Annotated in this window: 53 protein-coding genes (2 of these 53 running past the window's edge); 17 read left to right on the forward strand and 36 right to left on the reverse strand. The window is 53.6% G+C overall.

All coding sequences use genetic code 11. From position 1 onward, the window contains the following. From eno to Q8W24_RS06535, 3 genes are all read right to left on the reverse strand, one after another. Nucleotides 1-72 carry the start of a phosphopyruvate hydratase gene (eno, locus tag Q8W24_RS06525; protein ID WP_303432209.1) on the reverse strand. Its footprint begins 1221 nt before the window's first position, so only the first 72 of its 1293 coding nucleotides appear in the window; its start codon is at nucleotides 70-72; the stop codon falls past the left edge of the window. 75 nt (nucleotides 73-147) lie between these two features. Further along, nucleotides 148-1776, reverse strand: a complete 1629-nt coding sequence (locus Q8W24_RS06530; protein ID WP_303432211.1) for a CTP synthase — start codon at nucleotides 1774-1776, stop codon at nucleotides 148-150. 222 nt (nucleotides 1777-1998) lie between these two features. Further along, entirely contained in the window at nucleotides 1999-2922 is a 924-nt protein-coding gene (locus Q8W24_RS06535) for a LysR family transcriptional regulator ArgP (protein WP_305474788.1), read from the reverse strand. Between the two features lie 157 nt (nucleotides 2923-3079). Between Q8W24_RS06535 and Q8W24_RS06540 the strand changes: the two genes are divergently transcribed. Next, entirely contained in the window at nucleotides 3080-3697 is a 618-nt protein-coding gene (locus Q8W24_RS06540; protein WP_305474791.1) for a LysE/ArgO family amino acid transporter, read from the forward strand. A gap of 12 nt (nucleotides 3698-3709) precedes the next feature. On the opposite strand, the gene Q8W24_RS06545 is transcribed toward Q8W24_RS06540, so the two are convergent. From Q8W24_RS06545 to Q8W24_RS06565, 5 genes are all read right to left on the reverse strand, one after another. Beyond that, a complete protein-coding gene (locus tag Q8W24_RS06545; protein ID WP_305474793.1) occupies nucleotides 3710-5443 on the reverse strand; it encodes a bifunctional protein-serine/threonine kinase/phosphatase in 1734 nt (577 codons plus the stop codon). 113 nt (nucleotides 5444-5556) lie between these two features. Further along, complete coding sequence (locus tag Q8W24_RS06550; RefSeq protein ID WP_305414477.1) at nucleotides 5557-6372, reverse strand: formate/nitrite transporter family protein; 816 nt, start codon at nucleotides 6370-6372, stop codon at nucleotides 5557-5559. 619 nt (nucleotides 6373-6991) lie between these two features. Further along, a complete protein-coding gene (locus Q8W24_RS06555; protein ID WP_305474795.1) occupies nucleotides 6992-8284 on the reverse strand; it encodes a nitrate regulatory protein in 1293 nt (430 codons plus the stop codon). Nucleotides 8285-8414: 130 nt separating this feature from the next. Then, entirely contained in the window at nucleotides 8415-9347 is a 933-nt protein-coding gene (locus Q8W24_RS06560; RefSeq protein WP_303432219.1) for a bestrophin family protein, read from the reverse strand. Between the two features lie 51 nt (nucleotides 9348-9398). Continuing rightward, nucleotides 9399-9824 carry a secondary thiamine-phosphate synthase enzyme YjbQ gene (locus tag Q8W24_RS06565; protein ID WP_303432221.1) on the reverse strand — a complete coding sequence of 142 codons (426 nt, stop codon included), beginning with the start codon at nucleotides 9822-9824 and terminating at the stop codon, nucleotides 9399-9401. A 404-nt stretch (nucleotides 9825-10228) separates the two neighbouring features. Between Q8W24_RS06565 and Q8W24_RS16890 the strand changes: the two genes are divergently transcribed. After that, the gene (locus Q8W24_RS16890; protein ID WP_370693310.1) at nucleotides 10229-10357 is read left to right on the forward strand and encodes a DUF559 domain-containing protein; all 129 of its coding nucleotides are present in this window, start codon (nucleotides 10229-10231) and stop codon (nucleotides 10355-10357) included. A gap of 97 nt (nucleotides 10358-10454) precedes the next feature. Here the strand turns inward: Q8W24_RS16890 and gtfA are convergent, their stop codons facing one another. Then, nucleotides 10455-11897, reverse strand: a complete 1443-nt coding sequence (gtfA, locus tag Q8W24_RS06570) for a sucrose phosphorylase (RefSeq protein WP_305474796.1) — start codon at nucleotides 11895-11897, stop codon at nucleotides 10455-10457. A gap of 205 nt (nucleotides 11898-12102) precedes the next feature. On the opposite strand from gtfA, the gene Q8W24_RS06575 reads away from it, so the two are divergent. Then, nucleotides 12103-12834: an RNA methyltransferase gene (locus tag Q8W24_RS06575; RefSeq protein WP_303432224.1), complete on the forward strand. Its 732-nt coding sequence runs from the start codon at nucleotides 12103-12105 to the stop codon at nucleotides 12832-12834. A gap of 91 nt (nucleotides 12835-12925) precedes the next feature. Then, nucleotides 12926-13864 carry a D-2-hydroxyacid dehydrogenase gene (locus Q8W24_RS06580; protein ID WP_305474798.1) on the forward strand — a complete coding sequence of 313 codons (939 nt, stop codon included), beginning with the start codon at nucleotides 12926-12928 and terminating at the stop codon, nucleotides 13862-13864. Here the strand turns inward: Q8W24_RS06580 and Q8W24_RS06585 are convergent. Both Q8W24_RS06585 and Q8W24_RS06590 read right to left on the reverse strand, forming a co-directional pair. After that, on the reverse strand, nucleotides 13833-14453 hold the full coding sequence (locus Q8W24_RS06585; protein ID WP_303432230.1) for a 3'-5' exonuclease: 621 nt from the start codon (nucleotides 14451-14453) through the stop codon (nucleotides 13833-13835). The genes Q8W24_RS06580 and Q8W24_RS06585 overlap by 32 nt on opposite strands. Then, on the reverse strand, nucleotides 14453-16252 hold the full coding sequence (locus tag Q8W24_RS06590; protein ID WP_305474800.1) for a DUF294 nucleotidyltransferase-like domain-containing protein: 1800 nt from the start codon (nucleotides 16250-16252) through the stop codon (nucleotides 14453-14455). Before Q8W24_RS06590 ends, Q8W24_RS06585 begins: the two co-directional genes overlap by 1 nt. Nucleotides 16253-16575: 323 nt before the next feature. Here Q8W24_RS06590 and Q8W24_RS06595 point away from each other — a divergent pair, with 323 nt between their 5' ends. Beyond that, on the forward strand, nucleotides 16576-19998 hold the full coding sequence (locus Q8W24_RS06595; protein WP_303432233.1) for a NahK/ErcS family hybrid sensor histidine kinase/response regulator: 3423 nt from the start codon (nucleotides 16576-16578) through the stop codon (nucleotides 19996-19998). 63 nt (nucleotides 19999-20061) lie between these two features. On the opposite strand, the gene Q8W24_RS06600 is transcribed toward Q8W24_RS06595, so the two are convergent. Together Q8W24_RS06600 and acs are read right to left on the reverse strand one after the other, a co-directional pair. Beyond that, nucleotides 20062-20745: a response regulator transcription factor gene (locus Q8W24_RS06600; RefSeq protein WP_303432236.1), complete on the reverse strand. Its 684-nt coding sequence runs from the start codon at nucleotides 20743-20745 to the stop codon at nucleotides 20062-20064. 194 nt (nucleotides 20746-20939) lie between these two features. Then, complete coding sequence (acs, locus tag Q8W24_RS06605) at nucleotides 20940-22889, reverse strand: acetate--CoA ligase (protein ID WP_303432238.1); 1950 nt, start codon at nucleotides 22887-22889, stop codon at nucleotides 20940-20942. Nucleotides 22890-23456: 567 nt separating this feature from the next. Here acs and Q8W24_RS06610 point away from each other — a divergent pair. Then, the gene (locus Q8W24_RS06610) at nucleotides 23457-24575 is read left to right on the forward strand and encodes a DcaP family trimeric outer membrane transporter (RefSeq protein ID WP_303432239.1); all 1119 of its coding nucleotides are present in this window, start codon (nucleotides 23457-23459) and stop codon (nucleotides 24573-24575) included. 364 nt (nucleotides 24576-24939) lie between these two features. Next, the gene (locus Q8W24_RS06615; RefSeq protein ID WP_305474801.1) at nucleotides 24940-25938 is read left to right on the forward strand and encodes a hypothetical protein; all 999 of its coding nucleotides are present in this window, start codon (nucleotides 24940-24942) and stop codon (nucleotides 25936-25938) included. A gap of 26 nt (nucleotides 25939-25964) precedes the next feature. Here Q8W24_RS06615 and Q8W24_RS06620 read toward each other — a convergent pair whose 3' ends face one another. Both Q8W24_RS06620 and Q8W24_RS06625 read right to left on the reverse strand, forming a co-directional pair. Further along, the gene (locus Q8W24_RS06620) at nucleotides 25965-27662 is read right to left on the reverse strand and encodes a SagB/ThcOx family dehydrogenase (RefSeq protein WP_305474802.1); all 1698 of its coding nucleotides are present in this window, start codon (nucleotides 27660-27662) and stop codon (nucleotides 25965-25967) included. A 35-nt stretch (nucleotides 27663-27697) separates the two neighbouring features. Then, nucleotides 27698-27955 carry a nitrogen fixation protein NifZ gene (locus Q8W24_RS06625; RefSeq protein ID WP_303432244.1) on the reverse strand — a complete coding sequence of 86 codons (258 nt, stop codon included), beginning with the start codon at nucleotides 27953-27955 and terminating at the stop codon, nucleotides 27698-27700. Nucleotides 27956-28180: 225 nt separating this feature from the next. Here Q8W24_RS06625 and Q8W24_RS06630 point away from each other — a divergent pair, with 225 nt between their 5' ends. The 3 genes from Q8W24_RS06630 to modC are packed head-to-tail and all read left to right on the forward strand — an operon-like array spanning nucleotide 28181 to nucleotide 30611. Beyond that, nucleotides 28181-28672, forward strand: coding sequence for an ankyrin repeat domain-containing protein (locus Q8W24_RS06630; protein WP_303432245.1), 492 nt, complete (start codon nucleotides 28181-28183; stop codon nucleotides 28670-28672). 59 nt (nucleotides 28673-28731) lie between these two features. After that, nucleotides 28732-29418 (forward strand): molybdate ABC transporter permease subunit, encoded by a 687-nt coding sequence (gene modB / locus Q8W24_RS06635; RefSeq protein ID WP_305414471.1) that lies wholly within the window; start codon nucleotides 28732-28734, stop codon nucleotides 29416-29418. Continuing rightward, a complete protein-coding gene (gene modC / locus Q8W24_RS06640) occupies nucleotides 29415-30611 on the forward strand; it encodes a molybdenum ABC transporter ATP-binding protein (protein WP_305474803.1) in 1197 nt (398 codons plus the stop codon). The genes modB and modC overlap by 4 nt, the downstream gene beginning before the upstream one ends. A 60-nt stretch (nucleotides 30612-30671) precedes the next feature. Here the strand turns inward: modC and Q8W24_RS06645 are convergent, their stop codons facing one another. The 12 genes from Q8W24_RS06645 to nifH all read right to left on the reverse strand — a co-directional run bounded on the left by Q8W24_RS06645 (nucleotide 30672) and on the right by nifH (nucleotide 39200). Next, nucleotides 30672-30959: a hypothetical protein gene (locus Q8W24_RS06645; RefSeq protein WP_305474804.1), complete on the reverse strand. Its 288-nt coding sequence runs from the start codon at nucleotides 30957-30959 to the stop codon at nucleotides 30672-30674. Then, a complete protein-coding gene (locus tag Q8W24_RS06650) occupies nucleotides 30956-31348 on the reverse strand; it encodes a bacteriohemerythrin (protein WP_305474806.1) in 393 nt (130 codons plus the stop codon). Before Q8W24_RS06650 ends, Q8W24_RS06645 begins: the two co-directional genes overlap by 4 nt. Further along, nucleotides 31348-31866, reverse strand: a complete 519-nt coding sequence (locus Q8W24_RS06655) for a hypothetical protein (protein ID WP_303432253.1) — start codon at nucleotides 31864-31866, stop codon at nucleotides 31348-31350. The genes Q8W24_RS06650 and Q8W24_RS06655 overlap by 1 nt, the downstream gene beginning before the upstream one ends. A gap of 19 nt (nucleotides 31867-31885) precedes the next feature. Then, on the reverse strand, nucleotides 31886-32362 hold the full coding sequence (locus tag Q8W24_RS06660; RefSeq protein WP_303432254.1) for a hypothetical protein: 477 nt from the start codon (nucleotides 32360-32362) through the stop codon (nucleotides 31886-31888). 2 nt (nucleotides 32363-32364) lie between these two features. Continuing rightward, entirely contained in the window at nucleotides 32365-32778 is a 414-nt protein-coding gene (locus Q8W24_RS06665; RefSeq protein ID WP_303432256.1) for a NifB/NifX family molybdenum-iron cluster-binding protein, read from the reverse strand. Beyond that, nucleotides 32771-33511 carry a 4Fe4S-binding leucine-rich repeat protein gene (locus tag Q8W24_RS06670; protein ID WP_305474808.1) on the reverse strand — a complete coding sequence of 247 codons (741 nt, stop codon included), beginning with the start codon at nucleotides 33509-33511 and terminating at the stop codon, nucleotides 32771-32773. Before Q8W24_RS06670 ends, Q8W24_RS06665 begins: the two co-directional genes overlap by 8 nt. Before the next feature lie 10 nt (nucleotides 33512-33521). After that, on the reverse strand, nucleotides 33522-33788 hold the full coding sequence (locus Q8W24_RS06675) for a hypothetical protein (RefSeq protein ID WP_303432259.1): 267 nt from the start codon (nucleotides 33786-33788) through the stop codon (nucleotides 33522-33524). Next, nucleotides 33785-34507, reverse strand: coding sequence for a dinitrogenase iron-molybdenum cofactor N-terminal domain-containing protein (locus tag Q8W24_RS06680; protein ID WP_303432260.1), 723 nt, complete (start codon nucleotides 34505-34507; stop codon nucleotides 33785-33787). The genes Q8W24_RS06675 and Q8W24_RS06680 overlap by 4 nt, the downstream gene beginning before the upstream one ends. A 1-nt stretch (nucleotide 34508) precedes the next feature. Further along, nucleotides 34509-34730, reverse strand: a complete 222-nt coding sequence (nifT, locus tag Q8W24_RS06685) for a putative nitrogen fixation protein NifT (protein WP_303432262.1) — start codon at nucleotides 34728-34730, stop codon at nucleotides 34509-34511. A 287-nt stretch (nucleotides 34731-35017) separates the two neighbouring features. Further along, the gene (nifK, locus tag Q8W24_RS06690) at nucleotides 35018-36589 is read right to left on the reverse strand and encodes a nitrogenase molybdenum-iron protein subunit beta (protein ID WP_303432264.1); all 1572 of its coding nucleotides are present in this window, start codon (nucleotides 36587-36589) and stop codon (nucleotides 35018-35020) included. Nucleotides 36590-36690: 101 nt separating this feature from the next. Next, a complete protein-coding gene (gene nifD, locus Q8W24_RS06695; RefSeq protein ID WP_303432265.1) occupies nucleotides 36691-38169 on the reverse strand; it encodes a nitrogenase molybdenum-iron protein alpha chain in 1479 nt (492 codons plus the stop codon). Between the two features lie 146 nt (nucleotides 38170-38315). Then, complete coding sequence (gene nifH / locus Q8W24_RS06700) at nucleotides 38316-39200, reverse strand: nitrogenase iron protein (protein WP_303432267.1); 885 nt, start codon at nucleotides 39198-39200, stop codon at nucleotides 38316-38318. Between the two features lie 588 nt (nucleotides 39201-39788). Between nifH and Q8W24_RS06705 the strand changes: the two genes are divergently transcribed. The 7 genes from Q8W24_RS06705 to Q8W24_RS06735 all read left to right on the forward strand — a co-directional run bounded on the left by Q8W24_RS06705 (nucleotide 39789) and on the right by Q8W24_RS06735 (nucleotide 51980). Continuing rightward, entirely contained in the window at nucleotides 39789-40640 is an 852-nt protein-coding gene (locus Q8W24_RS06705; RefSeq protein ID WP_303432269.1) for an SIR2 family protein, read from the forward strand. 563 nt (nucleotides 40641-41203) lie between these two features. Next, the gene (glgC, locus tag Q8W24_RS06710) at nucleotides 41204-42475 is read left to right on the forward strand and encodes a glucose-1-phosphate adenylyltransferase (RefSeq protein WP_303432271.1); all 1272 of its coding nucleotides are present in this window, start codon (nucleotides 41204-41206) and stop codon (nucleotides 42473-42475) included. Nucleotides 42476-42561: 86 nt separating this feature from the next. Further along, nucleotides 42562-44289 (forward strand): glycoside hydrolase family 57 protein, encoded by a 1728-nt coding sequence (locus Q8W24_RS06715; RefSeq protein WP_305474809.1) that lies wholly within the window; start codon nucleotides 42562-42564, stop codon nucleotides 44287-44289. A gap of 12 nt (nucleotides 44290-44301) precedes the next feature. Continuing rightward, nucleotides 44302-45720 carry a 4-alpha-glucanotransferase gene (gene malQ / locus Q8W24_RS06720; protein WP_303432274.1) on the forward strand — a complete coding sequence of 473 codons (1419 nt, stop codon included), beginning with the start codon at nucleotides 44302-44304 and terminating at the stop codon, nucleotides 45718-45720. Beyond that, complete coding sequence (glgB, locus tag Q8W24_RS06725; RefSeq protein WP_305474811.1) at nucleotides 45713-47911, forward strand: 1,4-alpha-glucan branching protein GlgB; 2199 nt, start codon at nucleotides 45713-45715, stop codon at nucleotides 47909-47911. The genes malQ and glgB overlap by 8 nt, the downstream gene beginning before the upstream one ends. Next, nucleotides 47908-49374: a glycogen synthase GlgA gene (glgA, locus tag Q8W24_RS06730; RefSeq protein WP_303432277.1), complete on the forward strand. Its 1467-nt coding sequence runs from the start codon at nucleotides 47908-47910 to the stop codon at nucleotides 49372-49374. The genes glgB and glgA overlap by 4 nt, the downstream gene beginning before the upstream one ends. A gap of 20 nt (nucleotides 49375-49394) precedes the next feature. Beyond that, the gene (locus tag Q8W24_RS06735) at nucleotides 49395-51980 is read left to right on the forward strand and encodes a glycogen/starch/alpha-glucan phosphorylase (RefSeq protein ID WP_305451726.1); all 2586 of its coding nucleotides are present in this window, start codon (nucleotides 49395-49397) and stop codon (nucleotides 51978-51980) included. A 77-nt stretch (nucleotides 51981-52057) separates the two neighbouring features. Here the strand turns inward: Q8W24_RS06735 and Q8W24_RS06740 are convergent, their stop codons facing one another. From Q8W24_RS06740 to nifB, 9 genes are all read right to left on the reverse strand, one after another. Further along, on the reverse strand, nucleotides 52058-52621 hold the full coding sequence (locus Q8W24_RS06740; RefSeq protein ID WP_303432280.1) for a hypothetical protein: 564 nt from the start codon (nucleotides 52619-52621) through the stop codon (nucleotides 52058-52060). 291 nt (nucleotides 52622-52912) lie between these two features. Then, complete coding sequence (locus Q8W24_RS06745; RefSeq protein ID WP_305474812.1) at nucleotides 52913-53626, reverse strand: dinitrogenase iron-molybdenum cofactor biosynthesis protein; 714 nt, start codon at nucleotides 53624-53626, stop codon at nucleotides 52913-52915. 101 nt (nucleotides 53627-53727) lie between these two features. Further along, nucleotides 53728-53997, reverse strand: a complete 270-nt coding sequence (locus tag Q8W24_RS06750) for a BolA family protein (RefSeq protein WP_305474814.1) — start codon at nucleotides 53995-53997, stop codon at nucleotides 53728-53730. A 12-nt stretch (nucleotides 53998-54009) separates the two neighbouring features. Further along, complete coding sequence (gene grxD, locus Q8W24_RS06755) at nucleotides 54010-54342, reverse strand: Grx4 family monothiol glutaredoxin (protein ID WP_303432284.1); 333 nt, start codon at nucleotides 54340-54342, stop codon at nucleotides 54010-54012. 10 nt (nucleotides 54343-54352) lie between these two features. Further along, a complete protein-coding gene (locus Q8W24_RS06760) occupies nucleotides 54353-55144 on the reverse strand; it encodes an ankyrin repeat domain-containing protein (RefSeq protein WP_303432286.1) in 792 nt (263 codons plus the stop codon). 66 nt (nucleotides 55145-55210) lie between these two features. Next, on the reverse strand, nucleotides 55211-55852 hold the full coding sequence (locus Q8W24_RS06765) for a nitrogen fixation protein NifQ (RefSeq protein WP_303432287.1): 642 nt from the start codon (nucleotides 55850-55852) through the stop codon (nucleotides 55211-55213). Continuing rightward, nucleotides 55849-56325 (reverse strand): ArsC/Spx/MgsR family protein, encoded by a 477-nt coding sequence (locus tag Q8W24_RS06770; protein WP_303432288.1) that lies wholly within the window; start codon nucleotides 56323-56325, stop codon nucleotides 55849-55851. The genes Q8W24_RS06765 and Q8W24_RS06770 overlap by 4 nt, the downstream gene beginning before the upstream one ends. Before the next feature lie 32 nt (nucleotides 56326-56357). Continuing rightward, entirely contained in the window at nucleotides 56358-56636 is a 279-nt protein-coding gene (locus Q8W24_RS06775; protein ID WP_303432289.1) for a 4Fe-4S dicluster domain-containing protein, read from the reverse strand. Between the two features lie 54 nt (nucleotides 56637-56690). Then, on the reverse strand, nucleotides 56691-57671 hold the 3' portion of the coding sequence (gene nifB / locus Q8W24_RS06780; protein ID WP_305414464.1) for a nitrogenase cofactor biosynthesis protein NifB. 549 nt of this gene lie beyond the right edge of the window; only the last 981 of its 1530 coding nucleotides appear in the window; its start codon lies beyond the right edge, outside the window; it ends in the stop codon at nucleotides 56691-56693.

Consider the following 57671-nt stretch of genomic DNA (forward strand, 5'->3'; position numbering starts at 1 on the left):
ATCCGCTTCAATAGTCGGGTTACCGCGGGAATCCAGCACTTCGCGTGCCTTGATGTCTACGATCTTAGCCATAAGGTTTCTCCATGAGTAAATGGCAAATTGGATGCCCTGACCCGGCTCATATGTGCCGGGCAGGATTGCCGGTCGTTATATTTTTTCTTTGTGGATCAATGCTGCATTGATAAAGGCCGAAAACAGGCCATGGCCATCACGGGGAGTGGACGTAAATTCCGGGTGGAACTGACAACCCACAAACCAGGGATGATCAGCCACTTCGATTACTTCTACCAGCTCACCATCAACCGAGCGGCCGGAAATCCGCAAACCCGCGGCTTCCAGTTCCGGCACCAGGGATGAGTTCACCTCATAACGGTGACGGTGACGTTCCAGCACTACATCCTGACCGTAGGCCGCCGAAGTAGTGGACTCAGGCAGCAGAACACATTCCTGCCCGCCCAGCCGCATCGTGCCACCCAGATCGGAGGCTTCGCTACGCACTTCGGTTGTACCTTCAGCGGTCGTCCATTCAGTGATCAAACCCACCACCGGATGCGTCGTCTCGGTGCTGAATTCTGATGAGTGGGCGTCTTCCCAACCCACAACATGACGAGCAAATTCAATTACCGCCACCTGCATGCCCAGACAGATACCCAGATACGGTACCTTGTTCTCACGAGCATACTGAACCGTACGGATCTTGCCTTCGACACCGCGATTACCAAAACCGCCAGGCACCAGAATAGCATCGACATCCGACAGGATTTCCACCCCTTTACGTTCCACATCTTCGGCATCGATATAACGGATATGGACTTTGGCGCGATGATGGATACCGGCATGATCAATCGCCTCAATCAGCGATTTGTAGGCATCCAGCAGATCCATGTACTTACCGACCATGGCAATGGTGACTTCTTTTTCCGGGTTCAGCTTGGCATCGGCCACCGCATCCCACTCGGACAAATCAGCGTCTTTACATGACAGGTCGAATTTCTCAACGATCAGATCATCCAGCCCGGCTTCGTGCAGGTGTCGTGGAATCTTGTAGATGGTGTCGGCGTCTTCCAAAGGAATCACCGCCCGCTCTTCAACGTTGGTAAACAGCGCAATCTTGCGCAGAGCAGAGGCTTCGATCTTGTGATCGGAACGGCAAATCAGCACATCCGGCTGCAAGCCAATGGTGCGCATTTCCTTTACCGAGTGTTGGGTCGGCTTGGTCTTGGTTTCACCGGCAGTGGCGATATAAGGCACCAGCGTCAGATGAATGGACAGCGCCCGGCGCGAGCCCATTTCAACCTTCATCTGCCGTACCGCTTCCAGGAACGGCTGCGATTCGATATCGCCCACCGTGCCACCGATTTCAACCAGCGCAATATCCGCACCTTCAGCGCCTTCCAGAACCCGGCGCTTGATTTCATCGGTAATGTGCGGGATCACCTGCACGGTTCCGCCCAGGTAATCGCCACGGCGTTCCTTCGCCAATACATCGGTATAAATACGGCCAGTGGTAAAATTGTTCCGGCGCGACATCGTCGTGCGAATAAAACGTTCGTAATGGCCAAGGTCGAGGTCGGTCTCAGCACCGTCCTCGGTTACAAACACCTCTCCGTGTTGGAAAGGGCTCATAGTGCCAGGATCGACGTTGATATAAGGGTCCAGCTTGAGCATAGTGACCTTAAGGCCACGGGCTTCCAGAATGGCAGCCAAAGATGCAGAAGCGATGCCTTTCCCCAACGAAGAAACAACACCACCTGTGACAAAGATAAATCGTGTCATAGAAGGTCCGCGAAATAGAGGTGATAAATCAAAACGGAAGGTGCAGAACCTTCACTTGAGATGGGAGGGCAGGTTAACAGATTCGGCAATTCGGGTAAATTTGTTTAGGCTCGTTCCTGGCAGTTAAGTCACGGTAATTTCCTGAACAACCCTGGAGTTGGCCGTTTTTACCCCGTTTAACCGCCCCTCCCGGCCTCCCCCTTTTCAGGAGGAAGAAATTTATTACTCCCTCCCCTTGCCAAGGGGAGGGCTGAGGGGTATCAGGCAATCCCGCGCCGCAGCGACCACGGCTTCTCTTAATCCACGCATCACCGGGCTTTCGGTTTGCCAGTAGTGCCAGTACAGCACCACATCCAGATAGTAGCCGGGCACCATGTCCACCAGCGTGCCATCTTCAAGATATCGGGCAACTTGCAGTTGCGGCATCATGCCGTAGCCAAGGCCTTCCAGCGCCATACGCACAAAGCCTTCGGAGGTCGGTGAAATATGGTAACGCTGCGGCTCCGGTTGTTGCGGGCACAGCGCCTGCAAAAACCGGTGTTGCAGACGGTCGTCCTGGTTGAAGATCAGACAAGGCAATTGTGCCAGTGGCGGCTGCGGCATTAACAGCGGCTGCCCGGCTCCATGCCGCGCTACAAAGTCGGGGCTGGCAAAGGCGCGGTAACGGAGGATGCCAAGTGGCTGTAATAACCCGCCATTCACCGGAGTATCGGCGGCGCAGATACAGGCCATGACTTCGCCATTTTTCATCCGTCGCAAGCCAACATCCTGATCGTCGACCAGCAGTTCAAAATCCATGCTGTGACTGTCTGGTGCGGCAGCCAGCGCCGGAACCAGCCAGGTATCCAGTGAGTCGGCATTAACCGCCAGCCGAATCCGCACCGACTGGCCGTGGTCGCCTTCGTCCAACAACAGGCCTTGTTCCAGCTGCTGCACCTGTTGCCGATGGTTGGCGAGGCGCTGTCCCAGTTCGGTAGGTTTGGGTGGTGTGGTGCGCAGCAAGACTGGCTGGCCGAGTTTGAATTCCAGCTGGCGAATACGTTGGCTGACCGCCGATTGGCTGATGTTCAACCGTTGTGCTGCGCGTTCAAAGCCGCGGGTTTCGATCACTGCGACCAGCGCTTCCAGCGCACGATAGTCAATCATAAGCTTCTCTAATATCTCATTAGATTTATGACTTGGACTTATATCAGTTCTCTCCTTACTCTGCCACGCATCTGCTCGCCCAATGCCGTCAGCGGTACAGCGATGGCGAAGCGAATTTCTCTGTGTGGCGTTTTTTGAGTACTGGAGCACCCTGCCTGTGTCTGATCTGTTATTGAGCCTGCAACCGGCCATCACCGGTTTTGCCATTACCACTGGGTTGATTGTGGCCATCGGCGCACAGAATGCCTGGGTGTTACAAAAAAGCCTGCGTGGCGAAAATCCCTGGACGATTGCCAGTGTGTGTACCCTGCTGGATGCCTTGCTGGTGTCTGTGGGGGTGTTTGGGCTGGATTATATCCAGTCACTGCTCCCCTCTCTGGTGCCGGTGCTCACCTGGCTGGGAATAGCCCTGCTGCTGTGGTTGGCGTTGCAGGCCTTTGGCCGGGCGCTGCAAGGCGGCAATGGCCTGGTCGCGGCGGCGGCATCAGAGCCGGTCAGCCCGTGGCGCAGTGCCGGCCAGGTGATGGCGCTGTCGTTGATCAATCCCCATGTTTACCTCGATACCGTGGTGCTGATTGGCAGTGTCGGGGCACAGCAGAGTCATCCGGGGCTGTTTGTGGTGGGGGCTGCTTGCGGCTCGGCCAGCTGGTTTATCTTGCTGGTTGCCGGTGCCAAAAAGCTGCGGCCTCACTTGAGCTCTCCTTATCACTGGCAGGTGCTGGATGTGATTACCGGGGTGATTTTGCTACTGGTCGCCCTGACTCTGCTGCCCTGACCCGAACAGCCGTTAGCCAACCAGTAGTTGATGAGCAAGCAAAATCAGTAACAGCAATTCCAGCGCGGCGGCACTTTGCCAAAAAAGCACCGGATTACGAGCCATCAGCGGCGGCCGTGTCTTGTTTAAAAAATTCTGGTTGGGGGTACGCAAGTCGTGCACAAATTCAAAGATATCCTCATAGCGTTTGTATGGATCGATGCGGGTCGCTTTCTGGATGGCGTCGTCTACCCAGGCCGGGACTTCCGTATGTTCATCGACCAGTATGCTGCGATAGCGTAGCCGTTTTTGAGCCGCAACCGACTGGCAACGCGCCACTTCGACCCCGTAGGGAAATTGACCGGTGAGCATATGATAGGCAAGCACGCCGAGAGAAAACTGGTCTGATTGCAGCTGCCCCCGTTGCCCCAAAAAGTATTCCGGGGCCATATACAGTGCGGTGCCGGGAAATTCATTGCTGTTATCCAATCCGATTTCTGCCAGCCCCCGGACAATGGTGGAGCCGAAGTCGATAATCATCAGCCGCCCTTCGGCATCGATCATCACATTGTCGGGCTTGATGTCCTGGTGCAGCATATCCAGCCGGTGAAACGCCCGTAAGCCACGGGCAATCTGATCAATAATATGGCGGACTTGTTCCAGGGTTGGCCTGGGGTTGTCTTGCAGCCACTGCGTCAGGGTCTGGCCTTCAAAGTATCGGCTGGCGATATACAGGTATTGGCGCGGCTGCTCTGGCACATATGGCTGGATAACATGGGCATTCTGGATGCGTCTGGCAATCCACTCTTCCATCATCAGCCGCTCCAGATAACCGGCATCCTGTTGCAGCTCGCCGGATGGCAGTTTCAAGACCACCCGGTCGTTGCTTTGCAGGTGACGGGCCAGAAAGACGTGACTGCGGCTACTGGTATGCAGGTTACGAATAATCCTGTAACCGTCGAAGGTCATGCCGGGTTCCAGCCCTGGTGGCAGAGCCAGGCGAGACATATCGTGCAGTAGCGATGCCTGCTTGCGATCAGGGAGCGCCGTCACCCGGATTAACTGGATACTCAGGTTGTCATCGCTGCCGTTATCCAGTGCTTGTCGGGCAATCAGGGTGGCGGCGTGATTCAAATCGTCCGGATATTGGTGGATGGTTGCGCGCAGGTATTCCGGGGTGACATATTCATACACCCCGTCGGTGGCAAGAATAAAGACATCGTTTGCTTGCAGGCTGGTGTGGCGGTAATCAATCTCGACCTGTTCGCTCATGCCTATGGCCCGCGCCAGATAGCTTTTCTCAGACGACTCCCAAAGGCGGTGATCGCTGGTCAGCTGTTCCAGCGTCTGCTCTCTCAAGCGATAGATACGACTGTCACCAACATGGAACACATAGCCATCACACCCACGCAAAACCAGTGCGCTTAGCGTACAAACATAGCCCCGGTTGATATCAAACCGGAAATCACTGCGCTGGTTTTTTAAATACAGGCTGCCATTGATTGCCCGTATCACCTGTTCACCCGAATGTTGTGCCGTCCAGGCTTCCGAGGTTCGGTAATAGTCTTCCAGAAACGTATCAATGGCTGTTTGGCTGGCAATATGGCTGACGTTACTGCTGCTGATACCATCAGCAATAGCGGCGCTGACGCCCTTGAATGCCAACAGAGAAGGTGCCGGTGTCACCAGTCCCAGGCTGTCCTGGTTGCTGTTTTTAAGGCCTTTATCGGAATACTGGCCAGCAGCAATGCATAGGTCATGCGCCATGCATGGAGTCCTTTTTATATTAATGGGGACATATATGTCCCCATGAGTATTGCCACCTGATTAAAAGAGAGCCATTACCTCCCTTTTAATCAGAATAGACAATCCGTCGTGAATCAGGAAACCAGAGGACGTTTTGAACTTGTGCGTACGTGGGTGTAATACAACGGCAAACCAACAAACAGGAAGCCCCCAATCAGATTACCCATCACTGTCGGCAGTTCATTCCAGACCAGATATTGCCCGATGGTGAAATCACCACCCATGATCATGGAAAACGGGAACAAAAACATATTGACGATCGAGTGCTCAAAACCGAGGAAGAAAAACACCATGATCGGCATCCACATGGCGGCTATTTTGCCGGTGACAGACGTCGAAATCATCGCCCCCACAACCCCCATGGAAACCATCCAGTTACACAGCATGGCGCGGATAAAAATGGTAAACCAGCCGTCAACACCATGAGCGGCGTAACCCAGTGTACGGGACTCACCAATAGACGATACCTTGGCCGCCAGAGCACCACCGTCGGTGTTGTAGCCATACGTCAGAACAAAGGAAATCATAAAGGCGACAGCCAGCGCACCACCCAGGTTGCCCAGAAAGACCAAACCCCAGTTACGCAGCAATTGTTTGATATTGCAGCCGGGACGCTTGTCGATCAACGCCAGCGGAACCAGCGTGAAGACACCGGTCAGCAAGTCAAATTTCATCAGATAGAGCATGACAAAACCAACAGGAAACATGCTGGCACCCAGGAATGGAGAACCACTTTTCATCGCTACAGTAATGGCAAAAATGGCCGCCAGGGCAAGGGTTGCACCGGCCATAAAGGCGCGTATCAGAGTGTCCTTGGTGGACATGAAGATTTTCTCTTCACCGGCATCGACCATCTTGGTCACAAATTCGGAAGGCGCGAGATAGGACATATCAAATTCCTTGGGTTCGGTAGGTATTGCGTTACTGTCGATACCTAATGATTTGGTTCATGTGCCAAAGGGCGACCATGAAGACTCAGATCACGAAGTTGAGTAACTGCTGACGCTTGAACCTACCCGAATAAGGTGTTTTGACATGCTATGGAGCACGACGTGGCACCATCCGCTGGCAAAAAGTCAGGGAAGTACTCAACGTCGTTGTTTTCAGTGCTGTGCATCATCATTGACCCACAGTCTTGGGATCTCCAAGCATCTGGCGTGCCATTTATCATAAACTATTGATTTTGTTTGGTTTATTTAAAAAATCAGGCAAATAATACGTTCACACACCACTGGCAGTGCTATTTTTGGATTATTTCAGGGCTTGATTTCCCCCAGGCGCTCCATCTGTGTGCACCAGCAGAATATGCAACTGCTGCAGCCGTGACCACATGGAGTTTGGCCCGGCGGTTATGGCGTCCAGTGGTCTGACTCCTGGGTAGCCGTGCCATCAATCGGTTATCAGTCTGGCCAGGAAAGGAACAGCGCATATCCCGGTACTGCTGGTACTGCTACATGACCGGGTATTGATCGATGGCCCGGTATTGAGCTTGGTCTTGGTATAAAGAGTTTATTCCAGAGAAGTACTGTCGCCGTCGTTCAGTTGCAGCATGTCGGAGACGCTGATGATATTACGGACGATATCGATAATGCGCTTTTTGTTGTCCATGGCGGACTGGCGAATCTGGCGATACGCTTCTTCTTCGTTGATATTCTGATTTTGCATCAGCAAGCCTTTGGCCTTTTCGATCAGTTTGCGCTCATCCAGAGCCTGACGTGCCTGTCTTAATTCATCCCTCATGGCTTCCAGGTGTTCAGCCTGGCGCTGTACCAACTCGGATATTGAACTGGCCACGTTAGTATTAAATCCGGGCATCATGGTCAGTTTGACAGGGTCGTTAATGGAATCAGGAAAGGAAGACAACACCGATGTGGGTGGCTCATCGATATCTGTCAGTTCCCGAACATGATTGTCATGCAGCCGAAGATCCTCTTCTGCCTTGGCAATTTTTTGCTGGCAAAGGTGAAACAGATCCGCTTCCAGCTCCTTTTCAATCGCCCGCATATCATCAATCCGATGTGTCGACAGCTCGTACCATACTTCGCTGATTGCGGTTGGCAGGGTGTCGTTATGACTGAAGCGGGCAATCATATTACGCAACTTGTTGAATTCGATGGCAGCCTCACTGCTTTCTGCCTGCCGCCATTGATCAACCGGCATGGCCTTGGCCTGGCTGGAAAAGATATCAAAACAACGTTGCTGGGCATCCTGAAGCGTCTTGATATGTATCTGTTGTTTTTTGGTGAATTCTCCCATGGCAAAACCAATAACACCCAAGGCTCGCTCCTGACCGGAATATTCCTTGCCTTGCACAAAATTGAACATGGCCACCAGTGCATGGGTGATATCCGGGTCGCTGACACTGCCGGCGGCTTCGAACACCACACTCAGCAAACCGGAAATCGTACGGTTAAAGAGCCGGGTATTCTCATCCGCGGTGAGTTTTTGCGCATTAATCTGAAGCCGTAATGCGGGTAATTCATCCAGACAATGCAATACAAAGGACAAGGACCGGAACAGGCGGGCAGACGAGGGAGAATCACTATCCAGCTCCAGCAACGACAAGGCTTCCCGAAAAACACATTCTGCTTGTTTGGTGGCTTCCAGTTCATCGAGCCGTTGGCGGGCAAAACGTTGGCCATGGGATACCAGATAAATATTCGACAAGCCACGTTCACGTTGCAGCTCATGAATCAGATCCGTGACCCAGGTGACCAACCCGCTGCTCACCAATAATTGTTTCAGAGCACTGATCTCAGCACGTTTAGCCGCCAGCAGAAAGTCTTCACTCGTTAATGTCATCTGGAATCACTGTATGGTTTTGAGCTTGACCCGGAAGAATAACAAGGGCCGCCATGCTTCCACAGTGGTTTGTCCTGCCACCACCGGGAACGGATCGGGCTGGCTGACAAAGTGGCTTAACACTCCCCCGTCAATCCAGTACATCGCCGTTGGGTGCCAACATATCCAGCAATGGCAGGCCTTGCGCCTGTGCCAGCGAGCGGTCATTTACCCGACACAAAGACGCCAGCGGCAGGTGATTGGCGTCATGGCCAAACGGTTCTTCCAGCTGTTGCGCCAAGGCATCCAGACCAAAAAAGGTATACGCCACAATCACAATAAAGACCGGCATCATCCAGCCCAGACTGCCCACCAGCCCGAAAGGCAACAAGTAACAATACAGATACGCCGTCCGATGCGTCAGCAAGGAATAGGCAAAGGGCAACGGAGTGGATGCCAGCCGTTCACTCGCCGCCTGAATCGCCGCCAGACTGGATAAATGCTCATTCAGAATCCGTATACCCTGGGTATCCAGCTCATTGGCCGCATATGCCTGACGCAAGGTTTCTGCCATTGCCAGCCCCACACCATCGGCCACGTTACCCTTCTCCACAACCTGCGCCAGCCGCTCTGTCGACAAACGGGCCAGCACCCAGTCGGGAACTTCCTGTTGCAAAACAGCCACTGACAACGGCTGCTGACGCAGCTGCAGGCGCAAGGCATGATAAAACACGGAACACCAGGCCAATAGCTCCGCCCGCCGCTCGGATGGCAAGAGAATATGCGTTGAACGCGCCAACGAGCGCACTTCAGAAACCATTCGTCCCCATTGCCGGCGCCCTTCCCACCAGCGGTCATAACAGGCGTTATTACGAAACCCCAGAAACAGCGACAACGCTATCCCCAGCAAGGTAAACGGAGCCACCGAATAACGAGCCAGGTTGGCCCAGTGATCGGTATGAACCACCACCACAGCTGCCGCGAAGACCAACAACCCCAGTAAATGCCAGGCAATATTCGGCAAAATTGAACCACGCCAAACAAACAACAAGGCCAGTGCATGGGGACGTTCACGAACAATCATTCATTTTCTCCGAACCATCAAAAACAATCAGTTACAACACGCGGATTCCAGTTATTGCCCCTGCCCCTGCAACGTCGCCAACACACGGCGACTGCCGCCCTGGTGCCTGTGCTCGCCGAGGTAAATACCTTGCCAGATCCCCATGTTCAGCTCGCCCCCCGTAATGGGAATCGTCACGCTATGGCCCAATAAACTGGCCTTGATATGGGCGGGCAAATCATCACTGCCTTCCAGCGTATGACGGTAATAGGGTTCGTCTTCACGCACATTGCGATGAAACCAGGCTTCCATATCCTGACGCACGGTAGGATCTGCATTTTCGTTAATGGTTAATGACGCTGATGTATGTTGGATAAACAGCTGTAATAACCCGATATCGATACTCGCCAGCTCCGGCAATTGTTGGCGTATTTCTTCCGTAATCAGATGAAAACCCCGCGACCGGGGAGATAACCGTATTTCTTTTTGTAACCACATACACCCTCTCCGATGACCAGCCCCAAAACCACGTATACAGGTCATCACGGCCGGAATAACAACACCCAGGCTACAACGCTGCACAAGCCCCCCGTTACGCCGGGCGGCCAAGAATAGCGGTATGAAATTTGGTGAACAACTTTTGTTGATTCGATACTATTTTTTGCAGCAGTTTTGCCGCTGCCAGAAAATGAGAAACTGGAAAGTTGAGAAGCCGGAAAATAATCGAACGGAATACCGTATTGAGTCGGCGATAAAATGCCCACCCGCTACGCCGGCTATCAGCAAGCATTGAGGCAGACGTAGTGAGCGACCAAAAGCAGATGGATTATGCCTGACAGGGAATGTGTGTTTAAACAAATCGGAATATAAAAGCCACCGCTCAGCCTTGCGCAAGCAGGCTACTGCTTACCACACCGGAGCAACGCTTCTGGCAAGCGATCAGAGGCAAACAAGGTGGAACCAGGTTTCGGCAGCTGCATGGCATTGGCCATTACATTGTCGATTTTATCGCTCTGAGTGGAAACTGGTGATTGAGCTGGATGGTGATTCGCATGTTTCAGAACAGGCCCTGCAACCCCACCCCGGCCCTCCCCTTGATAAGGGGGCCGGGAAAAGGTCAGTTCTGGATCAGGCCTGAAACTCCTGCATTTCACCACTGGCTTCATCGGTGTAACTCAAACGCGCGGTATTAAACTGCAAATCCACAAACGCCCGGCAATAATGCTCGCCATGACGCCAGGCCATATCGACGCTGGCGCTGTTGGAGAAGTTCAGTTCAAAGTGGCCATCAAACGCCGGGTGACTGCTACGGAAACGCATCAGTGTCAGCAAGCGCTTCACCACCGGTTTCTGCACCGCTTCAGCCACTTCATCCAGGCTGTAATAATGACGGTTGATATCGCGCAGTTCGCCGGTTTGCTCCATCAGCTCGTGGTCATTTTCACCGGCCAGCAAGCCCACGTAATACACCTGTGGCGTACCCGGTGTGAAGAACTGCACGGTGCGGGCAGCGATATAGGCATCGTCGTTCTGCATCAGGGCATCGTAAAAGGTGCAGGTAAGCTGATAAATCGCACCAACACTATGAATATTGGCAGCTGAGCGGCGCAGGATCGGGTCTGCCGAGCGGTCGTTGATATTATCAATCAGGATACGGATTTTATCGTCCGGCAAGACCCCTTCAACGTCTGGAATGCAAATACCATCGTGGGTATCCAGAACGGTGATCATATTGCGCGGGCACATCCGCAACCAGTGCTTGAGGTATTCACTGTTGCCATCCAGCAGGGAGTAGAGCAGCAGTGGCGGCAAGGCAAAACCATACGGATGCATATTGCGACGGCCAATCGCGTATTGATAACTGGAATGATCGTGCACTTCAGGCAGAATTTCTGCCCCCAGGCTTTGTGCCACTTCGTTGCACCAGTCGAGGGTTTGATACACGTATGGCTCAACCAGAAAACAGCTCGTGCCAATCCGTTTGGTAGTGTAACCAAAGGCATCCAGGCGGAACAGTTTGACGCCCTTGTCGGCCAGGAAACGGAACGTATTGGCGATATAGTCGTAAGTTTGCTCAGACTCGTAATTCAGGTCGATCTGGTGTTCGGTAAAGGTACACCACACCCGTCCAACACTGCCGTCGACAAATACTACTTCCCGGAACGGCTCTTTCTCTTTGCGGATGTGGATTTTCATCAGGTCGTCGTGGCTGATTTCGCCCATTTCATCGACATCAACAAACAGCGAGGCGTATTGCGATGCCTTACCTTTGGCCAGGTAGTCGATAAATTCTACGGATTCATCAGAAATATGATTCACCGTTACATCGGCGCAGATATCGTATTCGGCTGCAATGGCTTCGATATCACCCCAGTCGCCATACACTGGATCCACTTCTTTGTGGGTCAGGGGAGAAAAACCGGCATCGGCATTGGACGGGTAAAACGGCAGGATATGAACGCCACCCACGGCACCCGCAAAGTGGGTGTTGAGAACGGTATGCAAATCTTTCAGGCTGTTACCCAGGCGGTCGGGGTAACAGATCATCTGGACGGCATTACGAAGAGCCATAAGGACCTCTGGTCGGTTGCTGTCCGATCAAAGGCTGACGGTTGAGTTAAGCACATGCAAGCCGAAGCCCGTCTCAACTCCCCAATCTGGCCAATTCACAAGACAGGAAAATTCATTCCGGTTGGCAGCAACAGGCCGAGAAAATTCCCTGACGCCAGTCCAACCCGTACAATGGCGAGCTGTGCCCACTGTTGGAAACACTTGCATGAAAGTCGATCTCGCCAAAAAACTGCACCAGAAAAAATACCGCACCGAGACCGGCTGCTATCTGGTGGAAGGCGAACACCTGTTACTGGAGCTGGAAAAATCCAGCATTCAGCAGGCCGAGCTGTTTGTCACCGAAGCCCACCAGCACTGGCCAACCCGGTTCCGCAAAACCCTGATTGGTGAGCGTCAAATGGCGCAGCTGTCGGACACCCGCTCACCGCAGGGACTGGTCGCTGTCGTGCCCATGGAGGAAACCCGGACCCAGGTGCAACAGGCCAGTCAGGCGACGACCAGTACCGAACGGGTGTTATATCTATATCAGATCCAGGACCCTGGCAACCTGGGTACCATTTTGCGGACACTGGCCTGGTTTGGCGGCTGGCGCCTGTTACTCAGCCCCGACAGTGTCGATCCTTTTAACCCCAAGGTGGTACGCAGCAGCATGGGGGCAACATTTCATGTGCCCGTTGAACTGGAAGTCACACTCGAGCAGCTGGCGGCGCGTTACCCGCGTATTGCCACATTGGATATGACCGGCGCACCGCTCTCTTCCGGGCAGTTCAGCCAGTTTGATGCTTATCTGTTTGGCAACGAAGCCCGGGGTGTGCCCCATGCCTTGCTGGCACCTCTGGCCGTGACGGCGTTTACCATTCCCGGCAGCGGCCAGATTGAGTCTCTGAACCTGGCCAGCGCCGTCAATATGAGCCTGTATGAATTACACCGAGGTTGATGCCTGATATGTTAAGCGGTCAAGCCAACATCTGGCGTCAACCCAACATCTAACGATGGTTAGCCTTTTTTCATCCTGATGAGTAACCCTTATGAAAGCTGTATTTCTGGATGCCGATACATTTAATGATGTCGATATGACGCCCATTCATGACTGTGTCAGTGAGCTGGTCTTGTATCCCACCACTTCACCAGAGGAGCTGGGGCCACGAGCCGCGGGTGCCGATTTGCTGATCACCAACAAGGTCAACATCAACGCCGATGTGATGGCCGGGAAACGGGGCATTCTGGTGGTCGCAACCGGGCTTAACAATGTCGACCTCGAGACCGCCCAACAGCTGGGTGTACCAGTATTGAATGTCCAGAATTACGGCACCGCCTCGGTAGCCCAGCACACCATGATGCTGATGCTGTCACTGGCTGGCCAACTGCCACGTTATCAGCAAGATGTCGCTCAGGGTGCCTGGCAACAAAGTCCTTTCTTTTGTTTGATGAACCACCCGACCCGGGAGTTAACCAATAAACGGCTGGTACTGGTCGGCGAAGGTACACTGGGCAGTGCCGTGGCACGGCTGGCAGAAGCCTTCGGTATGCAGGTTGAGTTTGCTGCCCGGCCGGGCAAGGCCAATGATACCCGTCCGTCACTGGACAGCCTGTTACCCACGGCCGATGTATTAAGTTTTCATTGCCCACTCACCGAACATACCCGCCATCTGCTCAATGCCGATAACCTCACCCGCATCAAGCCCGACTGCCTGGTCGTGAACTGCGCCAGAGGTGGCATTATTGATGAAGTCGCCGCCTTGGATGCCTTGCAGCAAGGACAGCTGGGTGGACTGGCAGTGGATGTGCTGCCAACCGAGCCACCCGTCGATGGCCACCCACTCCTGGAGGCGCTCGATACTGGCCTGAATCTGATGGTGACGCCTCATAACGCCTGGATCAGCCCGGAAGCGCGGCAGAATATTATCAATCTGACCGCCGCCAATATTCGCCAGCTCAACGCGACTGACCAAACCCCGTTAGCTTGATGTACATCAGCGCCGTGGAGATAACATCTCCCATGGCGGTATGGCGCTCGACGATAGGCACTTGCAGGTCGCGCGCCAGCCCTTCAAAGGTCAGATCCAGATGCACTTCGTGAATATGGTGCCGGCGTTTGCTTTTGACGTAGATTTCCGACACTTCGATAAAGCGGTTGGGCAACCTGAAGTTATACAACTCGCGAATATAACGGTTCAGAATGGCACGGTCGTATTCAATATAAAACCCGCAAATTGGCCGGTTGCCAATAAAATCCAGCAGCTTTTCGATGGCTTCTGCCAGGGCCACACCTTCGAGCCGGTCTTCGCGACGTAAATAATGAATCCGCACCGCGTTCGGGTCGGTTACGGCGTCGGAGCGGATGGTCAGGTCCAGCGATTCGGCCAGACGGATCTGATTACCCCGTACCCGCACTGCTGCCACACTCAGCAACTCGCCCTTTTTTTTATCAAACACACTGGTTTCGCAATCCAGCACCACCACTTCGTCACCCTCGTACGGCTCGGCCAGGTGAGCCCAGCGGCCTTCTGGCAGCATTCGCCGGGGCAAGCGTTCTTCAATCCAGCGACGTAACATCAGAAGTTCTCCAGATGAAAATGCAGTGATAGCTGCTGCTTGAATTTTTTCACCCGGTGCAAGGCGTGACGCAGCAGATTGCGGTCGACACTGCGCAGCTGGTTGATGTCCAGTTGCTGACTCAGGCCACGGTTGGGGGCATCATGTTCCAGTTGCTGGCGCAGTCGTATTCTTAGAAAGAACACCAGCGCATCCCGCAACCCTTGAGCGGTCTCGCTATCCAGCACGCCTTTTTCCATCAGTATCGTCAGCCGTTCGAGGGTGTTGCATTCATCGATCGCATGTTCGAATGCCATGGCCCGAACGCCATGCACCAGAGGGAAAATAGCGCCTTTCTTGATATCGATATTGCCGTGATCTTCCCGGATATTGCCCAGAAAGGTCAGAGGGGTTTCGAACTGCAGCGCGGGTTTGGCAAAACGAGCGGATACAATACTGGAGCGCAGGGTTTCCAGCTGCCAGCTGGCCTTGATCGGCCAAAACAGTTCCGGATTACCACATACGGGTTCGCCATCCATAAAAATGGCCATGTTCATCATCGCATCCGGATTGCCGGAATCCAGCCAGCGGGCGACCCGCTCCTGCCAGCCTTCGACGGTATGAATCCAGCTGTCGTTAATAAACATTACACCTCCCGGACAAGGCGGATAACCAAAATCCAGCAGGGCCTGGTGTAGCTGTTGCAGCAGTGGCAAGACGGCTTCGCGGTCGTGTTCGTTGTCCAGAATGATGGCGTTGTCCTGGTCGGTCTTGAGGATTTGTTCCCCCCGGCCTTCACTGCCCAGTACCAGAATACAGACGGACTGCCGCAAGCGAGGCGGGAAAATCAGCTCAAACGCCTTGAAGATCAAACGCCGGTTCAGCGTTGTCACCAGTTCCATCAGGGCGGTGATTTTAACCCCCTGGCCATTCAGGGTTTCGATCAGGGTTTCCAGTCGTTTGGCCGCTACCACCAGTTCTTTTAACGATTTGGCCTGGTCAATCCGCATGGCAATAATATGCGAATGGGTCGAAAAGGTACTGAGCATATCCATCAGTTCCAGCAGGCCAACAATCTGGCCTTCCTTGCGAACAACCACACGTTCGATCTTGTGCTGGGTCATTTTCAGCAAGGCACTGAACAAGAATTCGCCGTACTCAACGCCAATCAGGTTGAACTGGGCCACATCGGCGGCACGGGTTTGTTTGGTCTTGTCCCCCAGCAAGGTGGCCTTGACCAGGTCGGTGCCGGTCAGAATGCCGATTTCCTCGCCGTCACGTACCAGCAAGGCATCGTGTTTTTTCTCGTACATCAGCGCCGCGACACGGGCCAGACTGGTCTGGGCCGACACGTACACAGGAGGGCGAATCACATCCTCATCAACCCGCGACAGGATAAATTCCGACACGCTGGAATCCTGGCGCTCCACCATCGACTGCTGGGTACCCAGGTCGGTATTAAAATAAATCGAAAAATCACCGGACTGATCAAGCAGCTGGATAAAGTCGTCGGCCCGCAGCAGATAACACAGGGTTTCTTCCACCGCGGCAAAGGTATGCTTGCAGCCGTTCTCCAGTACCGCCCGGACGTCGAACAAGTCTTCCTTGCCATATTGGGAAAACACCTGCCCGGTCTCGCCATCACGCTCTTCGACCAATCCTTTGTAAATAATATAAATGCCGGGAGCCGGGACACCCTGTTGCAGAATCAGTGCTCCGGCATTAAAAAAGACCAGGTCGAGGCGACTGGTCAACCAGTCGAGTTGCTCATCCTTCAGAAAGGAAAAAGGCGGTTGGTTGAGGTTGATCTGAATGGTCATACCGGGCCTCCGGCGGTTGTTTAACGTTATTATTATTCGGGCGCATCGATTTGCCCGGTGGGGGCTACGAGATGATGTGGATGTTCCCATTGGTCTTATCTTGGCGGATTGTCACGGGTCAAGCCATGTGACCAAAGCAGACATCTTGCAGGGCTGGCGGATTCAGCAAGTCCTGCACTGTGGTATTTTAATAATACCAAGACAGCCGGGCGGACCAGTGTGTACAGCACACATGGTATGCTTCCCCGTTCGCCTTGTGGCGCAGCCTCTTACACCAATAACCTCTAACAATAAGGGTACCTATGATCCAGGTATGGCAACTGGTGTCCATTTCTGTTCTGTATATTGCAACCTTGTTCTGGATTGCCTGGTACGGCGACCGGCGCGCCCATGAAGGACGGCCCATTCATAACACCGGGGTGATTTACAGTCTGTCACTCGCAGTATATTGCACCTCCTGGACGTTTTATGGTGCCGTCGGCCAGGCTGCTTCCAGTGGCTGGAGTTTCTTGTCGATTTACATCGGCCCGATGCTGTTCCTGATGTTTTATTGGCGCTTGCTGGGCAAGATTACCCGTATCGCCAAAGAAAAACGTATCACTTCCATTGCCGATTTTATCGCCACCCGCTATGGCCGTGATCATACTCTGGCGGTACTGGTGACACTGGTTGCCATTCTCTGTGTTGTGCCTTATATCGCCTTGCAGCTGAAAGCCATTTCGACCACGTTTGAACTACTGACCTTGCCTCTGGGCCGCAGTATGGTGGGGGTAAATCACTTCTGGGAAGACACGGCATTTTATATCAGCCTGGCGATGGCATCGTTTGTGATTATCTTTGGTACCCGGGATATCGATGCCAGCGAGCAGCACCCGGGCATGATTCTCGCCATTGCCTTTGAGTCGATGATCAAGCTGATCGCTTTTGTTGCGGTTGGCATCTGGGTGATGACATTCCTGTACGACTACCCGTCCGAGCTGCTGGAGCTGACCACGCAGGTATTGCCCGACCACCCGCTACTGAACAACGACGTCATCAGTCTGTCCTTTCTGTTGCAGACTCTACTGGCTGGCTTTGCCGTACTGAGCCTGCCACGGCAATTCCAGGTCTCCGTGATTGAAAACGAATCGTCCCGCCATCTGCGTACTGCCCGCTTTCTGTTTCCGCTCTATCTGTTTTTAATGATGCTGTTTGTGGTACCGATTGCGCTGACAGGCCATCTGTTTTTGCAGGATATCGGCTTTGCACCAGACACCTACGTACTCAGCTTGCCCGTGGCTCTGGGGCAGGAAACCCTGGCAGTGATGGCTTTTATTGGTGGTGGCAGTGCCGCGACCGGCATGATCATTGTGGCGACCATTGCCGTCAGTACCATGGTCTCCAATGAACTGGTGCTACCGGCCTTTTTCCGCCAGCAAGACAACGAGGATTTGCAGCATTCCAGTAAAGTACGAACCCTGGTGCTAACCGTACGGCGTCTGGTCATTCTGGTGATGATTCTGGCTTCCTATCTGTTCTATCGCCTGGTAGGTGAGTTCGATTCCCTGGCGGCGATTGGTATGCTGTCATTTGCTGCAGCCGCGCAGTTTGCACCTCCCCTGATTGGTGGCCTGATGTGGCAAGGAGGCAATCGCCAGGGGGCAATCGCCGGTCTGATTGCCGGTACCAGCGTCTGGTTCTATGGCTTGATGTGGCCATTTATCACCCAGAACCTGCCAGGGGTGCAGGGCAGTCAACTGGTGCATATGGTCAGTGGCCTGAACCTCGATAACTTCAGTATTGGCGTTATGCTCAGTTTGCTGGCCAATCTGTTTTTCTATGTGTTGTTTTCCGTTGTCACGAACGCCTCTGTGCGTGAACGTATGCTGGCCGGTGACTTCACCAGTGCCCATGTCATGAGCCAGAACGATCGTCTGGTGCCTGCGTTTGATTGCAAGGTGGATGATGTCCAGGTAGTGCTGGAACGTATTCTGGGTTTTCGCAAGACCGATGATTTTTTCAGCGATTATCAGTCCCGCCACGGCATTCAATACGACAATGCCATCGCCTCCAGCGCCCTGATTCAGGAAGCAGAGAAATTACTGGCATCGGTGGTTGGGTCTTCCTCTGCCCGAGTCATTTTCTCTACCTTGCTGGGCGGCGAACGCATCCAGATTCGTGATCTGGCCTTCCTCGCCAGTGAAGCCAGTCAGGCGTTTTCAATGAGCCGGGAACAACTGCAAGCCGCTCTGGAAAACCTGCAGCAGGGGGTCAGTGTTGTTGACAAGGATTTAAAACTGGTCGCCTGGAACCGGCGTTATCTGGAAATATTCAACTACCCCTCCAGCTTTATTTATACCGGCAAACCGATTCAGGAAGTGATTGCCTTTAACGCCGGTCGTGGCTTCTGCGGCACCGGGGATATTGCCGATCAGGTGAACCGGCGCATGAGTTTCCTCAGTACCGGATCGGCGCATCAGTTCGAACGGCTGTTACCTAATGGCGTCGTGATTTATATGCAGGGCCATCCCATGCCCGACGGCGGTTTTGTCACCAGTTTTACCGATATTACGGTGCATCGCCGGGCCGAACAGGCGTTAAAGGAGGCTAATGTCTCTCTGGAACGCCGGGTCGAAAAAAGCTCGCAGAAGCTGGATGATTTGACCTCCCAGCTGATTGAAGCCAACAATTCCAAAACCCGCTTCCTGGCCGCTACCAGCCACGACCTGATGCAGCCGCTGAATGCCGCCAAGCTGTTTGCCTCGACACTGAGTCAGAAGAACCTCAACGACGAACAACAAAAGCTGCTGAATCACCTCGAAGGGGCACTGCAATCGTCCGAAGATGTGCTGTCGGTGCTGGTGGAAATTGCCAAGCTGGATGCCGGTGCCATGGAGCCGGTATTACATCCGGTACAACTCAGTACTGTGCTGAAACCGCTGCGGGATGAGTTTACCGCTCTGGCGGCCGATAAGGGACTGAAGTTGCGGGTACGGGCCTGTGATGATATCTGGGTCACCAGTGATGCCCATTGGTTGCGCCGTATTCTGCAAAACCTGCTCAGTAACGCGGTCCGTTACACCCATCATGGCAGTGTGCTGCTGGGCTATCGCCGTCGCCAGGGCCATATTGTGGTACAGGTATGGGATACCGGTCAGGGGATACCGGCCAACAAGATGCAAGAAATTTTTGGTGAGTTCAAACGGCTGAACGAAGGCAAGCAAGACGTCAAGGGACTCGGCCTTGGACTGGCCATTGTTGATCGCATGACCAAACGTATGGACCATCAGGTCAGCGTGCGCTCCACACCGGGCAAGGGTACCTGCTTCGATCTGGTACTACCGGTTGCCCAGGCAGATGTCAGTCGTCAGGACAATCATGACCAGGCAGTCATCGCTACCGCCAGCTTTGAGGGTATCCCGACCTTTTGTATCGATAATGATGATGAAGTACTGGCTGGTATGCAGGCGTTGCTGGGTAGCTGGCACTGTCAGGTATACGCGTGCAAGGATCTGGCAACGGCCCAGCAAATCCCGTTCAAGCCAGCCATTATGCTGGCCGATTACCAGCTGGATAACGATGAAACCGGCCTGCAGGCAATGTCTGATCTGCGTGAACGGTTTGGCGACCCATCCATTCCAGGGATTCTGATTTCCGCTGACCCTCGCCAATCCGTTGCAGAAGAAGCCAAGGCGCTGGGTTATTACTTCTTGCGTAAACCGATACGTCCAGCGGCACTGAGAGCCCTGATCCGACGACTGGTTTAACCGGGCGGGTTGGTACGGGGCTGCCCTGATGGCATCGGGGCCTGCCCGCACACGCTATCCGGCTCAGCTTTCTGCTTGCGCATTCGCCATTTGGGTATCCGGTTTTTCTATATCCAGGCTTTGCACGGCAATAACGGCCTGGGTTCGGGTGCGTACACCCAGCTTGCGGAAAATAGCCGTAACGTGGGCCTTGATGGTGGCTTCGCTGACTTCAAGGTCGTAGGCAATCTGCTTGTTCAGCATCCCTTCGGCCATCATGGTCAGTACCCGGAATTGCTGCGGTGTCAGGCTGGCCAGACGCTCGGCAATATCCAGTGCATTCTGGTTCGGGTGGTGTTGGTGACGGCGGGCAATATCGGGCAAATACAATTCCCCTTCCAGCACTTTACGAATCGCCACGGCAATATCTTCCAGCGGTGAGGATTTGGCAATGTATCCGGATGCCTGATGATCCAGCGCCTGACACATAATGGCGGGATCTTCACAAGCCGACACCACAATGACGGGAATTTCAGGGTAATGGGAACGCAAAAACACTAATCCGGAATAGCCATGAGCACCGGGCATTTGCAGATCGAGCAAAATCAGATCAGCATCCGAGTTCTGCTCAACAACACGCTGCAGCTCCGGTAATGAATCGGCCTGGGGGATGGTGGCATCGGGTACCAGCTGTTTGACAGCCTGGTGCATCGCGGTGCGGAATAAAGGATGGTCATCGGCAATAATGATTTTTTGGGCAAGCTGCATGGATCCTCCTGAGCGAACAGCGCTTGCTGTTCGGTGATGCCTCCGGCGGGACGGTCAGGCCGGATCATCTTAAACGGGCTGGAAAGCCAACAAAAAACAACGCCGATTACAGAATTAACTGTAATCGGCGTGTTTGAGTCTGATCGATCAGCGTCTTCGAATCAATATATTCAAATCAACGCCTGTTAATCTAATCAGCGATTTTTACGCTCTTCAATCAGACTATCGACCACGGTCGGATCCGCCAGAGTAGATACATCTCCCAGAGCATCGTGCTCATTGGCTGCAATCTTGCGCAAGATACGACGCATGATTTTGCCGGAACGGGTTTTTGGCAGTCCTGGGGTAATCTGGATCAGATCCGGTGTTGCTACCGGCCCAATCTCGGTACGAACCCACTTGCGCAGCTCCTGTACCAGCTCTTCGCTGCCTTCTTCCCCTGCATTCAGGGTGACATAAACATAGATACCCTGACCCTTGATGTCGTGTGGATAGCCAACCACTGCGGCTTCCGCCACTTTCGGGTGAGCAACCAGTGAGCTTTCCACTTCTGCTGTACCCATGCGGTGGCCAGACACGTTGATAACGTCATCAACCCGACCGGTAATCCAGTAGTAACCATCTTCGTCACGACGGGCACCGTCACCGGTGAAGTACATGCCACGGAAGGTGGAGAAGTAGGTTTGCACAAAACGATCGTGATCACCAAAGACGGAACGTGATTGACCCGGCCAGCTGTCCACCATCACCAGATTACCTTCTGTAGCACCATCCAGAATCATGCCGGAGTTATCCACCAGCGCAGGCTGGACACCAAAGAACGGACGAGTAGCCGAACCCGGTTTTAATGCTGTGGCACCTGGCAGCGGGGTGATCATGATGCCGCCCGTTTCGGTTTGCCACCAGGTATCAACGATCGGGCATTTGTCTTCACCGACAGTTTTGTTGTACCAGTCCCAGGCTTCCGGGTTGATTGGTTCACCCACAGACCCCAGCAAACGCAACGAGCTACGTGAGGTGCCTTCAACAGCAGCCGTGCCTTCAGCCATCAGCGAGCGAATGGCCGTTGGTGCGGTGTAAAGGATATTGACCTGATGCTTGTCGACAATCTGGCTCCAGCGATTGATCGCCGGGTAATTCGGCACCCCTTCTGAAATCAGGGTGATGCCACCATTCAGCAACGGGCCGTAAATCAGGTAGGTGTGACCAGTAATCCAGCCAACATCGGCGGTACACCAGTAAACGTCACCATCATGATAATCAAATACATATTGGTGGGTAATCGATGCCCACACCATATAACCACCGGTTGAATGCACCACCCCTTTGGGCTTGCCAGTAGAACCGGAGGTATACAGGATAAACAGTGGATCTTCAGAATCCATTGCTTCTGCCGGGCAGTTGGGAGACGCCAGTGCCACCAGGTCGTGATACCAGACATCGCGATGTGGATGCCATTCAACATCAGCACCGGTACGCTTGACGACAATCACTTTTTCCAGCGATTTGATCGCTGGGTTGGTCAATGCTTCATCCACGTTGGCTTTCAGGGCAACGGTACGACCCGCCCGTACGCCTTCGTCAGAGGTAATAACCAGCTTGGTGTTGGAATCCTCGATCCGGCCTGCCAGAGCTTCCGGAGAGAAACCACCAAAGACCACGGAGTGAATGGCACCGATCCGGGTACACGCCAGCATGGCAACCGCAGCTTCAGGAATCATCGGCATATAAATGCAGACCACATCACCACGATGAATGCCCTGGCCACGCAAGGCATTGGCAAAGCGAGACACTTCTTCGTGTAACTCTTTATAGGTGATGGTTTTGCTTTCATCCGGGTTGTCGCCTTCCCAGATAATGGCGGTCTGATCGCCACGGGTTTCCAGATGGCGGTCAAGACAGTTGTAGGCCATGTTGGTGGCACCGTCTTCAAACCAGCGGATGTCGACGTTGTGATCGTCGAAAGATACATTGCGGACCTTGGTAAATGGGCGCATCCAGTCGATACGTTCCATTGCTTGCTCACGCCAGAACCCTTCCGGGTTGATGACGGATTGCTGATACATTTGCAGGTATTTGTCGTTATCGATCCAGGCTGAATCAGCAAACTCCGGCTTGACCGGATAAACTTTCTGGTCGCTCATGGCGTACTCCCCTATTTTATTTATTTTATATGATCGCGAATTCCGTGTAGCCGAGGCGGCGATACAAACTGCTGACCCATATTGGTCATAGGTGGGTAGGCAAAAAATTAGACAATGGTCTATTCGAGCTAATCCGGATTATTTCTCAATCAGGATTGAACATTATGGGCCATCCTCAAACCACGTATTTCCCCGTAATAAGTGAGCTGGGTACACTTTCCGACCATACATTGTCTTCTGTCCGGTAGCGGAATTGCATACCACAACCACTCGCTCTTGCCCCGTTCCCAACAACACACCATACACACTCAAACCCTTGCAGTGTGTGGATTTGTACCAGCCTGAACATCACGAAACCGCGTATCAATAACGGTTTAGAAAATATGATCCTGAGCATAACACCACTAAAAACATAAGTTACATCAGCCATTTAGCCGATTTAGTCGGCTATAGGTAGTTATACCAGTGTCGCTTTAGCGGTACGACTTTTGGCTAATTTTATCCTCATAGGGGACTAACCATAGTGGCTGCGCAGAACAATGATAATTACAAAAGGAGAGCGAGCACATGCGCAAAATCTCACTGATCTTGTTGGCTACGGCAACCCTGCCGATGGCGGTACAAGCTGCAAACACAGAATTCAGCTACGGCGGCTACATCAAAGTAGATGCCATGATGTCCAACTACTCTGAAGGTGAAATCACTTCGACCAGCAGTGGTCGCGATTTTTATGTTCCTTCATCAATCCCAACCGGTACTGCTGGCAACGACAGCAGCGCCTTTGATATGGGTGCGCAAACATCTCGCATTAACTTCAAAACCGTTACTACCCTCAACTCTGGCGAAAAAGTCACTACCTTTGTTGAAATGGACTTTCTGACCGGAACAGGCAACGAGGTGGTATCCAACTCCAACTCACCACGTCTGCGTCATGCTTTCTTCAAGCACGGCAACTACACCTTTGGTCAGACCTGGACAACCTTCATGAACACCGGAGCGTTGCTGGAAACCGTCGACTTCCTCGGCGTCAGTGATGGTACTGTTTTTGCCCGTCAGGCCCAGATCCGCTATACCAATGGCGGCCTGCAACTGGCACTGGAAAATCCGGCAACCACTGTAAACGGTGTTGGTAATACAGATGATTCCGCTCTGCCAGACCTGGTGGCTCGCTATAACTTCAAAGCGGGTAATGCCGATCTGTCGGTGGCGGGTATCGCCCGTAACCTGTCATACAAGGACGAAGCCAATAACATTGATGAATCCATCATGCGCTTCGGTATGAACGTTTCCGGTAAACTGATGGTTGGCAAGGATGATCTGAAGTTCAGCATCACCAAGGGTCACGTTGCCCGCTACGTTGGCCTGGCCATGTCCAGCGATGCAACTCTGACCAATAAAGGTGATCTGGTTGGTAATGACGTAACAGCCGCATTTGTTGGTTATCGCCACCACTGGAATGACAGCTTTCGCAGCACCGTTGGTTACAGCATGGTCTCTGCTGACAACCATGCCGATGCGGGAGACAGTGTGAACAAGTCTTCCAAGAGCATGCGTGCCAACGTGATGTGGAGCCCAGCTGAGAAAATGACTTACGGTGTTGAGCTGAGTAAAGCCACACTGGAAAAAGAAAGCGGTGTTGATGGTGATATGACGCGTGCGCAGTTTACTGCCAAATACGCCTTCTGATTTATCCTTTCGATCGACAAACAACCCGACGTTATGTCGGGTTTTTTGTCGCTGCCATTATGATATCCGCACGTATAATCCGATACTGGCAGCACTTTTTATTCTTGGCCTGATCAGCCCAAATTGCTAATGAATAGCTATTCATCATATCTGGGACAACCCCTGCGCAAACCGTTACGTCATGATGGTTATTAGCGGTTGTTTTACCGATCTCACCGCCTTTGGCTTTAGCCTTTCGCTTCAGTCTCCCTTGCTATTCCAGTACTTGAACAAGTGCTTGAGTGCTTGTTTTTTAAACAAAAGCTTCTTTTGATTCTTTCGTTTTTGTATAGTTCTGTCACATTCAGTCCGCAGGAAGCCTTACATGAATCGACAATTATCCAACCCGTTGTGCCGAACTCTGATTCTTGCTGCGATAACAGCCGTATCCACGCCAGCAATAGCAGAATATGAAAACCGCTCTTTCAGTGTGTTTGGTGCTGCTGGTATGCAATACATCAACTATAGCGAAGAGTTGAACGACTATTACGGCGTTGATATGAAGTCGTCTTTCGAAGCCGTCAATTTTGTCCAGCGTTCCGGTGGTTACACTGCCGTTAATGAAAAACTGGGGTTTTCGATTATCTCCGCCTCAACCCTGCTGAGCTTTGAAAACGACGAAGACTGGGAAATGCAAGGGCAAAATGGTTACGTCCAGCACAATACCACCTCGCTGAGCTTTCAGACCCTGGACATGATGATGTCGTATCATTTCCAGAATGGCTGGTATACATCCGCCGGCATGCACTACCAGAAGACAGCGTTTTCGCGCTTTGACTGGAGTACAGGTTCGGCCAACGATGCCTACAACAGTACGATCGAAAACTCGATTCGCGATAATCCGGCCATGATGGAAGTGGTACAACAGTACATCGATCAGGTCGATTCGATCAGCAGCGAAGACGAGTATTTTGCGGCCATCAAGAACGAGCCGGAAGCCAACCAGACGGTTGTATTTGAGGATGCCAGTAATTTTGGTGTCATGGTGGGCATTGCTTACGACAGCTACTTCATGAACCAGTCCAGTGGTATGCGTTATCAGTTCTCACTGGAAGTGGGCACACCGGTCTACGAAAAAATCCTTAACAGCAGCCATAGCGGCTCTCTGGACCGCACCTTTGGTGGTGGCCTGGATGTCACTGGCAAGCTGGGCATCGGCTACCAGTTCAGCCGCAAACTGAGCACCATGCTGCTCTTTACCGGGCTGTACAGTCATCGCGACAAACTGCAGGAATGGTCCAACGCCCTGGATTCAGTCACGCTGCCAGAAAATACCCTGTATGCGGCGGCGTCCTATCTATCGCTGGGCTGGAACTTCAAATAACCGGATAACCCACCGCTCCGACAGGGCTAAACCCCGGTCGGCGGTGACGGTTCCACAGACGCTTTTCCATAAGCAGACCAGCTGGTAATACGATGATCGATCACCGGTACCCCTACGGTGAAATGATACAACACCTGTTGCTGGTCGTTTTGCAGCCCCAACAGGTTGTGCACCATATCGTCGTAATAGCAACCGATACCGGTACCTCGCAGTCCCGCCGCTTCGGCTTCCAGATATAACACCTGTCCTATGGCACCGGCCTGCCAGTATAGATGGCGATAGCGCCATGGCTCCGCCTCCATGCCGTCACAATCGGCCAGCATCGCCAGACTGAAGGCACTCTCCCCGGCAATGGCCTGCTGACAGCTGAGGCGCATGGCGGTACGTCGGGTACCAGCCGCCAGCAGCCGATAAAACGGCAGATGTTCCGGAGCTGACTCCACCGGCTGCCACTGGAATTCTGCCCGTAACGACGCCTGCATATCAGTCAATGACCGACCGGTATCACGTTGCAGGCAGTACAAGCCAGAGGGCAAGCCTTCAACCTTGTGCACAAACAGCATCAGCTGGATACCATGGCTGAGTGGCAAGGTATGCCACGGGCTGTAATCCGATCGTGGCAGGCAATGATCCAACAAGGTATAGAAATCCGCCAACGCCATGCCTCCGGCAGCATCAAATGCCTGCGCCGAACGACGCTGTCGAATCAGCCGGGCCGCCGGTTGCCGGGCTTCAGAACCGCTGGCGATGGCAGGTGCTGGCCAGTCCGCCGCGGCCAAACGTGTGGTTGCCGAGGCTGGACTGGTGGCTGGAATACGAGCAGCTGCGGCCACTTCGTCAATAACCGGCCACTGATACATATGCCGTGGGTCGAGCACATTGGCCCTGCCCATCCACTCTTTCTGCTGCCCCAGCCAAGCGGTGATTTGTTCTGCTTCTTCTGCTGACGCGCTATCAGGATGCCTGTTGGCCAGTAGATTCAATAAACAATCCGGATGCTCGGCTTCTGCCATTGAACCATCGGCTTGCTGCAGATCCTGTGGGCGATCCAGCCCCAGCAAGCTGGCCAGTGTTGAGTCCGCCAGCGCCACCGGCCGGATCTGGTGCTGATGCCAGCCCAGTGTGGATGCCGCAAAACTGACCGCAGCCAATGCATGCCCCACATCAAGCTGACAATAACGATAAGCCCGCTCGCCATACTTCCAGGCTTCCCGCCAATGTACGGAACTCAAGCCAAGGTACAGCAAGGGTTCCGGACTTTCCTCCTCCAGGCCCAACGGACAACGCAACTCCAGTGCGTGTTGATCCGGCCGATAGTGATACACCCCGTCTTCCAACCCCGCCATCGAGCGCACCAACAGATAACACTCGGTCGGGTGCAGGTTCCCACTGGATGGATTCACCCGTAGTGACCACTTGGCATTGCCAAATTGTTTCCAGGCCGACAAGGCCAATGACAGCTCCAGCAATAACCCCAGCTGTCCCAGATCCGGAATCACAACCGCTTCGGACGATTGCCCGACCGACGGCTGCCACAGCTGCTCCCAACGGCGTGCATCCGGCCGGGCCATCAGGTCGGTAGCCCCCAAAGGCAAGGGAACCAGACGAGCACCGTCATAACGGCGGAACGGGTTCGGCTGGGCATCCCAATCGAGGCTTTCCGGCCCGGCAGCGTAAGCATCCGGCAAGTGTCGGGTACGTTGGTGGTATTCCCGGATTGGCATACGGCCTCACTCAATAGGGTTAATGGGCGATAGGGTTAATGGGTAACTGGCGGTTCCGCGCTGATTTCGTCTGGAAAACAGGTCACCAGATGAAATGGATTGCCTGCTTCATCAGGAAAACACACCAGCAGCATCTCCTGCTCCGGGTTTTCTTCCAGATGCCCGGTGTTGATCAGCATGCCCATGGTGCCGGGTTCGGCAAAGACATGGCTTTCCGGTGCACTCGGCACAGAGCCATCATTGATGATGGTAACGGTGGCGAAAACAGCATCGCCTTTTTGCCATTGTGTCATGTCGCAACTCCTGTCGTTGTTGGTTTTGTCGTGTCGTATTAACGACAATCACCACAGTATCGGTCGGTTACAAACGTCGGCCATAACCGGTGCCGGATAAGGTTTTCCCTTGAAAACAGCGGGTTGTCACGACGTGAACATGACAACGGGTCGTCACTGCTTTCTCTGGAATACCCTATGCAGAGCAAAAGCTTTGCCATGCCCTTGCCACAGAGGAGTTGCTTTATGCCTGTTTCACTGGAACCTGTTACCCTCCAGCCTGCCACGATCAGCTGGATGATCGAGCACGGCTTTGATCCTCAGCGTCCTGACAGACCAGCTCGCTACAATGATACGCCGCTGATTCTGGCCAGCCGCCAGGGGCGTCTGGATGTGGTCGCCGACCTTGCTATCGTCGGCGAACCTGCCATGGCGCTGAATCACCGCAATATGGATGGCACCAACGCGTTGTGGGCTGCTGTGGTCGCCAATGACTATGCCATCGCTGATTTATTGGTCACTCTGGGCATCGATATTGATAACCTCAATGACAACGGTGCCAGCGTCCTGATGTATGCTGCGTCCAGCGGCAAAGCTTCCTGGGTGGCCTGGCTGCTCGAAAAAGGGGCCGATACCCAGGCTGCAACACTCGACGGTTTTACCGCCCTCGATCTGGCCAGTAATATTGACTGCCTGCGGTTGCTCAAGCCTTCCCGGACACGCGCAGCAGAAGCCTGAAACCCGACCGGACGGTCAACCACAAAACCTGACTGGTATCGATGGAGAGTAATTTTTAAATGGATATTTCCAGTGAAGACCTCACCGCCGTTTGGTTGACGATCAAACTTGCCGTCCTGGTGACCGCGATTCTTTTACTGATCGCCACTCCTATTGCCTGGTGGCTGGCCCATACCCGCCACCCCTTACGCGGCCCCGTCAGTGCGCTGGTGGCGTTGCCACTGGTCTTGCCGCCCAGCGTGCTGGGGTTTTATCTGCTATTGACCATGGGGCCGCACGGCCTGATTGGTCAACTGACCCAAAGCCTGGGACTGGGAACCTTGCCGTTTACCTTTGCCGGTCTGGTGGTGGCATCGGTGTTTTATTCCCTGCCTTTTGTTGTGCAACCAATACAAAACGCGCTGGAAGCCCTGGGCGAGCGCCCGCGGGAAGCCGCCGCCACTCTGGGGGCCGGGCCATGGGATACCTTCTTCCATGTGATCTTGCCTCTTGCGCGTCCCGGTTTTTACACCGCTGCCGTGCTGGGGTTTGCGCATACGATTGGCGAATTTGGTGTGGTACTGATGATCGGCGGTAATATTCCCGGTGTCACCCAGGTTATTTCTGTGCAGATTTATAATCATGTCGAAGCGCTGGAGTACGGCCGCGCCCACACCCTGGCTGGCGGTATGGTGGTGTTTTCCTTTGTAGTGTTACTGCTGTTATACGGATTTCGTCGCGATCAGGGAGCCAAACCACTGCTATGAATACTGTTACCAAACAAGAGTCTGCAGCAACCCGGGTCCAGGATGACCTGCGAGTACGCTGTCATTTGCAGCGCCCGGATTTCACTCTGGATGTTGACCTGACCCTTCCGGGCCGGGGAGTCAGTGTGCTGTTTGGCCATTCCGGTTCAGGCAAAACCACGCTGTTACGCTATATCGCCGGGCTTGAACGAACCAATGGCACTTTGCTGTTTAAAGACCAATGCTGGCAAGACGAACAGCATTTTGTACCGACCTTTCAACGGGCACTGGCCTATGTCTTCCAGGAATCCAGCTTGTTTGACCACCTCACCGCGGCCGGTAATCTGCAGTTTGCGATCAAGCGTGCTCGCGGCAAGGTCGACAAGGAGGATTTTGAACAGGCGATTGATTTGCTCGGTATCCACCACACCCTGAAGCGTTACCCTCACCAGCTTTCGGGCGGCGAACGCCAGCGGGTGGCCATTGCCCGCGCCTTACTCAGCAAACCACGTTTGTTACTGATGGATGAACCTCTGGCATCTCTGGATGAACGCCGCAAACAAGAGATCTTGCCCTGGCTTGAACGCCTGAAAACCCATCTGGATGTACCGATTGTGTACGTCACTCATTCCCCGGCAGAAGTCGCCCGGCTGGCCGATTATCTGGTGGCACTCAAGGATGGACGGGTGATTGCCAGCGGCACCTTGAATGACACCCTCACCCAAATCAATTCGCCGCTCCAGCAGGGGGAAGAAGCCAGCGTGGTATTGCAGGGTCATATCCGCGAGCGTGACCGCCACTGGCAATTGGTGCGTATCGGTTTTGCCCACCCGGAACACAGCCAGGATGATGACGGCTCTATCTGGATCAGTGATCCGGAGGTTGGCAATCTCCCCCCGGATGGATCGACAGCCAGTGCCAGCGACAACACCGGCTCCCATGCTAACGATCTTGACCAGCCAGTGCGGGTACGGATTCTGGCCAGTGACGTCAGCCTGTCCCTGAGCCGCCATGATGACACCAGTATCGTCAACGCCCTGCCCTGCATTGTCGAAGCCATCAGTGACGATGAACACCATTCTCTGGCGCTGGTACGGGTCAAGGTGGGAGAAACTCTGCTGCTATCACGCATGACACGACGTTCGGTGATGCACCTGGCGCTGACGCCTGGCAAAACGCTGTGGGCACAGGTGAAATCTGCAGCGCTGGTGTAACTTGCGGCAGCTGGATTGACGCTGGCGATAGCCGCCTGGCGTTAGTCCCTGCGCCGCGATTCAGTCACTTTCACCCCATAGATATTCGTCGATTTCTTTCATCAGGTAAGCATTATCTTGCATATTGGCCGCCAGCGCTTCTGCTTCTTCACGGCTGTAACCATGCAGGTTAAAACTGGTGGTGCCGGCCGTATCGCCATCGTAAAACAAGTGCACAAGAAGCAACCAATTGTCGGTTAGTCGGGTTGGTCGCAACTCAACCGCTGCACGTAACTTGCCTTCCAGCTGCAGCAGATAATGGCTGCTGCTATCCAGGGCCTCAGCATTTACCGGTATATCCTTTGTCATAGCGGACTCCTTTTCAGGTACTCCACCAGTGCCGCATCCATGGTGCTGACGTGCAAATCAAACCAGCCGGGCAATTGCTCCAGCGCATAGGCGCGACCAAAGCGCACCCGCCCTGCTTCAACACGGGCACGGAAGTTGGTCATCTCGCCCAGCACCCGGTTATGCTCGCCCCGATGTTCGGCGCTGGCAGGATAACCGGATTGCATCATCAGGCTGTTTTCACGCTCAAAATGCTCGGCCAAGTGATCGGTCAGCTGGCCAAACTGCTGAATAAATGCAGCGCCGGAAGCGGCTTTCAGTTGTGCCAGTCGCTCGGTAAATTGCTGATGGTCGGCATCAATATCAACGTGACCAAGCATTAACTGGGGAGTGGTTGGGTCAGTGGTCATTAACTATCATCATCCGCGAGGCTGAGAGCCATTTGATACACCACGCTACCACCCACTTCATCTCGTGGGTCCAGTAGCAATAATTTTGTCAGCACCTGTTCAGCCAGTTCGATATGCCCCGCTCGCAACGACACAAAACCCAGGGCTTTCAGGCTGTACAAGTACAAGCGCACCGGACCATGAATGCCCGTACCTGGCAACTGGTCAAACGGTGGCGAGTCCGGACTTAATAAACGCCAGTCGGGCTGAAAACCCGCTTGTTGCGCGGCCCGCTGTAAAACCTGTCCGATCAGTTGCCGGGCAGCATCCAGACAGTTGGCATAGGCATACATTTTGTAGAGTGCGATTTGTACTTCCAGCTGATCTGGCAGATGCTCGGCAACCTGTTGCAACAGTCGTTCGGCCCGGTGCCAGTCACGGGCAATATCAATCGGTTCACGCAAAAGCCGCTGCACCTCCAGCGAGATCAGACCATCAGGACTCAAGGGGGCATCGTTAAACAGTTCTCGTACCAGCATGGTCAGTCGGACTCCCGAGTCAGGCGGCATTTACCGAAGTACTGGATTGGCGGGCAAGGGTTTCGGGCAGCAGTCCCTGCTGCCGAATCCAGCGTTTGAAGGCTTTCATCACTGGTCGTGTCAGCCGGGTTTCTGCCAACAAGCGCCGCTCGTAAACGGCCAGAGTCAGTGACGGGTCCAGCTCTGCCAACGATTCATCCGGCAATTCGGCTGCCTGGGATTGCACTCTGGCCCGATACAGACACTGGCGAGCGCGTACGATCAGCGCGTGCGTATCATCCCCCAGCAACTCGCCGGGCTGGTGTTTGACGGCATCGTAAAGCCAGCTCATTCGCACTTTTTCATGTCGGGGCATTTTGCATTTACCGTCCAGTACCTTAAGCATCACGGTGGTGGCGCAATCCACTTGCTCTGGGGTCAAGGGGTGATTGATCACCCAGACGCGGACCTGTGCCTCGACGGTCAGCTCGGCAGACAAGGTTGGGTCAGTCAACATGGCTATGGCTCCCTTTTGACGGTGGTTGGCTGCTGTGCCAGACAGCGATCGCGATATTCGTGCAATGATTCTTCGATCCCCAGATACGCATAGTCAGAGACCGGCTCGACTCCAACAGCACGAAGCTTGTCGGCTGGGCCGTCACCCACACGAGCCACCAGCACGGCGTCGCAGTCCTTGATCGTGGTCAGGATATCGGCCATGGCGGCATGATCCGCGCTATGGCCGTGGCAATACAGTCCAACGTCTCGCTGTTCCTGCCGCTCAATCCCTGCCTGGCTCAATTGATAGATAATAAAGTGACGGGCGTGACCAAAGTGCTGATTGATCGAGATATCATCCTTGCTGGCAACCGCTACGCGCCAGCTGGATGATGCTACCGGCCCAGTCCCAGGCACAGATATCGACTCAGACACGAACGTTTAACCGCGCCGCAGCCGCTTCCCGGACTTCGCTGTCGTCGTCATCCAGAACCGGGGGCAGGGCATCCAGCGGAGCATTGGCCACCGCTTCCAGTCGCACGGTCCAGTCCGGGTCATCAAGCAGCACCACGACGTCCGGCCCCTGTAGCCGGGACGCAACAATACGGCGTACTTCCGGTTCCGGGTCGTAAGCCATCATGACCAGACTTTCTTCCGGCAGGCGTTTCGCCACCATCTTGCGCACCTGGCGGTCTTCATCTCGCATAAAGCGGAACAGTCGTCCTTCCGGCAGGCGTTGAACGACATAGGCTCGCACCAGGTAATCACGATCAACCGCCATTTTTTCCAGCTGTTCCAGCGGCAAGCGATCAGCCACGGTAATACGCACTTCCCGGTCTTCGTCGTTCATCAGGGCGTGCAGTTGCTCTCGCGGCAGACGATAGGCAACGGCTCGGCGCACCGCTTCGTCAGAATCCGTCACCAGTTGATTCAGGTCGTCCAGCGGCGCATATCGAACCGCGATGGCGCGCCGCTCCCAAAAGGCATCGGCGAGGTAATGCCGTGCCAGCTCTGGGTTAAAACGTAAGAAACGATCCATTTGCCGACCGCTATCTACCGCAATACAGGCATCTCCCGGGATGCAGCGCCCTGCCAGTAGCAGATTGGCGCGATAGCGACAACGGCGACAGTCACCAATGGGAGTGAGATTCTCGGTATCGGAATTCATGCTGGCTCCGCTAGTCGTCAATAATTTCGGCAAATACGATCCCGGAAGCGACTTCAACATCCCGCGTCAGGGTCGAGCAATGATCACGGGAATCGACCAGAAACACGTTGAATCCCGGCCTTTCCAGGTAGGGAAACGGGTAGTTGATATCGTCATCGAAGCACCAGGTAAAGTGCATGCCCTTGTACTGTTCACGCAGTTCAAGCAGCGTTTTTTCACTCAAACCCTGCTGTTCGACATAGTCAAAAATCGCTTGCAGTTGATGGCGGTTACTCATGATGAACTCTCCTGCTGTCTGGCCCAGGTCGCCCGTGCGGACGCTTCCATAATTTTTAACAACCAGGGTGGTGGCGTTTGATCCAGCACCCGTTGAAACTCAGCCATCATGGCTGTGGCAGCCCGAGGTGTACCGGATTTGACCGGGTGCAAACCAGCATTCACAACCTTGGCGCTGGCAAGGCCGCCAATGGTCAGTGCACATAACACATGGCAATCACGGATCAGATTGGCTCTGGCGCTGTGCTTGTCACCCTTGTATTGCTCAACCAGCACTCTCGGGGCTGGTACTTCACGAACATCAATCAGACGAACTTCCAGTGCCGATACCTGATAAACCAGAAAACGTTCACAGGTGCCAAACGGGCCATCGACACGATCACCACGATTGGAGGCACAGGCAATACGCACAGATCCTGGCATATCACCTTCCTGATAAGGCTGTGGTGAGGGCACCGACTGGCGCATATCCACACCTTGACCACGTAACAGCGCAATCACTTGGCGCAGGGTGTCATCGTCGACCGGTTTTAATGCGCCTCGACCAGCCTGGCGCAGGCGATTCAGACGCAAGCGTCCAAGCCGTTGTGGCGTCAGCGGCAACCCTACCGCCCGGATCAGGATATCCATCCATTCAGCCAAAGCGATATCGGGCAACAACCGCGATGCCATCCCAATCCGCAGCGCGACGTGGTCGGTTAACCCTGACGCCGCGGCCACCTCAAGCCTCCGCGCCGCGTTTTGCCCGGACGGTCAGAGGCAAGTCCGGTTTACCTGGCAAGGTAGCTATGATGTAGCTGGAGCCATCGCCCAGGGTCAGTTCCCCTCCCCAGGCATCGGCGGAATCAAATTCGATAGTGGTAATAATATCTTCCTGGTCTTTCTTCGGGACATACAGGGTCAGTTCACCCTTGTCGTTTTCGCGCAGCATGATATTGGGCATGGGAGTCATCCTAGGTATTGTCATTCATGAGTTCAGCCACTGTTTACGATCTGCATGCGCTGATAAATCTCCTTACAGAGCACGCCATGCGCGATTCAGTGTGACCAGAAGGTATATTGAGGCATCCGTTACAACTGGAGATCCAGCTGGCGGAAACCAGAAAACCACGAGTACCAGAGGCAACTCGCGGTTTCAACAACTGACCATCAGCGACCAGCGACAGGGCAACCCCGCGCAGGTCCAGCGGTAACACCCCACTAACAGGTGTTACCGCAACCAACTGGCGATTATCTGACCAGGTCGTAGTTATAATCAGTTGTTTGCATGCCACGAGTGTCGTCATCCAGACGTTCCAGCACAGAGTTAACCAGTGTGGTCAGAATCTGCATGGCACCTTCATAGCCGAGGGTAGTTTGGCGATGCAGGTGGTGACGGTCGAAGATCGGGAAGCCGATACGGATCAGCGGTACTTCGAACTCTTTGCCTTTGTAAAGCGTGTCACGCTGGATGAACTTGCCGTAGCTGTTACCAATCATGAAATCTGGCTTGTTGGTGAATACCAGTGAGCGCATATGCCACAAATCCTTACCGACATGAACTTCACAGTCAGCACCTTGTGGGTAATTGGCCAGCATGGCGTCCATCATTTTTTTCCAACGCTTGTTACCGTTGTTGGCAAGAATATGAGTTGGTTCACAGCCCAGTTCCAACAGGAAGTGAGTCATGCCTTCGACATAATCCGGATCACCCCACAAGGCAAATTTCTTGCCGTGCAACCAGGTGTGTGAATCCGTCATCATATCGACCAGACGACCCCGTTCTTTTTCCAGAGAGGCGGCAATCGGCTTGCCGGTGATTTCGCTGACTTTCATCAGGAATTCGTCGGTCCAGCCCAGACCCATCGGGATCTTCAGCGCAGGTACGGCATGCTTCCAGGTGTTCTTGACGTACTTGGTGGTTTTGGTCAGCTGGTTAGGCTGCAACATGATGGTGTTCAGCGCGTTAGGCGCATCTTTCACTTCATCCTGAGTGGTGCCACCAGCGTACATGCGGAACTGGCCATCAGCCGGGGTATCCAGTACTTCATCCGGATCAGACAGCAGGGTGAAATCGACATCCATCTCTTTCATCATGCGTTTGATAACGCGGTAGTTACCCAGATAGGTTTCAAAGCCTGGTACCAGGTTCAACTTGCCGTTGCTACCCACTACCTTGTCTTCCATGTAGTTCAGGGTGAAGTAGCGGGCAATACCTTCAAACATATTGTCCCAACCAGTCACATGCGAACCCACAAACGATGGCGTATGTGCGAATGGTGTTGGGTACTCCTGCGGCACGTGTCCTTCTTTTTTGGAGTTATTGATAAAGGCGTTAAGGTCATCACCAATAACTTCTGCCATGCAGGTGGTTGACACGGCAATCATGTCTGGCTTGTAAGTTGCCTTACAGTTTTCCAGACCGTCTTTCATGTTTTGCTGGCCACCAAATACTGCGGCGTCTTCTGTCATTGAGTCAGAAACACAAGCCACTGGCTCTTTGAAGTGACGGTTGAAGTAGGTACGGAAGTACGCCACACAACCCTGGGAACCGTGTACGTAAGGCATGGTTTTTTCAAAACCCAGGGCACACAGAACAGCTCCCAGTGGCTGACAAGCCTTGGCCGGGTTGACGGTCAGGGCTTCACGCTGGAAGTTCAGCTCCTTGTACTCTTCAGAGGTGGTCCACATGAAGGTTTCGTCAATTTTTTCCTGACTGTGGGCTTCTTCGAAACTGGCTTTCTTGTTGCTCAGTGACTCTTTGTAATCATCATCACGGAACAGCGGATAGCTTGGTTTAATGTTGTCTACTGACTGGCTCATAAGAGTCCTCCTCTCCCGCGCCACTAATCTGTGGTCTGGCGGGTAAATGGGATGATTCAGATGAGGGCAACCACGCCCTCACCCGTTCGTGCATCGGGAAATCAGGCGCTTGCTGCCACAGCGGAGTCTTCCGCTTCGGTTTTCTTCCATGGCGCAGCCAGCATTTTCCAGCAAGGGTTATTCAGGGTCATATCCATGTCGCGGGCGAAGATGGCGAAACCATCAAAGCCGTGATACGGGCCGGAATAATCCCAGGAGTGCATTTGACGGAAAGGCACGCCCATTTTCTGGAAGATGTATTTTTCCTTGATGCCGGAACCGATCAGGTCTGGTTGGACCTTTTTCACGAACTCTTCAAATTCGTAACCAGTCACATCATCGTACAGCAGGGTGGAGTCACCCATTTCTTTCAGAGTACGGTCGTAATCATCGTTGTGACCGAATTCATAACCGGTACCAACCACTTCCATACCCAGATCTTCATAGGCACCAATCACGTGACGAGGACGCAAGCCACCGATGTACAGCATGACGCGCTTGCCTTCCAGGCGTGGACGGTACTTGGCGATCACGGCTTCCCATTCTGGTTGGTACTTGGCAATCACTTCTTCACACTTGGCCTGGATGCTTTCGTCAAACTGGGCAGCAATCTTGCGCAGTGACTCACAGGTTTTGGTAGGGCCGAAGAAGTTGTATTCCATCCACGGAATCTTGTACTTCTCTTCCATGTGACGGGAGATGTAGTTCATTGAGCGATAGCAGTGAACCAGGTTCAGTTTCACTTTTGGCGTCAATTCGATCTCAGAGATGGTGCCATCACCAGACCATTGCGCCACAACTCGCAAGCCCATTTCTTCCAACAGGATACGGGAAGACCAGGCATCACCACCGATGTTGTAATCGCCGATAATGGCAACGTCGTATGGTGTGGTTTCAAAACTGTTGTCTTCGTCACGGGCACCCAGTGCCCAGTCACGGACGGCATCGTTGGCAATGTGGTGACCCAGGGACTGGGAAACGCCACGGAATCCTTCACAACGAACCGGTACAACTGTCTTGCCGTGCTCGGCGGTTTTCTTTTTGGAGACCGCTTCAATATCGTCACCGATCAGACCGATCGGGCACTCGGATTGAATGGAAATCCCTTTGTTCAGCGGGAACAGGGTTTCGATTTCATCGATCAGCTTGGACAGTTTTTTGTCACCACCGAAGACGATGTCTTTTTCCTGAAAATCCGAGGTAAAGTTCATGGTCACAAAGGTGTTCACCCCTGTGGTACCGATGTAGTAGTTACGACGTCCTGCACGGCTGTATTGACCACAACCAACCGGGCCGTGAGAGATATGGATCATGTCCTTGATAGGACCCCATACCACACCCTTGGAACCAGCATAGGCACAACCACGAATGGTCATTACACCGGGCAAGGATTTTTTGTTGGACGTAATACATTTCTTGGATTGTTCGAGTTCAGGGTCGTTTGGAGTCAAGTGCTTGGCGCGGTCTTTTTTGGCTTTTTCTGGATAGACCTCAAGCACTTCCTGAATCAACGATTCTACTTCATCGCGGGACATGGCCATGGTGAGCCTCCTTCAAGTTAATAACGGGTAACAGACCGGGTTGCGCAAGTGAGGGGGTACCTGCGCAACACGGGTTCCGATAGGACCAATCTGTCCTATCCCGAGCATGGGCAGCCAACTCAGGAGAGTCAGCTCAGCCCGACCGCTTAAGCTTCGGCAGCGAGCTCAGCAGCAGTTTTACCGACGACAGAAGCGTCTTCTTCTTCCATGATGCCGAATTCCATCAACAACTCTTCCAGCTCATCCATAGTCACAGGCTGTGGAATAACCAGTTTTTTGTTGTCGATGATTTTGTTGGCCAGGGCACGATATTCATCCGCTTGTTTAGCGGTTGGATCGTACTCAATCACAGTCATACGACGGATTTCTGCACGCTGTACTACGTTGTCACGTGGGATGAAGTGGATCATCTGAGTGCCGATTTTGGCAGCCAGTGCTTCGATCAGCTCATCTTCACGGTCAGTGTTACGAGAGTTACAGATCAGGCCAGCCAGACGAACACCGCCGGAGTTGGCATATTTCACGATGCCTTTGGAGATGTTGTTGGCTGCATACATAGCCATCATCTCGCCAGAGCATACGATGTAGATTTCTTGCGCTTTGTTTTCACGAATTGGCATGGCGAAACCACCACACACCACGTCACCCAGTACGTCATAGAAAACGAAATCCAGATCGTCTTCGTAAGCGCCTTCTTCTTCCAGGAAGTTAATGGCCGTGATAACACCGCGACCGGCACAACCAACACCTGGCTCTGGACCACCGGATTCAACGCAACGGATATCGCCGTAGCCGGCTTTCAGTACGTCTTCCAGTTCCAGATCTTCCACGGTGCCTGCTTCAGCAGCCATTTCCATAATGGTGTTCTGAGCTTTGGAGTGAAGGATCAAACGAGTGGAGTCTGCTTTTGGATCGCAGCCAACAATCATTACTTTTTTGCCAGCTTCTGCCAGAGCAGCCACCAGATTCTGAGTGGTAGTGGACTTACCGATACCGCCTTTGCCATAAATGGCGCATTGACGCATAGCCATAGTCTGTATCTCCTGTAAATTTCCGAGCGAGGACCTTTACCCTTAAGGGTTCGGGGAGGCAGGCAACCGTGCTTCGTTGGCACTACTGATAACAAATCAGTCGCTTCCGGCATTTACCGAAAGCCTGTGCTGCCTGTTCACCAGTCCAATACTGCAGACCTCATGCCATTCCGAATAAAATATATAAGTCATTGTTTTTTAAGTTATTTTTATTTTTGTTAAGGATTTATTATCAGTATGTATCACGACAACAACAGTGACGATGTACTACACCCAACAAACAATTTGTCGGGTTTTGACGATTCTATTGATGTCAGATTATTGTCATATATCGATCGCCATATCCGGGGATAAAAAGTCTATATAAGTAGCTATATCTGAATGTCGTCTTTACGCCAAAAAACAGCCGTACGGTTGCTTTGCTACACAAAAAAACAAGGCCGGGAGGAGAGAAATTCAGCGGCCACAGGGCGCAGACAGCCGATCTGGCGGAGCAGACTGGCCCGCCATCAATCTGGCCTGAATATTGAAGCAGTCACGGTAACGCTCAAGCGATTTATCCAATATGACGACAGAGAGGAATCCCACATGGCAAGCTCGGAGCTTCTGCAAACACTGACCAACGGTCTGCGTACAGGGCAGATCATTCCGTACCTGGGTGCGGAAACATTAAACGGTGTCGTAGAAACCACCACTGGCGAAGCGATTCCTGCCGACAGTGACAGTCTGATACTGGCAATGAATGGCGGCAAACCCATGGCCCCGCGACTGATGTATGAATTCCCCCGTGCGGCGATGAACCTGGAAAACAAAAAGGGCCGCAAATTTATCGAGCGCTTTCTGACCACCCAGTATGGCGAACGCCAATGGACCCAGTCCCCCTTCCACCAGTGGCTGGCGGATATGGAACTGCCTTACATTGTTGATATCAATCGCGACACCCAGCTGCAGAATGCCTATCAGGGCCGCCCCCATACCCTGATCGTAGGTATCTCTCGTATCGCTGGCACCGACTATCGTTTCCGGATTTTCCAGTCCGATGGCAGTGACTACAGCGAAATAGACCAAGACAGCGTCGACAGCCAATTGCCGATCCTGTTCAAGCCCATGGGTACTCCGGTCCCCGAGCCTTGTTATATCGCTTCTGACGCCGACTATGTTGACTACATCACTGAACTGATGGGAGGTTTCGCCATTCCTGGTTTCCTCAAACAATACCGTCAGGGCAAACAATACCTGTTTGCTGGTATGCGGATGCAACGGGACACCGAACGCATGGTGTTGAGCGACATTATGTACAGCGCTGGCGAACCGGCGGGCTGGGTCTTGATGCCCGAACCCAATGATAAAGAACGTCGCTTCTGCGACAAAAAGAACCTGGTGATTGTTGAAGCCGATTTCAGTGAACTGATGGCCGAAGCACAAGCACTGACGGCTTGATACCTTGTTGATAGCTTGATACCTGTTGCCCTTATTGGACCCGTACCAATGGGCTTCAGCCCTCTCAGCCTAATCGTGGTGGGTGAGAGGGCTGATATTGACTCCTCATTTCTGTTCTCACCATCCTCTCTGTTGTCGTATTACTGACCCGGCCCCGGGCCTTCTCCCCCATACAGTCTTCCGTGCTTCTGCCCTGGATAACACACCATAAGACCTTTCAGCACGCCCCTCTTGCCTTATCCAACTTGCCTTGTTTTGTCATACAAAAAGACTATACCTTGACATAGTGGGTAATCCTGTTCAAAAACAGCTTGGAGCCTTGCCGTTGACAGGTATAACTACATAAGCAAACACTTGAAGCGGTCATCAGGAAAGCGGATGCTAATAACAAGGCAAACGCTGGCAGCGGATGTCCAGCTCATCAAACCAGCCTCTTTGCGCGATCATTGTAAGTAACCCGACATCCCTTGGAGCACCTGTCTTCCATCAGGGCTCAGGGACAAGGAATCAAGGCCCGGACGCCTTACCGGCCGGTGCCAGCACCTCGGCAAAAGGATAACCATATGCTCAAGAGCTACGATGATGCACCATTAACAACCGACCTCTCTCGTAAAACCCTGGCCCTGGTTCTGGCCGGTGGTGAAGGCAGCCGATTAAAACAGCTCACTCGCTGGCGGGCCAAACCGGCGGTTCCTTTTGGTGGCAAATACCGCATTATCGATTTTGTATTGTCGAACTGTGTTAACTCAGGTATTCGCAAAATCAGTGTGGTTACCCAGTACAAATCCCACTCGCTGATTCGTCACGTCCAGCGGGCCTGGTCTTTCATGCGTTATGAAGTGGGTGAGTTTGTTGAACTGATGCCCGCCCAGCAACGTATCGATAAAGGCTGGTACAAAGGTACCGCCGATGCCATTTATCAGAATCTCGACATCCTGCGCCATCACACCCCCAACTATGTGCTGATACTTGGTGGTGACCATATTTATTCCATGGACTATACCCGCATGTTGGCCGCCCACCAGCAATCCGGTGCCGATGTCACGGTCGGTTGTGTCGAAGTTCCCCTTGAAGAAGCCTCCGACTTCGGGGTGATGTCGATCGACGAAAACATGAAAGTCACCCGTTTCAGCGAAAAGCCCGCCAACCCGGAATGTATTCCCGGCAAACCAGAATCAGCGCTGGCCTCCATGGGCATTTATGTCTTCTCCAGTGATTTTCTTTACCGCACCCTGATTGACGATAACGACAACCCGGATTCCTCCCGCGATTTCGGCAAGGACATTATTCCCGGCGTAATATCACGGCATAATGTCCAGGCCTTCCCATTTACGGATGAAGCCAGCGGTAAACCGGCTTACTGGCGGGATGTTGGCACTTTGCAGGCGTTCTGGAAGGCCAATATCGATCTCTGCAGCATCACCCCGGAGCTGAACCTCTATAATCGCGACTGGCCAGTCTGGACGTATCAGCCACAGTTACCTCCCGCCAAATTCACCTTCGATGACGAAGGTCGCCGGGGTGAGGCCATCGACTCGCTGGTCGCTGGTGGTTGCATTATTTCCGGTGGCAGAATCAAGCGCTCGATCATTTCCAGTGACTGCCGGATTCACAGCTACTGTCATGTCAAAGACACCGTCATGCTGCCAAACGTCAATGTACATCGTTATTGTCGCATCCAGAATGCGGTGATTGACAAGGATTGCGAAATACCGGAAGGCACCATTATTGGTGAAGATCCCGAAGCCGACCGTCAGCGCTTTTACGTCGATGAATCCGGCATCGTGCTGGTCACGCCCGATATGTTGGGGCAAAGCATCCATATGACCCGCTGATCCGGTAGATAAACTGACGGCCAAAGCCTCACGACAGACCCATACCGACAACACTCTGGAACCTGTATCCATAACGGACCGTTCATATGCAGCCAAACAAGATCAAACTGGTTATTTGCTGGCACATGCATCAGCCTCACTATCGTGACGGGCTTGATGGCCAGTATCGCCTGCCGTGGGTTTACCTGCATGCCATCAAGGATTATTCCGATATGGCTGCCCATCTGGAAAACAATCCGGCGGCCCGCGTAGTCGTCAACTTCGCCCCGGTGTTACTGGAACAGCTGGATGACTATGCCATCCAGATGCGCCAATGGCTGGCCGATGCCCAACCCACCGGCGACCTGTTGCTGAACCTGGTCGCTGGCGCCAGCCCTGTCACCGATGACCTCGCGGCCCGGCTGGATATTCTGCAATCGTGCAGCAAGGCCTTTGCCCCAACCATGATTGATCGCTTTCCACCGTTCCGCAAACTGCTGGATATGGCCCAGGGGGATCAGATCACCACGATCGACGATGCGCACAGCCTGTCGTATTTCAATCGTGATTTTTTTACCGACCTGCTGGTCTGGTATCACCTTGCCTGGATGGGACATTCCCTGCGCCTGCGAGATGAACGGGTTGGACAACTGATCAACAAGGGCCTGGCAGAAGAGCACTTTAATCACGACGACCAGCGCACTCTGGTGTCCATCATGGCGGACATCCTTGAAGACATTGTGCCCCGTTACCGCCAGTTACAGGATAGCGGCCAAATTGAAATATCCATGACGCCATACGGCCATCCGATTGTGCCGCTGCTGATTGATTTTAATACCACCTGTGATGCCATGCCGGACGCCGCCTTGCCAGAGCATCCGGGTTATCCCGGCGGTTATGAGCGTGCCCGCTGGCATATGCAGCACGGTATTGAGCAATTCCGGCATTTCTTCGGGCGCGCACCCTCCGGGGTCTGGTTGTCCGAAGGGGCGGTATCCAGTGCCGCGGTCGGCTTGCTCGATGAATTTGATATTCGCTGGACCGCTTCCGGTGAAGGCGTCTGGCGGCATTCCTGTGAAGCCTCCCAGCTGGATATCCACGATATCTCCTCCAAACGGGCACTCTATCAACCGATGCGCCACAACGATCAACAATGTGCATTGTTTTTCCGCGATGACGGCATGTCGGACCTGATTGGTTTTGAATACAAAAGCTGGGACCCGCAAGACGCCGCCAACAACTTTGCCCACAATCTCGACAACATCGCCAACCACCTTGGTGACCAGGTCGACCAGCATGTGGTTGCGGTGATTCTGGATGGCGAGAACCCCTGGGAATATTACCCGGACAACGGCTACACCTTCCTCGAAACCCTCTACCAGACCCTGACCGAGCATCCGCGTATCGCCATGACAACCTTCTCCGATGCCCTCGACCAGAATGCCTGCGTGCGTGATTTACCAGTGCTCAAGGCTGGCAGCTGGGTGTATGGCAGTTTCTCAACCTGGATTGGCGACAAGGACAAAAACATCGGCTGGGACTTGCTGGTAGAAGCCAAGCAGGTGTTTGATCAGGTCGTTGCCAGCCAGCAACTCAGTGACGATGAACAAACCATTGCCACCCACCAGCTGGCGGTCTGTGAAGGCTCCGACTGGTTCTGGTGGTTTGGTGACTACAACCCGGCCGACTCGGTTCGTGACTTTACCCTGCTTTATCAGCGCCACCTAGAAAAACTGTATCAGCTGCTGAAGCAGCCAATACCCGACAACCTTGATCGCTTACAGGCTGGTGGTGGCAGTCACTCCAACCATTCAGGCACCATGATTCGCAACTGAACAGGGATGATGATGGCTAATACAACCGCAAGCACTGCGCCCAAGATACAACCGGATCCACGCTCACGCTGTGCCGGAGTGCTGCTGCACCCAACCTCGTTGCCATCCGGCAAACTGGATGAATCGGCCTGGTTGTTTCTCGACTGGATGCAGGCCGCTCATTTGACGGTGTGGCAAATGTTGCCCTTGATGGAACCTCTGGACGGCCTGTCACCCTATCAGGGTGTCTCGGCCTTCGCCCTCAATCCTGCCCTGTTGCCGGATCATTGGCAAAACCAGATCGACCCTCAGGCGCTGGCGGCATTTATCGCCAATCCACCACACTGGCTGCAACCTTACGCCCGTTTCACATTACTGAAACAGCTGCATGACGGCAGTGCCTGGAACCAGTGGCCCGATGTCTACAAATTCCGCGACCCACAGGCTCTGGCCGATCTGGATCAACACTATGCTGACGAACTGCACGCCATTGTCAGCCAACAGTTCGCCTTGATCCAGTGCTGGCAGCAGCTGAAACACGCAGCCAATACCCGAGGCATCCAACTGTTTGGGGACATGCCGATTTTTGTTGCCTACGACAGCGTCGATGTCTGGAGCAATCCGGACGAATTCAAGCTCGACGACAACCTCAACCCTACCGTTGTCACTGGTGTGCCACCGGATTATTTTTCTGCCACGGGCCAGCGTTGGGGCAACCCTCATTACCACTGGCCTCATATGGAAGCCAACGGCTTTTATTGGTGGCGACAACGTATGGCCTGGAGTCTGGAGCTGTTTGACCTGGTGCGTATTGATCATTTCCGCGGTCTGGAAGCCAGCTGGGAAATTGCCGTCAGCGAGCCAACCGCCATGACAGGCAACTGGGTTAAAGCCCCCGGACACGCTCTGCTCTCGGCACTACAAGCCACCCATGACCCACTGCCAGTAATCGCCGAAGATCTCGGAATCATTACCCCGGAAGTGGTGGCGCTGAAAGAGGCCTTTGGTTTGCCCGGTATGTCGGTACTGCAATTCGGTTTTAATGGCTTGCCCGACAACCCTCACGCACTGACCGAACAGGTCGAAAATTCGGTGGTTTATACGGGTACCCACGATAACGAAACCACCCTTGGCTGGTGGCAAGCCCTACAAGATGACGGCCAGAAACACTGGATTCTGTCGCAGCTCGACCTCCATGTCGGTGAGATGCCCTGGCCGCTGATCGATGCCGCACTTCAATCACCTGCCTATATGGCCATTATGCCGCTACAGGACTTTCTCGGACTGGATAACCAGTCCAGAATGAACACTCCCGGCACCATCGTCGATAATTGGCACTGGCGTTATCAACCACAACAACTGACTGAGGCGCTGGCACAACGGATTGCCACCCTGGTCGATCGCTGTGAACGTTACCCTGCCGAGCAAGAGAAACAGAAACCTCATGACTGAAACAACCGCCGTGTCACAACACCTTCAATGGCTGGAAAACGGCGAACATCCGGACCCTTTCCGTTTTCTGGGTTTGCATCAGGATGACCAGGGCTGGCTTGTCCGGGTCTGGTTGCCCGGTGCCCGTCAGGCCTGGCTGGAACAGCAACCACTGCAACCGCTGTCGGATAGCGGTTGTTTTGTTGCCCGTCTCAATAAGGCCCAATACCAGCAGCTACCAGAACATTACCGCGTTGCTTGGCAAGAAGACGACGCCATTCGCCATGAAATCACTTCTCCCTGGTCTTTTTCCCGCCAAGTGGGAGACCTCGATCTGCATCTGTTTGCCGAAGGTCGCCACTGGCAAATCTATAATCTGTTAGGTGCTCACCCACGCTGTATTGATGGCATCGACGGCGTGTATTTTGCTGTTTGGGCACCCGCAGCCAAACGGGTCTCGGTGATTGGCAGCTTTAATAACTGGCATGGCCTGCGCCACCCGATGCGCCCTTGTGATGGTTCCGGCATCTGGGAACTGTTTATCCCCGGCCTGCACCCTGGTGATCTCTATAAATTTGAAATTCTCAGTGGCCATACCAATACCCTGCGCATCAAGACCGATCCTTACGCCCGGCAGATGGAACTGCGCCCGGAAACCGCTTCCGTCGTTTGTCGCAGTCAATATGCCTGGCAAGACAAGCAATGGCTGACGCAGCGGGCTGCGGCCGACTGGCAACACCAGCCCATCAGTATTTATGAGCTGCACCTTGGTTCCTGGACGCGGGATAATCAGGGCCACTTTCTCAATTACCGTGAACTGGCCCAGCGGCTGGTGGGCTATTTGCAACACACGGGCTTTACCCATGTTGAGCTACTGCCCATTGCCGAACACCCTCTCGACCAGTCCTGGGGCTATCAGACCTCCGGGTATTACGCTCCGACCAGTCGCTTTGGTCATCCCGATGATCTGCGCTTTCTGATCGACCTGCTGCACCAACACCAGATAGGTGTCTTCCTCGACTGGGTACCAGCCCACTTCCCACGGGATGACTTTGCTCTCGCCCGCTTCGATGGCACCGCGCTGTACGAACACGCTGATCCGCGTCAGGGTGAGCATCTGGAATGGGGCACCTATATTTTTAACTACGGCCGTAACGAGGTACGTAATTTCCTCATTGCCAATGCCCTTTACTGGTTGCAGGAGTTCCACCTCGATGGCCTGCGGGTTGATGCCGTGGCCTCCATGCTGTGCCTTGACTACGCCCGGGAAGAAGGCCAATGGTTACCCAATCGCTATGGCGGCAACGAAAATCTGGAAGCGATTGAATTCATCAAGACCCTCAACCACGAAGTACACGCCCAATGCCCCGGTGCCCTGATGATGGCAGAAGAGTCCACCTCCTGGCCGATGGTTTCACGCCCGACCTGGATGGGTGGGCTGGGCTTCTCCATGAAGTGGAATATGGGCTGGATGAACGACACGCTGAGCTATTTCAAACAAGACCCTATTTACCGCAGCCATCACCATAACCAGCTGACGTTTAGCCAGATGTACGCCTACACAGAAAACTTTGTCTTGCCGTTGTCCCACGATGAAGTAGTGCATCTGAAAAATTCACTGGCAGGTAAAATGCCTGGGGATAACTGGCAGAAAATGGCCAACCTGCGGCTATTACTGGCCTGGCAATGGCTGAACCCCGGCAAAAAACTGCTGTTTATGGGGGGCGAACTGGGCCAGTGGACTGAATGGAACGAAGCCGTTTCCCTCGATTGGCATCTGCTCAACTACCCGGATCATCAAGGGATCCAGCAGCTGGTGTGTGACCTCAACCACCTGTACCGCCAGGCACCGGCGTTGCATCAGTACGAGTTTGAACAACAGGGATTCGAATGGATCGACTGCAATGATTCCCAGCACTCACTGCTGAGTTTTATCCGCAAAGGCGACCACGAATGCATGGTCTGTCTGTTCAACTTTTTACCGCTACCACGCCAGCATTATCCGGTTGGCATGCCGCACGCCGGCAGCTGGCAAGAAACCCTGAATACCGATGCCGGACTGTACGGCGGCAGTAATGCCGGTAATCAGGGCATCGTTTATACACAAGAACAACCGCTTATGGGTCAACCCTGTTCCGCGCTGGTGACATTACCACCACTTGGCGCAGTGGTACTGACATACCAGGATTACAAGGGTCCTCATCCTTCATGAATATATTGTTTGCCACCTCTGAAATTCATCCGGTGATCAAGACCGGCGGTCTGGCGGATGTATCGGGAGGTTTGCCGAATGCTTACTCCCGTCTCGACAACCAGGTACGTGTTGTACTGCCGGGTTACCTCGCGGTATGGGAAAAGCTGACCCAGGTTCGCAAAATTGCCGCGTTCCAGATTCACACCAGTTTTTACAGTCACTCCGTGATCATCAAAGAGGCCTGCTGCAAAGGCATCGATGTTCCGCTATGGATTGTCGATATTCCTGAACTGTTCGACCGTCCAGGGAATCCTTACCTGGCCGATGATGGCCGGGACTGGTGGGACAATGGCGAACGTTTCGGGGTGTTCTCCCGCATTGTTGCCGAGCTGGCCATGGACAAACACGGCATCGGCTGGCGCGCCGACCTGGTTCAGGCCAACGACTGGCAAACCGGCCTGGTACCGGCTTATCTGGCCGAAGAAAGCCAGCCTCCGGCCACTATTTTTACCATCCACAACATGGCTTATCAGGGCAATTTCCCCAACAGCCTGTTTAATTATCTCAACCTGCCCTGGCACTGGTGGAACGCCGAAGGTGGTATCGAATTCCATGGCCAGATGTCGATGCTCAAAGCCGGTATCGAGATGGCTGATTGGGTCACTACCGTCAGCCCCACCTACGCCCAGGAAATCACTCTGCCGGAATTTGCTTACGGGCTGGAAGGTGTGATGGCCCGCAAACAGCGCGAAGGCCGTTTGGTTGGCATTATTAACGGCATTGACGAGGATGTCTGGAACCCTGAGACCGACCGTCTGATCAGCCGTACCTACAGCGCCAAAAAAGGCCGGGTAGCGGCCAAGGCTGATAACAAGAAGGCCTTGCTTAACCATTTTGGCTGGCATGAATCCGAAATCGATCTCAAGGTCCCGGTGATTGGAATGGTCGGCCGTCTGGTCTGGCAGAAAGGCGTGGATCTGGTACTGGATCTGATTCCACAAATGCTTGAGCAGCACAATGCCATCTTTCTGGTACTGGGCAGCGGTGATCGCCAGCACCACGAAGCCCTGCAGCGACTGGCCATCAATTATCCGCGCCGGGTGCTGGTTTATCTGGGCTATTCAGAAGCACTGGCTCACCTGGTCGAAGCCGGGTCCGATATGTTCCTGATGCCCTCCCGTTTTGAGCCGTGTGGCCTCAACCAGATTTACAGCCTGATGTACGGTACTCCACCTATCGTGCACAGCACCGGCGGCCTCGCCGATACCGTGGTGAATGCCACCAAGGAACACCTCGATGACGGCACCGCCACCGGCTTTGTTTTTTACGACCCCAGCCTGCATGCCCTGAAATCAACCCTACAGCATGCCCTGCACCTGTTTGGCAAAAAACGGACTTGGCAAAAGCTGCAAAAACAAGGCATGCAACAGCATTTTGGCTGGCAGAACAGCGCCCAACACTATCTGAACCTGATTCAGTAATTCAGCAGGAGAGCTTTATTATGTCGGCACACATTCCCGCGACAACCCCGAATGCCCTGTCTCCGCAAGAACAGCGCCAGTTAATAGAAGACTTGCTCAAGAAGGTCGGCATGAACGTGACCGACATCGAAGAAGACTTTGTTGACTACCTCTACAACACACTGGGGCGCAACCTGGCCTCGGAGCCGGATTACCACTACAAGGCGCTGGCCTACGCCGTGCGCGATCGCCTGATGAAACTGTGGAAGCAGACCTGGGCTGGCTACCATCAGGAAAAAAGCAAAAAAGCCTATTACCTGTCGATGGAGTTTTTGATCGGCCGCTCGTTAAGCAACAACATGCTCAACCTCGGCATTGAGAACAAGGTTGATCAGGCCCTGTACAAACTGGGCCTGTTGTTGGAACACGTTGAAGATGCCGAAGCCGATGCCGGTCTTGGTAACGGGGGCCTGGGCCGTCTGGCCGCCTGCTTCATGGACTCCTGCGCTACCTTGAGCCTGCCGGTGATGGGCTACGGCCTGCGTTATGAATACGGCATGTTCAAACAGCTGATCCAGAATGGCCATCAGATCGAAGCCCCTGACCATTGGCTCGGTTACGACAACTACCCCTGGGAGTTCCCGCGGCGGGAATATACCCGCGTGGTCCGCTTTGGTGGCGTCTCGCGCCCTTACCGCGACCACCAGACCAATCGCCTGGAAGTGCGCTGGGAAGATACCGAAGAAGTACTGGCCGTGCCGTATGACGTCCCCATTCCGGGCTACAAGAATGGCATCGTCAACACCTTGCGCCTGTGGTCTGCCCAGGCCACCGAAATCTTTGATTTTTCTGAATTCAACCGGGGGTCTTATTTCGAAGCCGTATCCTCCAAGGCCGAAGCAGAAAACATCACCATGGTGTTGTACCCCAATGACACCAGCGAAAACGGCAAGGAGCTGCGCCTGAAGCAGCAGTACTTCCTTGTCTCGGCATCACTGCAGGATGTGGTCAGCCAGTGGATCGAACAACACGGCCACAATATGGACGATTTCGACGACCATAATGTTTTCCAGCTGAACGATACCCACCCCAGCCTGGCGGTCGCAGAGCTGATGCGTATTCTGCTCGATGATATGGAATTCGACTGGGACAAGGCCTGGGCCATCACCAGCCGCTGTATGGCCTATACCAACCACACCTTGCTGCCAGAAGCCCTGGAACGCTGGCAGGTATCACTGTTCCAGAAACTGCTGCCGCGCCTGCTCGATATTATTTATGAAATCAACACCCGCTTCCTGAAGCAGGTAGCGATGAAATGGCCTGGTGACAACAACCGTTTACGGCAGATGTCCCTGATTGATGAACACGACAACGTGCGGATGGCCTACCTCGCCATTGTTGGCAGTTTTTCCGTCAATGGCGTAGCCGCCCTGCATTCCCAGTTATTAAAAGATGGACTGTTCAACGATTTCTACCAGCTCTGGCCAGAGAAATTCAACAACAAAACCAATGGCGTGACCCAACGGCGCTGGATTGCCAGCTCCAACCCCGGCTTGCGCCAACTGCTGGGAGAAACCATTGGCGACAACTGGATCACCCATCTCGACGAACTGGCCGCCATTGAGCAATATATTGACGATCGGGCTTTCCGTCAGTCCTGGCGGGACGTCAAACGTGATAACAAAAAACGTCTGGCACAACTGGTACAACAGGATACCGGCGTGGTGTTCAACCCGGATGCCATGTTCGATGTGCAGGTCAAGCGGATTCACGAGTACAAGCGCCAACTGCTCAACGTATTACATGTGATCCATCTGTATGCCCGTATCAAGCGCGGCGATACCCACAACTGGACCAATCGTTGTGTACTGATCGGAGGTAAAGCGGCACCGGGCTACTTTATGGCCAAGACCATTATCAAGCTGATCAACAACGTTGCCGAAATTATCAACAACGACCCGGAAATCGGCGACAAGCTGAAACTGGCCTTTATCCCCAACTACCGGGTATCGGTGATGGAAATCATCGCACCGGGCACCGACCTGTCGGAACAGATTTCCACTGCAGGCAAGGAAGCATCGGGCACCGGCAATATGAAGTTCATGATGAACGGTGCTGTCACCATTGGTACTCTGGATGGAGCCAATGTTGAGATTCTGGAGGCCGCTGGTGAAGACAACTTCTTCCTCTTTGGCCTGAAGACCAGCGAGGTTGCCGAACTGCGCCACCACTATCATCCACAGACCTATATCGATCAGGACCCTGATCTGCAAACCGTCTTCGAGTTGCTGGAATCCGGTCACTTCAATCACTTTGAGCCAGGGCTGTTCGACGACCTGATCAATGGCATGAAATCCGCCAATGACCCTTGGGTGACACTGGCCGACTTCCGCAGCTTTGTCGATGCCCAGCAACATGCCGCCAATGCCTTCCGTAACGTCGAGCACTGGACCGACATGAGCATTATCAACGCGGCTCGCAGTGGCATGTTTTCCACTGATCGCACCATCAGTCAGTACAACGAGGAAATCTGGAAACTGACACCGATTGGAGAACAACCAACAGCAACCACGGCTACATCAACAAGCAGCAAGAAGAAAAAGAAAAAAGAAGAGAAGCGGCGTTAAGGCAGGAAAGCTGCCTGAGCAATCAGGCAGCCAGACGCTCGACCGGCGCCATCATGCGCCCGTCGATCAAACAGACATTACAGCGCGCCGTGTATCTCACGAACTGCTGTATTGGTCATTGCCATTACATCGTCCAACGACACCAGCGGGTAGCGTTTGGGTTTGTAGCCTTTCAGCTCGGAGTACATGGTTTCCAGCTTGGCGGCAGGTTTCTGGCCTTTGAAGTCGCTTTTTTCCAGCGCCAGTTCTTCCATCAATTCGTTCCATGGTACCCCCTGCACCATAGGAATCAGGACAAAGTTGATACCATTGATATCGACCTGGGCCGGACTGGTCAGGTTCACAACAAACAAGACCGCTTTCATATCATCCGCAAAATCATCTTTGTAATAATCGACCAGGCCAGTGATCGATGACATTTTATCGAGTGCTCCCACCAACATATGGATCTTGTCATCCGCCAGAATAACGGCTTCCCGCATCAGTTCTTTAGGTGGCAAGGTATGGCCTTTATCGTCGCCCACTTCTCCGGCCACAATCACCAGATCGCCACGATAGGCCTGCATACCGGATTCTTGGGTGGATTCCAGAAAGTTGGAATAGAACAGACGCCCGGTTTCTTTATAGGTAGTAAGCAGCATATGGTAATTTCCTGTTAATAGTGATGAATGCCTGCTCTTTGCTTTCAAGAATCTTGCCGTCAAAATTCTCCAGCCATTAACAAAAAATCTTTTAATATCAAAATGTTACAAGGGACTGAAAACACATCAGAGCGATAATGTCGGATTTACAACACAACATTACCGACGCTATCCGACAAAGCAGACACGAGATCTGTGCTGGGCTTGCCCCATCGGGCACAAGCAACAGTATCCGCAAACAAAAAAACACCAGCGACCGGAAGTCGCTGATGTCCAGAGCAGGTGTACAACTCAGGCTTCTTTGGCAAACCGCACCCGGTCTTCGGCAGCCACACCCAGAATCTTGGCCAACCAGGGTGGTGGTGAGTTTTCCATCACGCCTTGTAAGCGCGACAGGACTTCGCTGGCTTCACAGACGTCTTTTTGCTTGATCGGGTACACACCGGCACGAACCACCTTGGCCGCCGCCGGACCGCCAATGGATTGTACATAGGCGACCTGACAATCATTAATCAGGCGGGCACGGAACGCATTACGATCATCTGACAGATCAGCTTCCAGTGCCGAGCGAACATCAACCAGTTGGTACTTCTCGGCACTCAGTTCATACACCAGAAATCGCAAACAAGAACCAAAATGGCCATTCAGTAACTCCCCACTGTTGGAAGCCACCGCCACACGAATGGAATTGGGCAGAGCCTCCGCATCGGCGACTGCTTGTGGCAGATCTTCTTCTTCGCTTTCACCCCAGAGAATCCGCACAGCTTCCTTGATGGCGGGTAAGCCAAGGCTGATGTCTTCACCATCTTCTTCACCGTCGGCACTGCCGAAGCCGGTTTTCAAATCCGTAACCGTAATGGTCGCCAGGGATTCTTCTGATAACTCACCCTCGATCCGGCGAGTCAGAATATCCAGTAATTGGCCCACACTGGTATCCGGCAAAATACGGGCAGCCATGGCTATTCGAAGCGCCGCTTCACGGCTGATAGGCGGTAGTTCACTCATCGCTAATCTCCATCTCATTATTGGGCACCTTTTCTCGCTGGCCACCAGGGCAGTCTGAGCAGGTGTCTTGCCAGGTCTGCGGTTGTCAGACCCGGTTCCGATTACATCAATTGAGTCAGGCCACCCTGGGCTTTGGCTTGCCATTCCGCTGCCGTAAAGGCTTCCACGGTCAGGGCGTGTAATTCACCACTGGCCAATGGCTCTCTGAAAGCGGCCAGGATACGTTGCTGCCGCTGCACCGGTCGCAATCCCTCAAAGACATTACTGATAATCCGGGCGGTAAAATTGCAGTCGGCACCATGGATCTCGATCTTGGCTGCCGAGTCGTCCAGTGCTTGCTGGATACGCTGATGCACTTCGCTGGTTTCCATAACGTCGTCCTGTTATTCAGCGCTGGCAGTGGCTTCTTGCAGCAGTGTTTTCAGCGAGCCATCCGCCGCCATGCTACAGACAATATCACTGCCACCGACCAGTTCTCCGTTCACGAACAACTGCGGAAAGGTTGGCCAATTGGAAACCATTGGCAAACGTTCCCGGATTGATGGAGCTTGCAGAATATTGACGTAGGAAAAATCAACACCGGTTACCTGCAGTGACTTGATTGCTGCGGCAGAAAAACCGCACTCCGGTGCTTCCGGGGTGCCTTTCATATAAATCAGAACCGGATTGCTGCTGATTTGCTTATTGATGGTCTGGATAATATCGGTCGTGCTCATGGTGTTTTCCTCAGGCGACAAAGCGATGGACCGGATGGGTATCCGGCAGAATGTGATGTTGCAACAAGCGTAAGGTGCTGGCTCTGGCAGCGACGTCAAGCACCGAGAAATCATCTTTCGTGGTTGGGGAGGCGTCGGCACCGGCTTCCAGCAGTTGTGCCACCAGCGCGTCATGACCAATGGATGCGGCATAGATCAGTGCCGTCGCACCATGATCATTTTGCTGATCCATATCGATATCGTTATCGAGCAGTAATTGCACGATACGGCTGTTTTCACTGAGACAGGCCATCCAGAGGGCGTTATTGCCATCCTTGTTGACCAGATCAATCCCTGCCCCTGCCATCACCAACTCACGGGCAATATCCAGATTGCCATCACGGCAGGCCTGCATCAGGGCGGTGTCCTGATTGTCACCCCGCTGATCCAGGTTGTAAGGATCAAAGCCGTGCTCAACCAGCCAGCCACGCAGCGGATGACTCAAGGCATCCAGCGGACGGCTGATACTCGGGTACCAGGCTTCGTAACCGCCATCCAGGCTATAACAGCTGGTAAAGCCAAAATCACTGAACAACTGGGCCATATCCTGACTGGCATGGCCGTGATAGCAGTAGATCAACACCGGGACCGAACGCGCGGTATGTCGTAGCAAGGCGCGCAGATTGGTGTCGTTCAGATGCAATGCCGCGGGATGATGCCCGGACAGATAAGAACGGAAATCACGCATATCAAGCAGCAACATAGGGCTGTCATACAGCATGGCTTCTGCTTCAGTTACAGACAGGGTTTGCCATTGGGTCATGGTGAGATCCTCTTCCAGAAAAGTGGGTTGTTAACGGGTCATTTGCAGTACTTGCAGCACTTGCAATCAGTCTTCAGGGCCAAAGCACTCAGCATAAGCCGTACAGTCATCACAGCTGGGAGCACGACAGACATAACCGCCACCGGCTTCACACAGCTGTTTGTAAAAAAAGCGTTTCCATTTCATGTCGCGATCGTTGGCGGCCACCAGCGCAGGAAAGTTCTGCGACAGCAAGGCACTGAGTTCACCGCGGTTAAGCAAACCGAGGTCACGCCAGAGATGCTCTTTGCCCAGGCAACCGGCCGCAACGATATCGGCCATCAACAACTCGCTATCATCCTTGCCAGCCCGGTGTTGTAGTAATAACTGCCGGATTTCCAGCCACTCATCTTCACGCATTTCCAGCAGTTGCTGACGCAGGTCAGCACCATGACGTTGATTGTCACGGTCTTGCTGCTGCGGAAAGGGCAAACTCTGATAACGATTCTGGCCATACAGATAGCGGTGCAAGAACCAGCGATAATCAACCGGTTTCAGCCCCAGGTAATACGGCAGGCACGTCCGTCCCTGCCGCTGACTACGCAGTATCTGCCCCAACCAACGGCTGGTGTTGGTACGCAGGGATTCGCGTTCGCTGGTCGATGCGGGTAATAGCTGGGTCATAATCTGGCGCCAGAGTGTGGGTTTTACCGTTACAGCCAAAGTCATACCGTTTCTCCTGCCAGCGGTGTTGGGCAACCATTGCCCTGGGTATGCTTGCTGGCACAGCCTTCTATATCGTCCGGTACATCCAGTTCTTCCCGGCTACGGGTGCTCAGGCCTAGTTGCTGCTGCAGACGCGGCCAATCGAAGCCGCAGTGATACCAGCCCTCAAGCTGAATGAGCGGCCGGCGAATCAGCAAGGGTTCAGCAATCATGGCAACCATCGCTTGTTCCGGAGTGCAGTTGTCAGGATCAATATGGCCAGCCTTGACTGCCGGAGCCGAACGGTTGAACCATTTGTTGACCGGCAAGGAGCCAAAAAACCGTCGTAACTGCTGTGCCTGCCATGGCGTATCGAGCAGGTTATGTTCGATCACATCAACACCCGCTTCACGTAGAATTTTTTTCTGTCGGGTGTTGTTGATACAACCGGGTTTTTCATAAAAATGCAGCACGATAAAACCTCCTGTTTCGACCATAAAACGGTTCTTGCGACGATGACTAACCAGCGTTAGCGAGCCTGGATTTCTTGTAAGGCTTCAGCCATTTTTTCTGGTGGAATACCGGTCAGGGAACCCGGTGGATTGATTGCCACACCAGACGCATCCAGAATTGCCTCTTCAATCGGACAAATACTGGCGCATTGAGGCTGGGCATAATCCCCTTCACACTCTGTACATTTGCGCGCATTGATTTTGAAATGCGGTTTGCTGTCATAAATAGCTTCGCTCGGGCATACGTCGTAACAGGCCCAGCAGTTCACGCAAGAATCAACAATAGATAACGCCATGCTAACCTCCGAAGGTGCAGTGAATGGCCGGGTTATGCCCGGCCTGGTGATGACTCAGACAGAAGCCCGTTGTGCGGAAGATGTCTCTGCGGCCGCTTCGTCAAGCACGCCGCTGGCAGCCATTTCCTGATAAACCTCCATCACGGCTTCTTCGATGGGTTCCATCGCGTGTTCGCCGTTAGGCACAATGCCGGCCTCTTCCAACAACGACCATGGCTCGTAGCCAATCTTTGAGCACAGCACGGCTTCGCAACCACTCAGGGCACGAATCGATCCGGCCAGGGCACTTTCCTTTTCGCCACAGCTGTCGTCACCCACACAGAACTGGTCGACCTTGCGATGGCTGATAAAACGCACGCCTTTTGGAGAGGCTTCGTAGATCAGGAATTCGGTCGCATGACCAAAGTGCTGGTTGATCAGACCGCCGCCACTGGTGGCAACTGCCATCAGTGCCGGGCGCAGATCGCTGGCGATGGTATTTTCCACAGTCGGTACAGAAACCGCGGCCAGACGGCTGCGCTTGGCTTCTTTTTCGTCCAGTTCTTCGAGAATACCGGCGTGTACCACGGCACGGGTTTTCATGGCGGCGTTGTAATCGATATCCATGGCAGCAATTTTATCGAGGGTGAATTCTTCGCCCCGATCTTCACCCAACAAGCCAACGGCATCGGCACGGCACTGACGGCAGTGACGCATCATGTTCATATCACCGGAGCAGGCATCCTGCAGATCTTGCAGCTCTTCCGGCTCAGGCCCGCGCTGCCCCATAATGCCGAAGAAGGTGCCGTGTTCTGCTTCAGAGATCAGCGGCATCACGTTGTGCAGGAAAGCGCCTTTGGATTTGACGGTGCGCGAGACTTCTTTCAGGTGCTCATCATTCACCCCAGGAATCATCACCGAATTGACTTTCACCAGAATGCCGCGTTCAACCAGCATCTCGAGGCCTTTTTGCTGTTGGGCAATAAGGATCTTGGCGGCTTTTTCACCGTAGATCCGTTTGTTATTCCAGTAAATCCAGGGATAGATTTTGGCCCC

Source organism: Oceanobacter sp. 4_MG-2023 (genome assembly GCF_030689165.1).
In the GTDB taxonomy this organism is placed as follows: Bacteria; Pseudomonadota; Gammaproteobacteria; order Pseudomonadales; family Oceanobacteraceae; genus Oceanobacter.

Coding starts and splice junctions, on each gene's coding strand:
- Q8W24_RS06760 (WP_303432286.1), bottom strand. CDS start 55,144: ATGACCCAATGGCAAACCCTGTCTGTAACTGAAGCAGAAGCCATGCTG.
- Q8W24_RS06775 (WP_303432289.1), bottom strand. CDS start 56,636: ATGGCGTTATCTATTGTTGATTCTTGCGTGAACTGCTGGGCCTGTTAC.
- Q8W24_RS06745 (WP_305474812.1), bottom strand. CDS start 53,626: ATGAGTGAACTACCGCCTATCAGCCGTGAAGCGGCGCTTCGAATAGCC.
- Q8W24_RS06575 (WP_303432224.1), top strand. CDS start 12,103: ATGAAAGTCGATCTCGCCAAAAAACTGCACCAGAAAAAATACCGCACC.
- Q8W24_RS06580 (WP_305474798.1), top strand. CDS start 12,926: ATGAAAGCTGTATTTCTGGATGCCGATACATTTAATGATGTCGATATG.
- Q8W24_RS06715 (WP_305474809.1), top strand. CDS start 42,562: ATGCAGCCAAACAAGATCAAACTGGTTATTTGCTGGCACATGCATCAG.
- Q8W24_RS06590 (WP_305474800.1), bottom strand. CDS start 16,252: ATGACCATTCAGATCAACCTCAACCAACCGCCTTTTTCCTTTCTGAAG.
- Q8W24_RS06565 (WP_303432221.1), bottom strand. CDS start 9,824: ATGTGGTTACAAAAAGAAATACGGTTATCTCCCCGGTCGCGGGGTTTT.
- Q8W24_RS06735 (WP_305451726.1), top strand. CDS start 49,395: ATGTCGGCACACATTCCCGCGACAACCCCGAATGCCCTGTCTCCGCAA.
- Q8W24_RS06550 (WP_305414477.1), bottom strand. CDS start 6,372: ATGTCCTATCTCGCGCCTTCCGAATTTGTGACCAAGATGGTCGATGCC.
- Q8W24_RS06535 (WP_305474788.1), bottom strand. CDS start 2,922: ATGATTGACTATCGTGCGCTGGAAGCGCTGGTCGCAGTGATCGAAACC.
- Q8W24_RS06585 (WP_303432230.1), bottom strand. CDS start 14,453: ATGTTACGTCGCTGGATTGAAGAACGCTTGCCCCGGCGAATGCTGCCA.
- Q8W24_RS06670 (WP_305474808.1), bottom strand. CDS start 33,511: ATGAATTCCGATACCGAGAATCTCACTCCCATTGGTGACTGTCGCCGT.
- grxD (WP_303432284.1), bottom strand. CDS start 54,342: ATGAGCACGACCGATATTATCCAGACCATCAATAAGCAAATCAGCAGC.
- Q8W24_RS06600 (WP_303432236.1), bottom strand. CDS start 20,745: ATGCAGCTTGCCCAAAAAATCATTATTGCCGATGACCATCCTTTATTC.
- Q8W24_RS06545 (WP_305474793.1), bottom strand. CDS start 5,443: ATGGCGCATGACCTATGCATTGCTGCTGGCCAGTATTCCGATAAAGGC.
- gtfA (WP_305474796.1), bottom strand. CDS start 11,897: ATGGCTCTTCGTAATGCCGTCCAGATGATCTGTTACCCCGACCGCCTG.
- glgA (WP_303432277.1), top strand. CDS start 47,908: ATGAATATATTGTTTGCCACCTCTGAAATTCATCCGGTGATCAAGACC.
- Q8W24_RS06620 (WP_305474802.1), bottom strand. CDS start 27,662: ATGCCAATCCGGGAATACCACCAACGTACCCGACACTTGCCGGATGCT.
- Q8W24_RS06645 (WP_305474804.1), bottom strand. CDS start 30,959: ATGACAAAGGATATACCGGTAAATGCTGAGGCCCTGGATAGCAGCAGC.
- malQ (WP_303432274.1), top strand. CDS start 44,302: ATGGCTAATACAACCGCAAGCACTGCGCCCAAGATACAACCGGATCCA.
- modC (WP_305474803.1), top strand. CDS start 29,415: ATGAATACTGTTACCAAACAAGAGTCTGCAGCAACCCGGGTCCAGGAT.
- nifT (WP_303432262.1), bottom strand. CDS start 34,730: ATGCCCAATATCATGCTGCGCGAAAACGACAAGGGTGAACTGACCCTG.
- glgB (WP_305474811.1), top strand. CDS start 45,713: ATGACTGAAACAACCGCCGTGTCACAACACCTTCAATGGCTGGAAAAC.
- Q8W24_RS06630 (WP_303432245.1), top strand. CDS start 28,181: ATGCCTGTTTCACTGGAACCTGTTACCCTCCAGCCTGCCACGATCAGC.
- Q8W24_RS06615 (WP_305474801.1), top strand. CDS start 24,940: ATGAATCGACAATTATCCAACCCGTTGTGCCGAACTCTGATTCTTGCT.
- Q8W24_RS06770 (WP_303432288.1), bottom strand. CDS start 56,325: ATGGTCGAAACAGGAGGTTTTATCGTGCTGCATTTTTATGAAAAACCC.
- Q8W24_RS06625 (WP_303432244.1), bottom strand. CDS start 27,955: ATGACACAATGGCAAAAAGGCGATGCTGTTTTCGCCACCGTTACCATC.
- modB (WP_305414471.1), top strand. CDS start 28,732: ATGGATATTTCCAGTGAAGACCTCACCGCCGTTTGGTTGACGATCAAA.
- Q8W24_RS06765 (WP_303432287.1), bottom strand. CDS start 55,852: ATGACTTTGGCTGTAACGGTAAAACCCACACTCTGGCGCCAGATTATG.
- Q8W24_RS06560 (WP_303432219.1), bottom strand. CDS start 9,347: ATGATTGTTCGTGAACGTCCCCATGCACTGGCCTTGTTGTTTGTTTGG.
- Q8W24_RS06660 (WP_303432254.1), bottom strand. CDS start 32,362: ATGTTGACTGACCCAACCTTGTCTGCCGAGCTGACCGTCGAGGCACAG.
- nifK (WP_303432264.1), bottom strand. CDS start 36,589: ATGAGCCAGTCAGTAGACAACATTAAACCAAGCTATCCGCTGTTCCGT.
- Q8W24_RS06675 (WP_303432259.1), bottom strand. CDS start 33,788: ATGAGTAACCGCCATCAACTGCAAGCGATTTTTGACTATGTCGAACAG.
- Q8W24_RS06740 (WP_303432280.1), bottom strand. CDS start 52,621: ATGCTGCTTACTACCTATAAAGAAACCGGGCGTCTGTTCTATTCCAAC.
- glgC (WP_303432271.1), top strand. CDS start 41,204: ATGCTCAAGAGCTACGATGATGCACCATTAACAACCGACCTCTCTCGT.
- Q8W24_RS06705 (WP_303432269.1), top strand. CDS start 39,789: ATGGCAAGCTCGGAGCTTCTGCAAACACTGACCAACGGTCTGCGTACA.
- Q8W24_RS06555 (WP_305474795.1), bottom strand. CDS start 8,284: ATGACATTAACGAGTGAAGACTTTCTGCTGGCGGCTAAACGTGCTGAG.
- Q8W24_RS06655 (WP_303432253.1), bottom strand. CDS start 31,866: ATGCTGGTACGAGAACTGTTTAACGATGCCCCCTTGAGTCCTGATGGT.
- Q8W24_RS06650 (WP_305474806.1), bottom strand. CDS start 31,348: ATGACCACTGACCCAACCACTCCCCAGTTAATGCTTGGTCACGTTGAT.
- acs (WP_303432238.1), bottom strand. CDS start 22,889: ATGAGCGACCAGAAAGTTTATCCGGTCAAGCCGGAGTTTGCTGATTCA.
- nifH (WP_303432267.1), bottom strand. CDS start 39,200: ATGGCTATGCGTCAATGCGCCATTTATGGCAAAGGCGGTATCGGTAAG.
- Q8W24_RS06530 (WP_303432211.1), bottom strand. CDS start 1,776: ATGACACGATTTATCTTTGTCACAGGTGGTGTTGTTTCTTCGTTGGGG.
- nifD (WP_303432265.1), bottom strand. CDS start 38,169: ATGGCCATGTCCCGCGATGAAGTAGAATCGTTGATTCAGGAAGTGCTT.
- Q8W24_RS06750 (WP_305474814.1), bottom strand. CDS start 53,997: ATGGAAACCAGCGAAGTGCATCAGCGTATCCAGCAAGCACTGGACGAC.
- Q8W24_RS06610 (WP_303432239.1), top strand. CDS start 23,457: ATGCGCAAAATCTCACTGATCTTGTTGGCTACGGCAACCCTGCCGATG.